Source organism: Pseudomonas protegens (assembly GCF_003363755.1).
Lineage (GTDB): Bacteria > Pseudomonadota > Gammaproteobacteria > Pseudomonadales > Pseudomonadaceae > Aquipseudomonas > Aquipseudomonas danubii.
Genome location: NZ_CP031396.1, coordinates 5,227,512 through 5,285,182, shown reverse-complemented (window position 1 = coordinate 5,285,182; position 57,671 = coordinate 5,227,512). Strand labels below are relative to the sequence as shown.

42 protein-coding genes and 1 pseudogene (2 of these 43 cut by a window edge) are annotated in these 57,671 nt (G+C 59.5%); 19 read left to right on the top strand and 24 right to left on the bottom strand.

The features are described 5' to 3' along the window. On the top strand, positions 1-252 hold the 3' portion of the coding sequence (locus tag DWF74_RS23895; protein WP_115581847.1) for a YbaN family protein. The gene continues 144 nt to the left of window position 1, outside the view; only the last 252 of its 396 coding nucleotides appear in the window; its start codon lies beyond the left edge, outside the window; it ends in the stop codon at positions 250-252. A gap of 52 nt (positions 253-304) precedes the next feature. On the opposite strand, the gene DWF74_RS23890 is transcribed toward DWF74_RS23895, so the two are convergent. Next, positions 305-9,634 carry a retention module-containing protein gene (locus DWF74_RS23890; protein ID WP_115581846.1) on the bottom strand — a complete coding sequence of 3,110 codons (9,330 nt, stop codon included), beginning with the start codon at positions 9,632-9,634 and terminating at the stop codon, positions 305-307. Between the two features lie 578 nt (positions 9,635-10,212). Between DWF74_RS23890 and DWF74_RS23880 the strand changes: the two genes are divergently transcribed. The 3 genes from DWF74_RS23880 to DWF74_RS23870 are packed head-to-tail and all read left to right on the top strand — an operon-like array spanning position 10,213 to position 15,134. Next, positions 10,213-11,589, top strand: a complete 1,377-nt coding sequence (locus DWF74_RS23880) for a TolC family outer membrane protein (RefSeq protein ID WP_102861704.1) — start codon at positions 10,213-10,215, stop codon at positions 11,587-11,589. Between the two features lie 18 nt (positions 11,590-11,607). Continuing rightward, complete coding sequence (locus DWF74_RS23875) at positions 11,608-13,767, top strand: type I secretion system permease/ATPase (RefSeq protein WP_115581845.1); 2,160 nt, start codon at positions 11,608-11,610, stop codon at positions 13,765-13,767. An 11-nt stretch (positions 13,768-13,778) separates the two neighbouring features. Continuing rightward, positions 13,779-15,134, top strand: coding sequence for an HlyD family type I secretion periplasmic adaptor subunit (locus DWF74_RS23870; RefSeq protein WP_102861702.1), 1,356 nt, complete (start codon positions 13,779-13,781; stop codon positions 15,132-15,134). A gap of 103 nt (positions 15,135-15,237) precedes the next feature. Here the strand turns inward: DWF74_RS23870 and DWF74_RS23865 are convergent, their stop codons facing one another. Next, a complete protein-coding gene (locus DWF74_RS23865; RefSeq protein WP_102861701.1) occupies positions 15,238-15,837 on the bottom strand; it encodes a tRNA-uridine aminocarboxypropyltransferase in 600 nt (199 codons plus the stop codon). Between the two features lie 9 nt (positions 15,838-15,846). Beyond that, positions 15,847-16,740 (bottom strand): LysR family transcriptional regulator, encoded by an 894-nt coding sequence (locus DWF74_RS23860; RefSeq protein WP_102861700.1) that lies wholly within the window; start codon positions 16,738-16,740, stop codon positions 15,847-15,849. Positions 16,741-17,097: 357 nt separating this feature from the next. On the opposite strand from DWF74_RS23860, the gene speB reads away from it, so the two are divergent. The 4 genes from speB to DWF74_RS23840 all read left to right on the top strand — a co-directional run bounded on the left by speB (position 17,098) and on the right by DWF74_RS23840 (position 20,489). Beyond that, entirely contained in the window at positions 17,098-18,048 is a 951-nt protein-coding gene (speB, locus tag DWF74_RS23855; RefSeq protein WP_011059912.1) for an agmatinase, read from the top strand. A gap of 335 nt (positions 18,049-18,383) precedes the next feature. After that, positions 18,384-19,772, top strand: coding sequence for a sodium:solute symporter (locus DWF74_RS23850; protein WP_115581844.1), 1,389 nt, complete (start codon positions 18,384-18,386; stop codon positions 19,770-19,772). A gap of 298 nt (positions 19,773-20,070) precedes the next feature. Then, entirely contained in the window at positions 20,071-20,202 is a 132-nt protein-coding gene (locus tag DWF74_RS30825) for a hypothetical protein (protein WP_275896148.1), read from the top strand. A gap of 26 nt (positions 20,203-20,228) precedes the next feature. After that, entirely contained in the window at positions 20,229-20,489 is a 261-nt protein-coding gene (locus DWF74_RS23840) for a hypothetical protein (protein WP_110595135.1), read from the top strand. A gap of 88 nt (positions 20,490-20,577) precedes the next feature. On the opposite strand, the gene DWF74_RS30820 is transcribed toward DWF74_RS23840, so the two are convergent. The 3 genes from DWF74_RS30820 to DWF74_RS23830 all read right to left on the bottom strand — a co-directional run bounded on the left by DWF74_RS30820 (position 20,578) and on the right by DWF74_RS23830 (position 22,833). After that, positions 20,578-20,706 (bottom strand): PA1414 family protein, encoded by a 129-nt coding sequence (locus DWF74_RS30820; RefSeq protein WP_011059908.1) that lies wholly within the window; start codon positions 20,704-20,706, stop codon positions 20,578-20,580. Between the two features lie 190 nt (positions 20,707-20,896). Then, a complete protein-coding gene (locus tag DWF74_RS23835) occupies positions 20,897-21,820 on the bottom strand; it encodes a DMT family transporter (RefSeq protein WP_102878814.1) in 924 nt (307 codons plus the stop codon). 176 nt (positions 21,821-21,996) lie between these two features. Next, the gene (locus tag DWF74_RS23830; RefSeq protein WP_060838083.1) at positions 21,997-22,833 is read right to left on the bottom strand and encodes a CvfB family protein; all 837 of its coding nucleotides are present in this window, start codon (positions 22,831-22,833) and stop codon (positions 21,997-21,999) included. Positions 22,834-23,187: 354 nt separating this feature from the next. Between DWF74_RS23830 and DWF74_RS23825 the strand changes: the two genes are divergently transcribed. Both DWF74_RS23825 and DWF74_RS23820 read left to right on the top strand, forming a co-directional pair. Then, complete coding sequence (locus tag DWF74_RS23825; RefSeq protein ID WP_016962619.1) at positions 23,188-23,376, top strand: hypothetical protein; 189 nt, start codon at positions 23,188-23,190, stop codon at positions 23,374-23,376. A 255-nt stretch (positions 23,377-23,631) separates the two neighbouring features. Further along, entirely contained in the window at positions 23,632-24,501 is an 870-nt protein-coding gene (locus tag DWF74_RS23820) for a DUF6279 family lipoprotein (RefSeq protein ID WP_115581843.1), read from the top strand. Between the two features lie 10 nt (positions 24,502-24,511). Here the strand turns inward: DWF74_RS23820 and DWF74_RS23815 are convergent, their stop codons facing one another. Further along, complete coding sequence (locus DWF74_RS23815; RefSeq protein WP_102861695.1) at positions 24,512-24,904, bottom strand: transcriptional regulator; 393 nt, start codon at positions 24,902-24,904, stop codon at positions 24,512-24,514. Between the two features lie 195 nt (positions 24,905-25,099). On the opposite strand from DWF74_RS23815, the gene DWF74_RS23810 reads away from it, so the two are divergent. Together DWF74_RS23810 and DWF74_RS23805 are read left to right on the top strand one after the other, a co-directional pair. After that, positions 25,100-25,846 (top strand): DUF899 domain-containing protein, encoded by a 747-nt coding sequence (locus tag DWF74_RS23810; RefSeq protein WP_115581842.1) that lies wholly within the window; start codon positions 25,100-25,102, stop codon positions 25,844-25,846. A gap of 145 nt (positions 25,847-25,991) precedes the next feature. After that, on the top strand, positions 25,992-26,939 hold the full coding sequence (locus DWF74_RS23805) for an AraC family transcriptional regulator (protein WP_115581841.1): 948 nt from the start codon (positions 25,992-25,994) through the stop codon (positions 26,937-26,939). Positions 26,940-27,078: 139 nt separating this feature from the next. On the opposite strand, the gene DWF74_RS23800 is transcribed toward DWF74_RS23805, so the two are convergent. After that, positions 27,079-27,660, bottom strand: a complete 582-nt coding sequence (locus DWF74_RS23800; protein WP_115581840.1) for a hypothetical protein — start codon at positions 27,658-27,660, stop codon at positions 27,079-27,081. Positions 27,661-27,948: 288 nt separating this feature from the next. On the opposite strand from DWF74_RS23800, the gene DWF74_RS23795 reads away from it, so the two are divergent. Continuing rightward, positions 27,949-28,221 carry a hypothetical protein gene (locus DWF74_RS23795; RefSeq protein ID WP_115581839.1) on the top strand — a complete coding sequence of 91 codons (273 nt, stop codon included), beginning with the start codon at positions 27,949-27,951 and terminating at the stop codon, positions 28,219-28,221. A 277-nt stretch (positions 28,222-28,498) separates the two neighbouring features. On the opposite strand, the gene DWF74_RS23790 is transcribed toward DWF74_RS23795, so the two are convergent. From DWF74_RS23790 to DWF74_RS23770, 8 genes and pseudogenes are all read right to left on the bottom strand, one after another. Further along, positions 28,499-28,870, bottom strand: a complete 372-nt coding sequence (locus DWF74_RS23790) for a hypothetical protein (RefSeq protein WP_115581838.1) — start codon at positions 28,868-28,870, stop codon at positions 28,499-28,501. Between the two features lie 394 nt (positions 28,871-29,264). Next, complete coding sequence (locus DWF74_RS30480) at positions 29,265-29,678, bottom strand: hypothetical protein (RefSeq protein ID WP_162884114.1); 414 nt, start codon at positions 29,676-29,678, stop codon at positions 29,265-29,267. 398 nt (positions 29,679-30,076) lie between these two features. After that, positions 30,077-30,418, bottom strand: a complete 342-nt coding sequence (locus DWF74_RS30475) for a hypothetical protein (RefSeq protein WP_162884113.1) — start codon at positions 30,416-30,418, stop codon at positions 30,077-30,079. A 308-nt stretch (positions 30,419-30,726) separates the two neighbouring features. Continuing rightward, positions 30,727-31,044: a hypothetical protein gene (locus DWF74_RS23785; RefSeq protein WP_115581837.1), complete on the bottom strand. Its 318-nt coding sequence runs from the start codon at positions 31,042-31,044 to the stop codon at positions 30,727-30,729. After that, positions 31,041-31,340, bottom strand: coding sequence for a polymorphic toxin type 50 domain-containing protein (locus DWF74_RS23780; RefSeq protein ID WP_240322078.1), 300 nt, complete (start codon positions 31,338-31,340; stop codon positions 31,041-31,043). The genes DWF74_RS23785 and DWF74_RS23780 overlap by 4 nt, the downstream gene beginning before the upstream one ends. A 309-nt stretch (positions 31,341-31,649) precedes the next feature. Beyond that, positions 31,650-31,856: a hypothetical protein gene (locus DWF74_RS31080; protein ID WP_430757475.1), complete on the bottom strand. Its 207-nt coding sequence runs from the start codon at positions 31,854-31,856 to the stop codon at positions 31,650-31,652. A gap of 149 nt (positions 31,857-32,005) precedes the next feature. After that, positions 32,006-32,518 carry a hypothetical protein gene (locus tag DWF74_RS23775; protein WP_115581836.1) on the bottom strand — a complete coding sequence of 171 codons (513 nt, stop codon included), beginning with the start codon at positions 32,516-32,518 and terminating at the stop codon, positions 32,006-32,008. Then, positions 32,518-35,874 (bottom strand): annotated as a pseudogene (locus DWF74_RS23770) (DUF637 domain-containing protein); the annotation flags it as partial. The gene DWF74_RS23775 and the pseudogene DWF74_RS23770, both read right to left, overlap by 1 nt. Positions 35,875-36,203: 329 nt before the next feature. Between DWF74_RS23770 and DWF74_RS23765 the strand changes: the two are divergent. Beyond that, positions 36,204-36,476: a hypothetical protein gene (locus DWF74_RS23765; RefSeq protein ID WP_205413513.1), complete on the top strand. Its 273-nt coding sequence runs from the start codon at positions 36,204-36,206 to the stop codon at positions 36,474-36,476. Positions 36,477-36,636: 160 nt separating this feature from the next. Here the strand turns inward: DWF74_RS23765 and DWF74_RS23760 are convergent, their stop codons facing one another. The 5 genes from DWF74_RS23760 to DWF74_RS23745 all read right to left on the bottom strand — a co-directional run bounded on the left by DWF74_RS23760 (position 36,637) and on the right by DWF74_RS23745 (position 50,793). Then, complete coding sequence (locus DWF74_RS23760; RefSeq protein WP_115581834.1) at positions 36,637-36,921, bottom strand: hypothetical protein; 285 nt, start codon at positions 36,919-36,921, stop codon at positions 36,637-36,639. 613 nt (positions 36,922-37,534) lie between these two features. Continuing rightward, positions 37,535-37,921, bottom strand: coding sequence for a hypothetical protein (locus tag DWF74_RS30465; RefSeq protein ID WP_162884112.1), 387 nt, complete (start codon positions 37,919-37,921; stop codon positions 37,535-37,537). After that, the gene (locus tag DWF74_RS23755) at positions 37,918-47,262 is read right to left on the bottom strand and encodes a hemagglutinin repeat-containing protein (RefSeq protein WP_115581833.1); all 9,345 of its coding nucleotides are present in this window, start codon (positions 47,260-47,262) and stop codon (positions 37,918-37,920) included. Before DWF74_RS23755 ends, DWF74_RS30465 begins: the two co-directional genes overlap by 4 nt. Before the next feature lie 27 nt (positions 47,263-47,289). Beyond that, a complete protein-coding gene (locus DWF74_RS23750) occupies positions 47,290-49,032 on the bottom strand; it encodes a ShlB/FhaC/HecB family hemolysin secretion/activation protein (protein ID WP_115581832.1) in 1,743 nt (580 codons plus the stop codon). A gap of 420 nt (positions 49,033-49,452) precedes the next feature. Next, a complete protein-coding gene (locus DWF74_RS23745; protein ID WP_042941946.1) occupies positions 49,453-50,793 on the bottom strand; it encodes a DEAD/DEAH box helicase in 1,341 nt (446 codons plus the stop codon). Between the two features lie 193 nt (positions 50,794-50,986). Here DWF74_RS23745 and DWF74_RS23740 point away from each other — a divergent pair, with 193 nt between their 5' ends. Continuing rightward, complete coding sequence (locus DWF74_RS23740) at positions 50,987-52,285, top strand: mechanosensitive ion channel family protein (RefSeq protein WP_115581831.1); 1,299 nt, start codon at positions 50,987-50,989, stop codon at positions 52,283-52,285. 193 nt (positions 52,286-52,478) lie between these two features. Here the strand turns inward: DWF74_RS23740 and DWF74_RS23735 are convergent, their stop codons facing one another. The 3 genes from DWF74_RS23735 to DWF74_RS23725 all read right to left on the bottom strand — a co-directional run bounded on the left by DWF74_RS23735 (position 52,479) and on the right by DWF74_RS23725 (position 54,660). After that, the gene (locus tag DWF74_RS23735; protein WP_102861687.1) at positions 52,479-53,342 is read right to left on the bottom strand and encodes a carboxylate/amino acid/amine transporter; all 864 of its coding nucleotides are present in this window, start codon (positions 53,340-53,342) and stop codon (positions 52,479-52,481) included. A gap of 245 nt (positions 53,343-53,587) precedes the next feature. Next, a complete protein-coding gene (locus DWF74_RS23730) occupies positions 53,588-54,187 on the bottom strand; it encodes an FMN-dependent NADH-azoreductase (protein ID WP_102861686.1) in 600 nt (199 codons plus the stop codon). A 158-nt stretch (positions 54,188-54,345) separates the two neighbouring features. After that, positions 54,346-54,660: a 3-phosphoglycerate kinase gene (locus DWF74_RS23725; protein WP_102861685.1), complete on the bottom strand. Its 315-nt coding sequence runs from the start codon at positions 54,658-54,660 to the stop codon at positions 54,346-54,348. 49 nt (positions 54,661-54,709) lie between these two features. Here DWF74_RS23725 and DWF74_RS23720 point away from each other — a divergent pair, with 49 nt between their 5' ends. The 4 genes from DWF74_RS23720 to DWF74_RS23705 all read left to right on the top strand — a co-directional run. Next, the gene (locus DWF74_RS23720) at positions 54,710-55,633 is read left to right on the top strand and encodes a LysR family transcriptional regulator (RefSeq protein WP_102878799.1); all 924 of its coding nucleotides are present in this window, start codon (positions 54,710-54,712) and stop codon (positions 55,631-55,633) included. A 30-nt stretch (positions 55,634-55,663) separates the two neighbouring features. Continuing rightward, entirely contained in the window at positions 55,664-56,467 is an 804-nt protein-coding gene (locus DWF74_RS23715; RefSeq protein WP_115581830.1) for an alpha/beta fold hydrolase, read from the top strand. A 3-nt stretch (positions 56,468-56,470) separates the two neighbouring features. Next, positions 56,471-57,034: a peptidylprolyl isomerase gene (locus tag DWF74_RS23710; protein ID WP_102861682.1), complete on the top strand. Its 564-nt coding sequence runs from the start codon at positions 56,471-56,473 to the stop codon at positions 57,032-57,034. Between the two features lie 91 nt (positions 57,035-57,125). Next, positions 57,126-57,671 carry the 5' end (the start) of an ABC transporter ATP-binding protein gene (locus DWF74_RS23705; protein WP_115581829.1) on the top strand. The gene runs 1,287 nt beyond the window's last position, so the window shows 546 of its 1,833 coding nt (coding positions 1-546); the start codon lies at positions 57,126-57,128; the stop codon falls past the right edge of the window.

Here is a 57,671-nt window from a genome sequence, read left to right as displayed (position 1 = left end):
TTCGCCCGCAGCTCTCCACGCTTCAACCAATGGCTGGTGCAACACCCGCGCCTGGGTCCGTGGATACGCGACTACCTGGATGGCAATGGCATTCCGCTCAAGGGCAAGGTGTATGCGATCGGCCTGATGTGGCTAAGCATTGGGCTCTCGTGCTACCTGGTGCCACTGCCCTGGGCGCGAGGCTTCATGCTTACCAGCGCGGTGCTGGTCAGCATTTACATCCTGCGCCAGAAAACCTTGCGGCGCCCTTGAGCAACCCCAGCAGCCGCTGCCTGGGCAGCGGCCTCAAGGACCATGACGACCATCAGACGGTATCCACCTTCAACGAGTGATCGTTGAGCATGCCGTTGATGATGGTGGCCGTGTCCGCCCCTCCGGCAATCACCCCACCCGCCCCTGGCGTGACTCCGTAATGGCTGGCCAGGTCGACCCCTGCCAGGTCAATGGTCTGGGTCGGCGTCGCCCCTGCCACCGCGCTGACATCAATGCTGGTGACCAAGGTCGCGCCACTGCCAGTGACCTTGAAGTGCAGGTAGTCATCCAGGGAAGCAGAAGTCGCATTCTCTCCCTGTAACAACTGCGACAGGTCCAGCTTGTCGGTGCCCGGCGTAAAGTCGGTCACCACATCGTGCCCATTGTTACCCTGCAGCCACTGGAAGGTATCGCTGCCGCCGCCTCCGGTCAGGGTGTTGTTGCCCATCCCGCCGATCAGCAGGTCATCGCCACCACCGCCATTGAGCACATCGTTCCCCAGCCCGCCGGTAATGACGTTGGCGTTGCCATCGCCGGTCAAGGTGTCGTTGTAGTTGGAACCCACCAGGTTCTCGATGCCAGTCAGGGTGTCGGTGCCCGCGCCCAGGGTATTCTGCGCCCCCACCAGGCCGAGGTTGACCGTCACTGCCGCCGTGGCATGGGCGTAACTGGCGGTATCGACACCCGCACCGCCATCCAGCAGATCATTGCCCGGCCCGCTGAACAGCAGGTCATTGCCGCTGCCACCATTCAGGGTGTTGTTGCCCGAGCCTGCGGTGAGCACATCGTTGCCATCGCCGCCATTGAGGATGTTGTTACCACTGCCCGCCACCAGCACATCGTCACCGGAAGTGCCGGTCAGGGTATTGCCATCCTGGTAGGAGATGCTCACCGCCGCCACATCGCTGCCACCGTGACCATCACTGGCGGTGTAGGTGCCGTGGTAATCCGGGGTGACGTTCTGCGCTCCGGAGTAATTCACGGTCATGGTCAGCTGATAGTTTTCCGCTGCCGTGGTGTTGCCGCCGCTGGTGTTGGTGATGTTGACGATATGGATCTGGTAAGGCCCATCCGCCGCCGCCGTGAAGGTGCCGCCATCAGCGATCGCCGTGTAGGCTCCACCGTTAAAGGCATATTCCATGGAGACGCGGCCGGCGGCCAGATTGTGATTCAGATTCAGGGTTTCCCCCTGTTTGAGATTGACGGTGATCACGTCCTCATCGTTGGCATTGGCGTTGGTGACAGCTCCCAGGTAACCGCTGACCAGCACCACCGCGGTCATGGTCGCGGCGTTGGCATTGAACGAGGCGCGATCGATGGTGATGGCCTGGTTGGCGCCATTGTTGCCATTCCCGGCAAAACCGATGGTCTGCTGACTCGCCGCCGTGAACGCCGCGCCCTTGGCCGCCCAGCCGGTGTTGAAAGTGGTGGGCGCCGCATTCAGAGGATCACCATTGACGTCACTGTCGTTGGCCAGCAGTACATCCTCGGGAATCGCCACACTGCTGGACAGCACGTTGGTGATGATGTGGTCATCCCCGGCGACCGGTGGCGCATTGGGATTGACCTTGACCACCAGAGTCGAGCTCGCCAGGTCACCGTCGTTGTCGCTCACCGTATAGCCGAAGGTCTCGGTGATTACGGAGTTTGTGACCTTTTGCGAGCTGTAGCTGAAGTCCCCGGTATCGAGGTTCACCACCAGGGTGCCGCCATTGCTGGTGGCAATGCTGATACTGTTGTTGACGGTATTGAAGGTACCGTTGTTGGTGGTGCCGCTGAAGGTCAGCGAGCCCTGGTTGCTGTTGCCTTTGGGGTCGTAGGTGTAGGTTCCGCCATCCACCACGATCGACTTGATGAACCCGCCGTCGGCACCAAAGCTGCCGCCATCCCCCAGCAAACTGCCGGTGACCGGAGAGCCTTGCACCGTACCGGCCAGCACCGAATTGAGCTGGTTCAGGTCGGTGACCACCACCGCATTGGTGTTGACGTGAGTACTGCCGTCATAGGCCAGCGGATCGAGGTTGCCATTGCTGACCCCGCTGCCCAGGCCGATCGCATAGTTCTTGATGCCATTGGCATCGAGGAAGGCTTTCCAGGCTGTCTCGTCCGCGGTGCCGATTTCCTGACCCGAGGTCGGTGCGCCGTCGGAGAAGAAGTAGCCGACATTCTGCGCGCCACTGAGCTGGCCACTGGTGACAAAGGCCAGCTTCGCCGCCGCCACCGCCGCGTCGTAGTTGGTCCCGCCTCCTGCCACCAGCGTGGCGACAATTGCCTTGGCCGTGGCCACGTCTACCCACACCGGAGTCTGGGCGGTAGCGGAGCTGCTGAAAGTGACGAGCTGGACTTTGACATCCCCCATGTCGTCGTACTTGTCGAGCAAGGCGCTGATGGCCTGCTTGGCCAGGCCCAGCCGCGTCAGCCCGGAAACACCTGAAGGATCAGCCATGCTCCCCGACACATCGATCACCAGCAGCAGGTTGGAGTCCACCTCCACCGCCGTGACCGAACGCTCGCTGGCCACTGCCTTGGGCACATCATCGACAATGCTCACCAGGATGCTGCCGGTGGTGCTGTTGCCCAGGGCATCGGTGGCCTTGTAGGTGAAGCTCTCACTCAAGGTATTGGCGCCATCGTTGGCGTTGGGGGTGGTTTTCGGCGCTGAGGTCAGGGTGTAGGTGTAGGTGCCATTGGGGTTGAGCAGAATCTGCCCGTAGCTGCCCGTGGCACTGCCCACCAGACTGAAGGTGATACCTCCAGAGCCGCCGGTGACCGAGCCCACCAAGGTACCGCTGGCGGTTTCCGCGGTGGAGCCCGGATCGCTACCAGCCACGGTGCCAGCAGCCAGGTCCTGACCATCCTTATTCAGGTCCAGGGCCTTTTCATAGACAGTGACGTCCTGATCGGTCACTGCCTTGAGGCCGCTGTCAGTGACATTGATGGTCAGGGTGGTGGTGCTCTCATCACCATCTCTGTCGCGGATGGTGTAGGTGAAGACATCACTGGCCCCGGGCGGGCTCACCGAGTTCGGATTACTGTGGTACACCGCGTTGCCGGCGGCATCCAGGGTCAGGGTGCCGTAGGTGCCGGCGATGTTGCTGCCCAGCCCGCCGATGGCCGAGGTGGCGGTATTACTGCCGGCGCGCACGCCGACCACCGCGCCACCAACGGCTGCACCATCGGCGCCCAGCACATCATTGCCCAGCACACTGACATTGATGGTGGCGCCTTCCGTGCCGCTGGCCGTATCCGCCACGGCGCCGGGCAGGTCATCGACGATGTTGACGTCTATCACCCCGGACGCGGTACTGCCGTCGCCATCGGTGGCCACCACATTGAATTGTTCAGCAATGCTATTGGCGCCCAGCGCCGTTGGATGGGCTTCGTTGTCCAGCAGGGTGTAGCTGTAGCTGATGACTCCGGTGCCGGCGTTGTAGCCGGTGACGGTCAGGGTGTTGCCCAAGGCGGTGGTGACGCTTTGCGGGAAGCCCGCCGCAACGCCGCCGCTGACCACATTGATGCCGCCCACGGTCAGGGTTTGCAGGCCGTCCAGCGCGGTCACGGTAAACGTGCCGCTCTGGGTCAACGCAGGGGTATCCGGGCTGCTGCCGTCGCTGAGGTTTTTCTCATAGACCGTCAACTCGCCACCGTTGACGTTAAGACCGTTCAAGGTCACCGGGTCGTCGTTGTTATGAATCTGCAGCACCAGGTTCGCTGTGCTCGGGTCGCCATCGGAGTCAGTGACGGTATAGGCGAAGGTTTCTGTGCCGTTGCCATTGCCGCGCAGGGCTTTGAAGTCGGCATCCACAGTATTCAGCGTGTAGGTGTAGGAACCGTTGGCATTGAGCACCAGGGTGCCGTAGGTACCCGTAAAGGTTCCGGCTGTCACTGGCCCGCTGGGCACTCGGTCTGCCCCTTGAGTGTCGTTGGTTAGCACGTTGCCCGTCAGAGTCAGCTGGCTCTCAGAGGCAGTAGTCGGATTAGTGTCGTTGACCGCAGTCGGCAGGTCATCCACCACATTCACGTCCAGAGTTCCGGTGGCACTGCTGCCATCCACATCCGTAGCCACCACATTGAACTGTTCGCTGAGGCCGTTGGCACCGTTGGCGCTCGGGTGGGCCTCATTGTCCAGCAGGGTGTAGCTGTAGCTGATGACTCCGGTGCCGGCGTTGTAGCCGGTGATGGTCAGGGTGTTGCCCAAGGCGGTGGTGACGCTTTGCGGGAAGCCCGCAGCCACACCGCCGCTGACCACATTGATACCGCCCACGGTCAGGGTTTGCAGACCGTCCAGCGCGGTCACGGTAAACGTGCCGCTCTGGGTCAACGCAGGGGTATCCGGGCTGCTGCCATCGCTGAGGTTTTTCTCATAGACCGTCAACTCGCCACCGTTGACGTTAAGGCCGTTCAAGGTCACCGGGTCGTCGTTGTTATGAATCTGCAGCACCAGGTTCGCCGTGCTGGGGTCGCCATCGGAGTCAGTGACGGTATAGGCGAAGGTTTCTGTGCCGTTGCCATTGCCGCGCAGGGCTTTGAAGTCGGCATCCGCAGTGTTCAGCGTGTAGGTGTAGGAACCGTTGGCATTGAGCACCAGGGTGCCGTAGGTGCCGGTGAACGTACCGGCAGTGACGGGTCCGGAAACCACCCGATCCGCGCCTTGTACATCATTGGTCAACACATTGCCCGTCAGGGTCAGCTGGCTTTCCGAGGCAGTAGTCGGATTGCTGTCGTTGACCGCAGTCGGCAGGTCGTCCACCACGTTGACGTCCAGAGAGCCGCTGGCACTGCTGCCATCCACATCCGTAGCCACCACATTGAACTGTTCGCTGAGGCCGTTGGCACCGTTGGCGCTCGGGTGGGCCTCATTGTCCAGCAAGGTGTAGCTGTAGCTGATGACTCCGGTGCCGGCGTTGTAGCCAGTGATGGTCAGGGTGTTGCCCAAAGCAGTGGTGACGCTTTGCGGGAAGCCCGCAGCCACACCGCCGCTGACCACATTGATGCCGCCCACAGTCAGGGTTTGCAGGCCGTCCAGGGCCGTCACGGTAAACGTGCCGCTCTGGGTCAGGGACGGTGTATCCGGGCTGCTGCCATCGCTGAGGTTTTTCTCATAGACCGTCAACTCGCCACCGTTGACGTTAAGGCCGTTCAAGGTCACCGGATCGTCGTTGTTATGGATCTGCAGCACCAGGTTCGCTGTGCTGGGGTCGCCATCGGAGTCGGTGACGGTATAGGCGAAGGTTTCTGTGCCGTTGCCATTGCCGCGCAGGGCTTTGAAGTCGGCATCCGCAGTGTTCAGCGTGTAGGTGTAGGAACCGTTGGCATTGAGCACCAGGGTGCCGTAGGTGCCCGTAAAGGTTCCGGCAGTCACCGGCCCGCTGGGCACTCGGTCTGCCCCTTGAGTGTCGTTGGTTAGCACGTTGCCCGTCAGGGTCAGCTGGCTTTCCGAGGCAGTAGTCGGATTAGTGTCGTTGACCGCACTAGGCAGGTCATCCACAACGTTCACATCCAGAGTTCCGGTGGCATTGCTGCCATCCACATCCGTAGCCACCACATTGAACTGTTCGCTGAGGCCGTTGGCACCGTTGGCGCTCGGGTGGGCCTCATTGTCCAGCAAGGTGTAGCTGTAGCTGATGACTCCGGTGCCGGCGTTGTAGCCGGTGATGGTCAGGGTGTTGCCCAAGGCGGTGGTGATGCTTTGCGGGAAACCCGCCGCAACGCCGCCGCTGACCACATTGATGCCGCCCACGGTCAGGGTTTGCAGGCCGTCCAGCGCAGTCACGGTAAACGTGCCGCTCTGAGTCAACGCAGGGGTATTCGGGCTGCTGCCATCGCTGAGGTTTTTCTCATAGACCGTCAACTCGCCACCGTTGACGTTAAGGCCGTTCAAGGTCACCGGGTCGTCGTTGTTATGGATCTGCAGCACCAGGTTCGCTGTGCTCGGGTCGCCATCGGAGTCAGTGACGGTATAGGCGAAGGTTTCTGTGCCGTTGCCATTGCCGCGCAGGGCTTTGAAGTCAGCATCCGCAGTATTCAGCGTGTAGGTGTAAGAACCGTTGGCATTGAGTACCAGGGTGCCGTAGGTGCCCGTAAAGGTTCCGGCAGTCACCGGCCCGCTGGGCACTCGGTCTGCCCCTTGAGTGTCGTTGGTTAGCACGTTGCCCGTCAGGGTCAGCTGGCTCTCAGAGGCAGTAGTCGGATTGCTGTCGTTGACCGCAGTCGGCAGGTCATCCACCACATTCACGTCCAGAGTTCCGGTGGCATTGCTGCCATCCACATCCGTAGCCACCACATTGAACTGTTCGCTGAGGCCGTTGGCACCGTTGGCGCTCGGGTGGGCCTCATTGTCCAGCAGGGTGTAGCTGTAGCTGATGACTCCGGTGCCGGCGTTATAGCCAGTGATCGTCAGGGTGTTGCCCAAGGCGGTGGTGATGCTTTGCGGGAAACCCGCCGCGACGCCGCCACTGACCACATTGATGCCGCCCACGGTCAGGGTTTGCAGACCGTCCAGCGCGGTCACGGTAAACGTGCCGCTCTGGGTCAGGGACGGTGTATCCGGGCTGCTGCCGTCGCTGAGGTTTTTCTCATAGACCGTCAACTCGCCACCGTTGACGTTAAGACCGTTCAAGGTCACCGGGTCGTCGTTGTTATGGATCTGCAGCACCAGGTTCGCCGTGCTGGGGTCGCCATCGGAGTCAGTGACGGTATAGGCGAAGGTTTCTGTGCCGTTGCCATTGCCGCGCAGGGCTTTGAAGTCGGCATCCGCAGTGTTCAGCGTGTAGGTGTAGGAACCGTTGGCATTGAGCACCAGGGTGCCGTAGGTGCCGGTGAACGTACCGGCAGTGACGGGTCCGGAAACCACCCGATCCGCGCCTTGTACATCGTTGGTCAACACATTGCCGGTCAGGGTCAATTGGCTTTCCGAGGCGGTGCCCGGATTACTGTCGTTGACCGCACTAGGCAGGTCGTCCACCACGTTGACGTCCAGAGAGCCGCTGGCGGTGCTGCCGTCCACATCAGTGGCCAGCACACTGAAATGCTCGCTGAGGCTATTGACGCCATTGGCCGTCGGATGGGCATCGTTGCCATTGAGGGTATAGCTGTAGCTGACTACCCCGGTGCCTGCGTCATAACCGGTAACGGTCAAGGTGTTGCCCAGGCCGGTGGCGATGGATTGCGGAAAACCCGCCACCACTCCGCCGCTGATCACGCTGATGCCGCCCACGTTCAGGCTCTGCAGACCATCAAGGGCCGTTACAGTAAACGTGCCGCTCTGAGTCAACGCAGGGGTATCCGGGCCGCTGCCAGTGGTCAGGTTCTTCTCGTAAACGGTGAGTTCGCCACCATTGACCTCCAGGCCGTTCAAGGTCACCGAATCGTCATTGTTGTGCACCTGCAGCACCAAATTGGCCGTACTGGGGTCGCCATCGGCGTCGGTCAGGGTGTAGGTGAAGGTGTCGGTAGCATTGCCGCCCCCGCCCAGCGCGAGGAACGCAGGGTCGGTGGGATGCAAGGTATAGGTGTACGAACCATCCGCTGCCAGCACCAGGGTGCCATAGGTTCCAGTGAAGGTGCCGGCCGTGATCGGCCCGGAAGCGACCCGGTCGGCGCCCTGCACGTCGTTGCCCAGCACATTGCCAGTCAGGCTCAACAGGCTTTCCGAAGCGGTCCCGGGATTGCTGTCGTTGACCGCCGTGGGCAGGTCGTCCACCACGTTCACATCCAGTGAGGCGCTGGCACTGCTGCCATCCACGTCAGTGGCCACTACATCGAACTGCTCGCCAAGGCTATTGGCACCATTGGCGTTCGGATGGGCATCGTTGCCATTGAGGGTGTAGCTGTAGCTGACCTCTCCGCTGGCCAGGTTGAAACCGGTGATGGTCAGGGTATTGCCCAGGCCAGTGGTGACGCTTTGCGGAAAGCCCGCCGGTACGCCGCCGCTGACCACGGTGATACCGCCGACAGTCAAGGTTTGCAGGCCGTCCAGGGCGGTCACCGTGAAGGTGCCGCTCTGGGTCAGGGCCGGGGTATCCGGGCCGCTGCCGGTGGTCAGGTTCTTCTCATAGACAGTGAGCTCGCCTCCCTCGACCTCCAAGCCCCGCAGCAGCACCGGGTCGTCATTGTTGTTCACCTGCAGCACCAGGTTGGCGGTGCTGGCGTCGCCATCGGCATCAGTCAGGGTATAGGCGAAGGTTTCAGTGCCGCTGCCGCCGCCCTTGAGCGCCAGGAAGGCCGGATCGCTGGTGTTCACGCTATAGGTGTAACTACCGTCCGCCGCCAGCACCAGGGTGCCGAAGGTGCCATTGAAGGTGCCGGCAGTAACAGGTCCGGCCGCCACCCGATCAGCGCCCTGCACATCATTGGTCAGCACATTGCCGCTCAGGGTCAGTTGGCTTTCCGAGGCGGTGCCTGCGTTGTTGTCATTGACTGCCGTCGGCACATCGTCGGTGATATTGACGTCAAGGGTGTTGCTGGCCGAGTCGCCATTGCTGTCGATGGCAACCACGCTGAACTGCTCGCTCAGGCTGTTGGTGCCATCCGCCGCAGAGTGCAGATCATTGCCATTGAGGGTGTAGCTGTAGCTGACCACCCCGGTGGCCGCGTTGAAGCCGGTGATGGTCAGGGTATTGCCCAGGCCGGTGGCGATGGATTGTGGAAAAGCCGCCGCCACGCCGCCGCTGACCACATTGATGCCACCGACATTCAGACTGAACAGCCCATCCGGGGCCGAGACTGTGAAAGTGCCACTCTGGGTCAGGGCCGCCGGATTGCTTGCCGAGCCCTGCTCCAGGTTGGCTTCATTGACCGTGAGTTCACCGCCCTCCACCGCAAGCCCACTCAGGCTCACCGGGTTGTTGGGGGTTGCACCATTGATCGGCAGCAGGCCATCGATGCGCTCAGGGACAAATTCGGGGATGCCATTGAAGCCCGCTGTCGGAAAGCCGATCACCGGCTCGACCCGGCCCCCGACTTCCTCCAGCAGAACAAAGCTGTGACCGCCGCCCTCGGCACCCGGCGCGCCACCGGTACCGGTGGGGCCCGCCGCAGTGGCTTCGGCGGTTTGGGTTGGGTCATCACCGGCGGCAATGGCTTGTTGCAGTTGTTCGACATCGCTCAGTTGCGCATCGCTGGGTGCCAGCACTTGCGGGGTATCGACCTGAGTGGCCTGCTGGTCAAGCAACTGCGCCGTCAGTTGCTGGCTGCTGTCACGGCCCAGGGTCAGATCCTGGCCATTTTGCAGATGCACTGCCACCGCACCTTCGGCTCCAGTGACCAACTGCTCACCGACAAACAGCCGGTCCCCCTCCACCAGGAGACGACGGGCGCCATCCGCGCCTACCGCGTAAACCTGCCCGATCACCTTGGTCACAATGCCGATTAACGTTGCCATGTGCACTCCTCCGATGCCGAGAACAATCGGCATCCGCTTGCTAGCGGCAGCGCAGACAGCGTTAACCCGTGGTTGAACAGACCCTGTGCCTGGCCGCTCCGCCCCCATGGCGAAGCGCGCCAGTCTTGATGTCCCGCCCTCCCTTGCTACCAGTCGGACGGCTGATACCGCAGGGCGCCGGACAAAACAGCCTCATCCGTGCCTTCGGATCGCTCACCAACTACATTGTGCGAAACAGGTCAAAAGGCGAAATCGCCAAAAAAATGCCGCCATATCCTGTTCCGTACCTTCTTCCTTGTAACCACTTCCCCGCCCTGAACTACCTGAAATTTGAACGTCCCCAGAAACTTCAGGAAATGCCTCAACGCCTGAAAATTCCGGGCTTGCGATTGGAACAATGTCTTGCTTTGACAAACATGCATAAGTTTTTTTTGGCATAAAACTTATGAATTTTTTTTCTTAGCTATCCTTCTGGATGTTCTTAGCTCTGTTGTAAACAAGATGAGACGGTTAAGTCTCAATTTTTTAGTCATATTTTTGACGAAAACACTGTTTCACTGGATCAGGGAGAGACACCCATGCGCGTTTTCACCCCCCTCAGCGGTGCAATTCTTTTGGCCTCAATCTGCGTCAGCCCGGCTCAGGCCATGTCTTTGACTGAAGCCATCCAGAGCACTCTGGACAATCACCCTGAACTTCGCGCCAGCCAGAACAACCGGCTGTCTGCCGATGAGGATGTGAAGGTGGCCAAGGGTGGCTTCTATCCCAGCCTGGACCTCAATGCCGGCTACGGCCGTGGCTACAGCGACAACAGCACCACCCGCGGCTATGGGGTGGCACGCGGTACCGGCAACCACAACACCGAGACCCTGAATTACACCCAGTCGGAATTGCGCCTGCGGCAGATGCTCTTCGACGGCTTCAACACGGCCAATGAAGTGGGCCGCACCCAGTCGGTGGTCAACTCCCGGGCCTACTTCACCCGCGGCACCGCCGAAAGCCTCGCCCTGCGCACCATCGAGGTGTACCTGGAGGTGCTCAAGCGCCGTGAACTCTTGACCCTGGCCAAGAACAACCTGCAGGCCCACCTGCGGGTCAACGACCAGATCGGCCTGCGCAGCCAGCAAGGCGTGGGCAGTACCGCCGACCTCGACCAGTCCAAGGCCCGGCGTGCCCTGGCGGAGAACAACTACGACACCGCTCAGGTCGACCTGGCCGATGCCGAGGCCAACTTCTACAGCGCAGTCGGACGCTTGCCCGACGAGCTGGAAAGCCTGCCGTCGATCCGCGGCGAAATCCCGCAGAACCTCAACGACGCCAAGCAGAGCATGCTGCTGAACAACCCCTACCTGAAGTCCGCCCAGGCTGACATCCAGGCGGCGGAGAGTCAGTACGAAGTGGCCAAGTCGCCCTTCTATCCACGCTTCGACGCCGAGGCCGCAGTCAACGCCAACGACAATGTGCAGGGCGACCTGGGCCACGACAACGAATGGCGGGTCGGGGTGATCATGAACTACAACCTGTTCCGCGGCGGCAGTGACAAGGCCCGCCTGCAGTCCAACGCGCACAAGATCAACCAGGCCATGGACATCCGCAACAACGCCCTGCGCATGCTCAACGAAAACATCACCCTGGCCTGGAACGCCATGCTCAACGCCAAGAAACAGACCCCCACCGCCCGGGAATATGCGGAAACCACCACCCGGGTGCGGGCCGCTTATCAGGACCAGTTCGGCCTCGGCCAACGCACCCTGCTCGACGTTCTGGACAGTGAAAACGAGCTGTACAACGCCAACCGCCGCTACACCGAAGTGCGCTACACCGAAGAGTTCTCCATGTACCGGGTACTGGCCAACATGGGCGAACTGCTGAGCAAGGAAAAAGTCGTGGTACCGGCCGAAGCCATCGCCCAAAGCGAAGTGAAAAGCGAGGCGCGCCTGCCGGAAATGAAGTAGTCCCGTGGAGGACTCGATTTGACCAGCCTCGAACCCGGGAGCCCGCACGCCGATCCGCGTGCCAGCTTCGATGACCCGCTGTTGGACGGATTACTGATCCTGTGCCGACTCCACGGCTGCAACGTCAGCCGGGGCAGCCTCAGCGCAGGCCTGCCCCTGGACAAGCAACGCCTGAGCCTCGACCTGCTGCCCCGGGCCGCGGCCCGGGCCAGCCTTCAGGCTCGTCTGCTGCGCCGGGAACTGGGGGCGATATCCGCTCTCAACCTGCCGGTGCTGCTGATCCTCCAAGGCGGTCGTTGCGCGGTGCTCAGGCGCTGGGGCGAGGATGGCCAGGCCCTGATCCTGCCCAGCGAGGCCGAAGGTGGCGAGCAGTGGGTGAGCCGCGAGGAACTGGCCCGGGAATACAGCGGCCAGGCCCTGTTCGCCCGCCCCCGCCATGAACTCGAAGACCTGCGCAGCCCCCTGGTGCCCAGGGTCGACGCCTGGTTTCGCGACACCCTGAAGCTCTCGCGCTGGCTCTACAGCGACGCCATTCTCGCCAGCCTCCTGATCAACCTGCTGGGCCTGATGGTGCCGCTGTTCGTGATGCAGACCTACGATCGGGTGGTGCCCAACCAGGCCACCTCGACCCTCTGGGTGCTGACCCTGGGCCTGCTGCTGGGCACCGGGTTCGAGCTGGTGTTGCGGGTCGTGCGGGCCCACCTACTGGACCAGGCCGGGAAAAAGACCGACGTGATCCTCTCCGCCACCCTGTTCGAACGCATCACCGGCATGAACATGAAGGCCCGACCAGCCACCATCGGCGGCTTTGCCCAAAGCATCCATGACTTCCAGGGCCTGCGGGAGTTTCTGACGGCCGTGACCCTGACCAGCCTGATCGACCTGCCCTTCGCCCTGCTGATGCTGGTGGTGATCGGCCTGCTCGGGGGCTGGCTGGTGGTGATCCCGATACTCGCGTTCCCCATCACCATCGTCTTCGCCATGCTGATCCAGGTGCGCCTGCGGGACACCGTGCAAAAAAGCCTGGCCCTGGGTGCCGAACGTCAGGCGCTGTTGATCGAGACCCTCGGCGGCCTGGAAACCCTCAAGGCCTGCAGCGCCGAAAGCGAACGCCAGCACAAGTGGGAAAGCACCCACGGCGCCCTGACCCGCCTCGACAGCCACGCCCGCAACCTCTCGGCCCTGGCCACCAACGGCACCCTGTTCATTCAGCAGTTGTCCGGCATGGCCACCATCGTCGCCGGGGTCTACAGCATCATCGCCGGCAACCTCAGCGTCGGCGCCCTGGTGGCCACCTATATGCTCGGAAGTCGGGTCCTGGCGCCATTGGGACAGATCGCCGGGCTGATCACCCGCTACCAACAGGCGCAGTTGACCATGCGCAGCACCGACGCCTTGATGGCCCTGCCCCAGGAACGCGATGCCCGTCAGCGGCCTCTGGAGCGCACCCAGTTGCACGGCGCACTGGAAGTCAGCCGAGTGAGCTTTCGCTACCCCGGGCAAAGCACCCCGGCGCTGAACACCATCAGTTTCAGCCTCAAGCCCGGAGAGCGGGTCGGCATCATCGGCCGCAGCGGCTCGGGGAAAAGTACCCTGGCCCGGTTGCTGATGGGTTTTCTCACCCCGGAGGAAGGCCAACTGCTGCTGGACGGCCTGGACCTGCGGCAACTGGACGTGGCCGACCTGCGTCAGCAGATCGGCTACGTCGCCCATGACCTGCCGCTGCTGGCCGGCAGCCTGCGGGACAACCTGACCCTGGGCGCGCGCTACATCAGCGATACCCGAATGCTCGAAGTCGCCGAGCTCACCGGGGTCACCGAACTGGCCCGCGCCCACCCCCAAGGCTTCGACCGACCGGTGGGTGAACGTGGGCAACTGCTGTCCGGCGGCCAGCGCCAAGCGGTGCTGCTGGCCCGGGCCCTGCTGCTGGACCCGCCGATCCTGCTGCTGGACGAACCCACCAGTGCCATGGACAACAGCAGCGAAGACGCACTGCGTCAGCGCCTGCATGCCAAGGTCCAGGGCAAGACTCTGCTGCTGGTGACCCACCGCACTTCGATGCTCAGCCTGGTGGATCGCCTGGTGGTTCTGGACGAAGGACGGATCGTCGCCGACGGACCGAAAGACGCGGTTATCGATGCACTGCGCAAGGGCCGTGTTGGCTCTGCAGCCGTCTAGGAGTGCCGAGTATGTCTACACCATCGTCACCCCGCAGTTACCTGGGCAGTTTTCGCCGAAGCGCGGAAAGCGAATTCATGCCGGAAACCGCAGAAGCCTCGTTGCAAGACTCGCCCCGCAGATCACGGTTGACGGTCTGGATCGCCGCCGCGCTGATCCTCTGCGCACTGGTATGGGCCAGGTTCGCGGTGCTCCAGGAAGTCACCACGGGCGAAGGCAAGGCCATTCCTTCGAGCAAGATCCAGGTGATCCAGAACCTGGAAGGTGGCATTGTCACCGAGATTTTCGTCCGCGAGGGGCAGATGGTGGACAAGGGCCAGACCCTGCTGCGCCTGGATGACACGCGCTTTCGCTCGAACAAGGGCGAGAGCGAGGCGGATCGCTTCGCCTTGATGGCCCAGGTCGAGCGTCTGTCCGCCGAAGCCGAAGGCAAGCCCTTCACCCCATCCGCCGAAGTGCTGAGCAAGGCGCCGCAAGTGGCGGAAGACGAACGCTCTCTGTACGACCAGCGCCAACGGCGCCTGGCCAGCGAGCAGCGCACCCTCAGCGAACAGTTGCGGCAGAAGACCCAGGAACTGGCGGAATTTCGCTCCAAGCAGGGGCAATACAGCTCCAGCCTGGCCCTGCTCAATCAAGAGATGAACATGTCGGCCCCCCTGGTGGGCACTGGCGCCGTGTCACCGGTGGAAATCCTGCGGCTCAAGCGCAGCGCGGTAGAGATTCGCGGCTCCCTGGACGCCACCACCCTGGCCATTCCACGGGCCGAATCGGCCATCAACGAGATCAAGAGCAAGATCGATGAATCGGTGCAGACCTTCCGCTCCGATGCCGCCAAGGAACTCAACGAGAAACGCACTGACCTGTCGAAGATCACCGCGTCGGGGATCGCCATCGATGACCGGGTCAACCGCACCACGGTGGTATCGCCCGTGCACGGCGTGATCAAGCTGCTCAAGGTCAACACCATCGGCGGCGTAGTCCAGCCCGGCAGCGACCTGGTGGAAATCGTACCCATGGAAGACAACCTGCTGATTGAGGCCAAGGTCCGGCCTCAGGACGTGGCGTTCCTGCACCCCGGACAGAAAGCCATGGTCAAGTTCAGCGCCTATGACTACACCATCTACGGCGGCCTGAGCGCCAAGCTGGAGTTGATCGGCGCCGACACCGTCACCGACGACAAGGGCAACAGCTTCTATCTGATCCAGGTACGCACCGACAAGAACCACCTGGGGGGCGACACCAATCCACTGCTGATCATCCCCGGCATGGTGGCCACGGTGGACATCATCACCGGCGAGAAAAGCGTGCTGGACTACCTGCTCAAGCCCGTGCTCAAGGCCCGCACCGAAGCCATGCGCGAACGCTGACTGCCGGCTACGTAGGAGCCGGCTGGCCGGCGAAGAGGCCCTCTGACTTTGCAGCAGACTTGAGAGTGCTTTCGCGGGCAAGCCCGCACCTGAAGGCAAGACGTCAGGGTTTGGCGCCGTGGTTGCGTTGGTAGGTGTCTTCGCCCATCGCCGCGATCTGCCCTTCGATCAGGGCCTCGAAGGGGCGCAGCAAGGGCTCGAAGGAGGCCGGCGCCTCCAGTACCTGCAAAGCCTGGACAATGGCTTCCAGGGTCGACAGCGCACCCGGTCCCGGGGCTTTGCGCAGGCGATAGCGCGAGGGCGTCGCGGCGGCCAGGGTCACTCGCGGCAAGGCCGCCAGCAGCGGATTGAGGTGCAACAGCTTGCGGGCCTTGCGCCAGGTACCGTCGGGCACCACCAGCAGCAGCGGTTCATCGGTCTCGGCATAGGCCTGCAGCGGCTGGGCATCGTCCGCCGGGAACAGCAGGCAGGCCCGGTATCCGGGTTGAGCGAGCAGCGTCGGCAAATCCTCGAACACCTCACCCACCCGCAACTGCGCATTGTGCAGCCCCAGGGCCGCCAGCCGCGCCGTGTTCAAGGCGTGGTTGACCTCACTGGGATGCTGCAGCAGCAACACCCGGGTGCGGCTGGGCAAATCCGGGATCAGCGGGCACAGACAATGGCCTGTGGGACGCAGGCAACGCTCGCAGCGTGCTCGGGACATGGGAATTCCTTATGACTGGTTGAGCTGGGCCTTGAGCAGATCGCGAAAGGTCTGGATCAGGGGTTCACGGCCCCGGCCACGACGCATGATCAGGGAGAACGGCGCCTGGTAGCCGAACGTTGCCGGCAGCAGCACCCGCAGGTCGCCCTTGTCGGCCCAGGCCTGGGCATAGTGTTCCGGCAGGTAGCCGATGTAGGCGCCGGACAGCACCAGGATCAACTGCGCCTCCATGCTTTCGACAGTCGCCGCGCTGTGCTTGAAGCCGTGCCGGGCCAGTTCCGCCTGGCTCCAGTAGCCACGGCCGACCATGCGCTGCTGGGTGATGACCTGCTCGGGGATGCGCCGCTCGCTGTACAACGGATGCCGGTTGCTGCAGTACAGCCAGTGCTGCTCGCGGTACAGCGGCATGTACACCAGGCCGCTCATGCGCGTGGAAAAGGCGCCGATGGCCAGGTCCAGGCGGTTGTCCTGGACCCCCAGTTGCAGTTCGTGGGGGCTCATCACCGACAGGTGCAAATGCACCGCCGGATGCTCCTGGCTATAGGCGCCGATGGCCTCGGCGAACGGCAGGGCCTTGTCGCTGACGGTGGAGTCGATCACCCCCAGGTTCAGGGTGCCGCGCAACTCGCCCTTGAGGGCCGCGGCGTACTGTTCGAAGCCCTCCAGCTCCCCCAGCAGACGCAAGGTCTCCTGGTGGAACAGCTCACCCTTGCTGGTCAGGCTGAACCCGCCACGGCCACGGTGGCAGAGCACCAGCCCGAGAGCGCCTTCGAGCTGGCTCATGTAGGTGCTGATGGCCGACGTCGAGAGATTGAGTTCGTGCTGGGCATTGGCGAACCCCTGATGGCGCACCACGCTGACGAAGATGCGCAATAGTTTCAGATCAGGTAAAGCGTTGGCCATGACAGGCTCCGATAACAGGCAAAACAACCACTTCCCTGTAACAAGTGCGCGTGCTCGTGCCGCGCGATGAAGCAGACCCGATGCCATCCATGCCCACGTTCAATCGCCCCCGTCACCCGGATAACGCTGCTTGCACCAGCGGAAGGGGGCAGGCTGCCACGCTTCGCAGGGCGTTGGCAGCAGCGCGAGAGTCTAGCGCGGCCCTGGCCATTAGTTTAGAAAAATCTGAACTAAGTATTTGTCCGTAGCGATTCTTTCCCCGAACTACATTTCGCAGAATCGGCCCACTCGGTTGATCGGGCGGCACCTGCTGCGCCCTCAGCCCCATAAATATAAAACAACGATGAGGCCTATCCCGTGGACAAGATTCTCCACCAACCACTGGGCGGCAACGAAATGCCGCGCTTCGGCGGCATCGCCACCATGATGCGTCTTCCCCATCTGCAATCCGCCGCCGGCCTGGACGCTGCGTTCGTCGGCGTGCCTCTGGACATCGGCACTTCGCTGCGCGCCGGCACCCGTTTCGGCCCGCGGGAAATCCGCGCCGAGTCGGTGATGATCCGCCCTTACAACATGGCCACCGGTGCCGCTCCGTTCGACTCGCTGTCGGTGGCCGACATCGGCGACGTGGCGATCAACACCTTCAATCTGCTGGACGCGGTGCGCATCATCGAAGAAGCCTATGACGGCATCCTCGAACACAACGTGATTCCCCTGACCCTGGGCGGCGACCACACCATCACCCTGCCGATCCTGCGGGCCATCCACAAGAAACACGGCAAGGTCGGGCTGGTGCACATCGATGCCCACGCGGACGTCAACGACCACATGTTCGGCGAGAAGATCGCCCACGGCACCACCTTCCGCCGCGCCGTGGAAGAAGGCCTGCTGGACTGCGACCGCGTGGTGCAGATCGGCCTGCGCGCCCAGGGCTATACCGCCGAAGACTTCAACTGGAGCCGCAAGCAGGGCTTCCGTGTGGTCCAGGCCGAAGAGTGCTGGCACAAATCCCTGGAACCGCTGATGGCCGAAGTCCGTGAAAAGGTCGGCAACGGTCCGGTGTACCTGAGTTTCGACATCGACGGCATCGACCCGGCCTGGGCTCCAGGCACCGGCACCCCGGAAATCGGCGGTTTGACCACCATCCAGGCCATCGAGATCGTCCGTGGCTGCCAGGGCCTGGACCTGGTGGGCTGCGACCTGGTGGAGGTTTCGCCGCCTTACGACACCACCGGCAACACCTCGCTGCTGGGTGCCAACCTGCTGTACGAAATGCTCTGCGTACTGCCCGGCGTGGCCCACCGCTGAGTCTCGGCCCTGGGAGGGCTGGTGCCGCGCTCAAGCACGAGCGCGGCCATGGAACCGTCATGCAAAGGAGCGCAACACCTTAGCCAACGTGGTCGGAGCAGATCATGAATAACAATAAAGAAAACAGCCTTAACGACATGAACAACGGGGACGCCCAGATTCCCGCCCCTCGACGCAGCACCCTGTACGACCTCTCTCGAAACAGGCCCCCCTTGGCCTGAACTGCCCCAGCAACCGCAGCTCTTCCGGAAGACCGGCCTCCACTGGTCAACGGGGTGACCGTCCGCATCGGCGGGTGGCAACAACAATAACAACTTGCTTGTGAGGACCCGAACATGGGCTTGGATATTCTCGTAGTACTGATTTATGCCGCCGGCATGATCACCCTGGGCTGGTACGGCATGCGCCGGGCCAAGACCCGTGATGACTATCTGGTAGCCGGCCGCAACCTCGGGCCGGGCTTCTACCTGGGTACCATGGCGGCCACCGTACTGGGCGGCGCCTCGACCATCGGCACCGTACGCCTGGGCTACGTCCACGGCATTTCCGGCTTCTGGCTTTGCGGCGCCATTGGCCTGGGCATCGTCGGACTCAGCCTGTTTCTGGCCAAACCCTTGCTGAAACTGAAGATCTACACCGTCACCCAAGTGCTGGAGCGCCGCTACAACCCCGCGGCACGCCACGCCAGCGGACTGATCATGCTGGTCTACGCACTGATGATCGGCGCCACCTCCACCATTGCCATTGGGACAGTGATGCAGGTGCTGTTCGGCTTGCCATTCTGGGTATCGATCCTGGTGGGCGGCGGTGTGGTGGTGCTCTACTCGACCATCGGCGGCATGTGGTCGCTGACCCTGACCGACATCGTGCAGTTCCTGATCATGACCATCGGCCTGGTGTTCCTGCTGATGCCGCTGTCCATCGTCGACGCCGGCGGCTGGGACAGCCTGGTGGCCAAGTTGCCGGCCAGCTACTTCGACTTCACCGCCATCGGCTGGGACACCATCCTCACCTACTTCCTGATCTACTTCTTCGGCATCTTCATCGGCCAGGACATCTGGCAACGAGTGTTCACCGCCCGCAGCGAAGGAGTAGCCAAGATTGCAGGGACCGCGGCCGGCATCTATTGCGTGCTGTACGGCCTGGCCGGCGCGCTGATCGGCATGGCCGCCAAGGTGCTGCTGCCGGATCTGGACAACGTCAACAATGCCTTCGCCAGCATCGTCCAGACCAGCCTGCCCAACGGCGTTCGCGGCCTGGTGATTGCCGCGGCTCTGGCAGCCCTGATGTCCACCGCCAGCGCCGGCCTGCTGGCGGCCTCCACCACCGTGACCCAGGACCTGTTGCCGCGGCTGCGCGGTGGCCGTGAAAGCGGCAATGGCGACGTGCATGAAAACCGCATCGCGACGTTGCTGTTGGGCGTTGTGGTGCTGGGTATCGCCCTGGTAGTGAGCGACGTGATCAGTGCCCTGACCCTGGCCTACAACCTTTTGGTGGGCGGCATGCTGATTCCGCTGATCGGCGCCATCTACTGGAAACGCGCCACCACGGCCGGGGCCATCACCAGCATGTCTCTGGGCTTCATGACCGCGCTGTTCTTCATGTTCAAGGACGGCCTGGACGCCAACACACCGATTTACTACAGCCTGGCCGTGGGCCTGGTGAGTTTCGTGGTGGTGAGCCTGGTCTCCCGGCGCTCGGTGCCTCTGGCCAATGCGATCTGACCTGAAGTCAGACGCCTGAAGTTTTCTTCGACGGGTGCGGCGTCGGTGGCCGCACCCGTTTTTTTCGTCCACGAAAAAGTGCCACAACGCCGGATGACGCTCGCTTCAGCCCGATCCAGGAAGCCGCCCACTGGACGAGCGGTCACCACCGCCGGAAAAAACCTCTGCTGTAATCTGATTCAGCGACGACTGTTACTGAACAGTACAAGGATCGCTGGCAGCCTCAGGGCACGCTATCGCTTCACCCTTGGACGGGGTCATAAAACAATCAGAACCTCTCCCCTGCCCCGAGGTGTTTATGGACCGTTTCGACATCCAGCCAAGCATCCGCGTTGATCCAGACCTTGATCGGTACCGGATCAACTCCATCAGCGAACTCAGCCAGGTGATCCTGGAAAAGACCCGCGCCGACGCTGCCCGTCCCGCCTGACCTGCTCGCTCCTCGGGAGTAACGCGATGAAACGGGCCGAAGCACGCGTGGCCGTACACCTGCTCATCCGTCGGGGACTGGATGAACGCACCGACTTCGATGACCAAAGCGCTCTGCAAGCACTCGGACTCGACCGGGAGGATATCGAAGCGCTGCTCTGGCGCCTGGAGGACAGGTTCGATCTCTGCATCTCCCCACGGGAAGAACAGCGAGCGCTCTGGCGCCTGGAAAAGGTCGACGACCTGGTGCAATGGTTGCTGGAAAAGTCCCGGCAAAATCAGGATTGACCCGATTGCCTCGGGTGGATGGCCGAGCGACTGCCGGCCAGAAAACCCTGGCGAGAGCCGGAGTCTGCACTCCGCTCTCGCCCTGAGCTCAACGACGACGTTGCTGACGGCGCCGCAGTTCTTCGTCGGTCGGAATCGGCACCGGTTGCAGCGGTGGCTCGATCAGGCCCAGTGCGACACCAAGGTCGTGCAGCCAGCTTTGCAGTTTGTCTTTCATAGTGCCCCCTCAGGGTCGTGCTGAGCGGCGATACTGCGCCGCCTCAAGCAGATAATAGTCCTAACTTTTCCCGCGCGCTGCCTCGCAATAGCAATGAACTGTTACTGGATTGAAGCGAATCGGCCAAGGCTATTCAGCCATTGGCCCGCAGCGCCTGTGGCGCCTGCCCGGCAGTCTCCTGGGCAGCGGCTTATAGAAAGCGCTTGATCCGCCGACGCAGCCATTGTTCGGCGCTGACAAAGGTGATGCCCAGCAGCACCAGCAGCGCCCCCAGCACAAAGTTGAGGCTCAAGGGTTCACCCAGCAACAGCACGCCGAAGGTCACGCCAAACATCGGTGTCATGAACGAAAACACCGCCAGGTTCGCCGCCAGATAGCGACGCAGCAGCCAGAACCAGGTCAGGTAGCTGAAGAACGACACCACCAGCCCCTGGAACAACACACTGGCCACAGCCACCGGGGTCAGGCTGACCTGGGTCACCTGGCCGCTGAGCACCGCAATCAGCAGCAGGCCGACGAACCCGACGATCAACTGATAGAACAGGGTCAGTGTGGCTGGCGCTTCCGACAATCGCGAGGCGCGTACCACCACCGTGGTCGCGCCCCAGGCCAGCCCCGCCAGTAATCCCAATACATCCCCCAGGAGCATGCGCCGATCCAGATTGTCCAGGGAGATTCCACCGGCAAAGGCGATGCTGATGCCAATGAAAGCAAGGATGATCCCCAACCATTGCAACGGCCGCAGCCGCTCACTGGGCAGCAACCAATTGACCCCAAGGGCAGTGAAGATCGGGGCGGTGTAGAGGAACACCGACATATGCGCGGCGCTCGTCAGCTTCAGCCCCTCGGCAATGAACAGAAACTCCAGGCCGAACAGGGCGCCGGCCAGTAAACCGCCTCGCCAGGTACTGGAGACCTGGGACCAGCCCCCTTTCCAGCACATCAGCAGGGCCACCAGCAGCGCCGAAATCCCGGAACGAGCAGCCGCCTGCATCACCGGGGCAATATCCGCCGCCGCCCATTTGATCATCACCTGCTGCACGCCCCAGATCAGGCACAACCCCAGCATCACCTGCAGGGCAAAACCATCGGCGTTGCGCCGCTCGATGCTCACCGCAGTCCCTCAGATTGATTCATCGACATGACAGCTACCCGCTGTGGAAAAGACAACGCCCCCAGGCGCGCGCCCAGCCGTCGTGCTGCAAGGCCGGCCGCACCAGGAAAGACAAGCAACACGAGACATAGAAGAGGTGGGGCTTTAAGCACATCCACCCCAGAGCGAAACAAGTATCAGCTTAGCTCGATACGATCTGCGTGAATGACAATCTGACCCTGTTTATAGAGCGCGCCGATGGCCTTCTTGAAGTTGCCTTTGCTGACCCCGAACAAACTGCTGATCAAGGCCGGATCGCTCTTGTCGCTGACCGCCAGAGAGCCATTGTTTTCGCGCAACTTGGCGAGGATCTTCGAGTTCAGGCTGGTGGCCGCTTCTTCACCCACCGGTTGCAGACTCAGGCTGATCTTGCCATCGGCCCGCACTTCCTTGATGAACCCCTTCTCTTGCATGCCGGAGCGCAGGAACTTGAACACTTCGTTCTTGTGAATCAGGCCCCAGTGCTTGTTGTTGATGATCGCCTTGAAGCCCATGTCGGTGGATTCAGCCACCAACAGGTCGACTTCCTGACCAACCTTGTAGTTAGCCGGAGTCTTGTCCAGGTAGCGGTCCAGGCGAGCCGTGGCCGTGATACGACGGGTGTGCTTGTCCAGATAGACATGCACCACGCAGTATTCGCCGGCATTCATCTGGCGCTTCTCTTCCGAGTAGGGCAGCAGCAGGTCCTTGGGCAATCCCCAATCCAGGAATACCCCGATACTGTTAACTTCGACGACTTTAAGGCTGGCGAACTCGCCAACTTGAACTTTCGGCTTTTCGGTAGTTGCGATTAACTTGTCGGCACTGTCCAGATAAACAAAAACATTCAACCAGTCTTCATCTTCACTGGGAATGTCCTTGGGAATATAACGATTGGGCAGCAATATTTCGCCGTCCGCCCCTCCGTCCAGATACAAACCAAAGTTAGTGTGTTTAACCACTTGCAAACTGTTGTAGCGCCCGACTAAAGCCATTTCCAATACCCTCATTGCGTGGGCGGCATTCTACCTGTTTTCCACGCCCAGGTTGGCGCTCCTGAGTCCCGGACCGGAAAAATCCGTGAAGAGCCTTGGTTTTTCTAGCATCACTGGCGCTCAAGCGGCCATTCGTCAGGCCAACAGCGACCTGCCGGGTAAGGGCAATCAGCCACCAGGCCGCATTTTCAGTAACAGGTCTTTATTTAAAACAGCCACTTAGGAAGATGTCAGCAAGATCAACTTAAGGAAAAAGCTCAAAAAACGACCCTCTGTTTCAGAGGATATTTACCAAGCAATTGTCAAGTATTTCTGATAAGATGCCTGGCCAAATTAATTTTCCCAAAAGGTTAAATGGCCGCCATGCGAGTAAAAGCCTCCAACAGCAAAGCAAAACCAGCTCCCGCCGTTGAAACCAGCGAATCGATCAACGAACAAATCGCGGCCTTCCTGAAATCGGGCGGCGAAATCCAGCAAATTGCCAAAGGCGTCAGCGGCCAGACTTTCGGCCCATCCAAGCAGATCAGCCTCGGCAAGAAGTAATTCCCCCGCATTATCCTGGTCCCTTAGCGCTTTGCCCTCAAAGCGCTAGGACTGGCACCCTTCTCTCCTCCCCCTAGCACTAAAAGTCGACCAACGGCCCTTATCCGCTGTTCCTGGCCGCTATCCTTTCAGCTCTCTGGATCAATAGTTTCAGCCAACTCCCAGTTCATCACTGCCGGCCTTCCGCCCTGCGACTGAACGGCTGGCAGCCTTCCGGGTTCAGATGCAGGAACCCGAACTCGCAAGGACTCGAACATGGCGCGCCAGTGGCCCCTGCTTATCTCGTTGCTGATCCTCAGCCTGCTGCTCGGCGCCTGCAGCCGAGTCGGCCTGGCCTATCGCAACCTGGATGTAATCATCCCCTGGACCCTCAACGACTACCTGGACATGAACAGCGAGCAGAAAAGCTGGTTCAACCAGCGTCTGCAGCAGCACCTGAGCTGGCATTGCAGCACCCAGTTGCCCGGCTATCTGGACTGGCTCGATCGCCTGCAACTAATGGTGCAGAGCAATCAGGTCAGTGATCAGGACCTGCAAGCACGAACCCGGGAAGCCAAGCAGGCCATCGCCGAGACTGTAAGACAGATCACCCCTTCCGCTGTAGAACTGCTCCAGGGCCTGGACGACGGGCAAGTCAAAGAGATGAACAACGCCTTCGCCAAGGACCAGCAAGAACACCGCGAGCAGTACCTCACGCCATCATTGGCGCAACAGATCCAGCAGCGCAGTCAGCGCATGAGCAAGCGCCTGAATGCCTGGCTCGGCCCCCTGACCCCCAGCCAGCAACAACGAATCGAGCAATGGTCTGCCTCCCTGGGAGAGCAGAACCAGCAGTGGATCGCCAATCGCGTCCATTGGCAGACGCAATTCAGCGCCGCGGTGGCGCAACGCCGAGACAGCGATTTCCCACAGCGCATCGAGCAGTTGCTGGTCAACCGCGAGAGTTTATGGACAGACGACTACCGCCAGGCCTACGCCCACACCGAACAGGCCGCACGCAGCCTGTTGGTTGACTTGATGGCCGCCAGCAGCGTGGACCAACGCCAGCACCTGCTGAAGAAAATCGACGGTGTACGCAAGGACTTCGCCGACCTGAAATGCCTGCAGAACGCAAGCCAGGGCTAGCATCGCGAAACTAGGCGATCTGCGCCTTGGAGGCCACCTCGTCAAAGGTATCCGCAGCCAGGGCATCAGCCTGTTCATCCAGCACCTGACGCGGGTGATCGTTGCCCGGAATACTGCTGTCGATCAGACACAGCAGGCTTGAGCCGCGAGGCGTCAGTACAAAGTTCTCGCCATTGCCGCCCTCTTCCTCGGGCCTGGTTTCAATAAAACCCCGGTCCAGCAGCAACTTTTCGTACTGGGTGGCGGTGACTTTCAGTTCATCCAGATTGCCGGTGGGCTCACCTTCAGCCTCCTTGGCCGCCGCATGCTGCTCGGCGTAGGGGCGAGGCGTGAAACTGTGGCCGGCGCCGTTCTGCACTTCGTGCAGCAGTCGCTCAATCAGATCCCAGTTATATGTGGTCATTGCGGTTCAACCTCCAGACATGAGAATGAAATGCCGTTCATAGGTTGTGACCGACCGGGTTTTCAGCCGTTCAGGAAATACGCCGCGCCAGCCTGACCCCTGATCGGAAAACCGCTGGGCAGCTTGTCGATCCAGCCCTGCGCCAAACGACTAGCGTGTGTAAGACCCATGCCCCCTGCCTTGAGGAGAAACGCCATGAGCACTACCGATCACCCCGTGGTCTCCCGGGAACAATGGCTGCTCGCACGCAAGCAGCACCTGATCCATGAAAAGGCCTTGACCCGCCAGCGCGACCAGCTCAGTGCCGAGCGACGGGCGTTGCCCTGGGTCAAGATCGACAAGCCCTACCGCTTTCAAGGCCCCGACGGAGCACTGAGCCTGGCGCAACTGTTCGGCGAGCGTAGCCAGTTGCTGGTCTACCACTTCATGTTCGGCGCCGGCTGGGAAGAAGGCTGCAAGGGCTGCTCCTTTCTCGCGGACCACTTCGACGGCGCCAACCTGCACCTGGCCCATCACGACGTAACGCTGGTGGCTGTCTCCCACGCGCCCTATGCCCAATTCCAGAGCTTCCGTCGACGCATGGGCTGGCGCTTCGACTGGTATTCCAGTGCCGGTGACGACTTCAACCAGGACTTCGGTGTCAGCCTCAGCGCCCAGCAGCTAGCCGCGGGCACCGCGACCTACAACTATGAACAGGCCAGTGGCGATGAAGCCGAGTTGCCCGGCCTGAGCCTGTTCTATCGCAACGACCAGGGTGAGATTTTTCACACTTACTCCACCTATGCCCGCGGACTGGACCTGCTGGTGGGGGCCTATAACTTCCTCGACCTGACGCCCAAAGGGCGCAATGAAGAGCAGATCATGGACTGGGTCCGCCTCCATGACCGCTACGAACAGACACCCGAAGGCAAGGGAAGCCACCCTTGCTGTGGTGACGCTTAAGATCCTGTTCACCGGCAAGCCGGCTACGGGGCGTTTGTAGGAGCCGGCTGCCGGCGAATCGTACCAACAGGCGATTGGCTCTCACAAACGGCACAAATCTGCGGCAGACTGCAACGTCCGCCCCACAGCGAACTAATCTGCAAACATGAGCGCCGCCTACCACAGCCTCCACGAATACACCCTGCGCATGAGCCGGGTGCTGGAGCATATCGACCAACACCTGGACCAGCCCCTGGAGCTGGCTGATCTGGCGCGGGTGGCGCATTTCTCGCCCTACCACTTCCACCGCCTGTTCAGCGCCTGGGTCGGAGAGCCCCTCGGGGCCTACCTGCGGCGTCGGCGCCTGGCCTGTGGGGCTTATCTGATGGCCAGCCGCCCCGAAGCCTCAATCCTGGAAATCGCCATGGATGTCGGCTTCGGCTCCGGCGAAGCCTTCTCCCGGGCCTTCAAGCAACACTTCTCGGTCTCACCCAGCACCTGGCGCGACACCGAACCCAAACGCTGGCACCGCCGCCTCGACGACATCCGCGAACGCCGCCTGCGTGAATTGAGCAATCCTGATCAGACCCACATCCCGGCCTTCGACGATCCTGACGCCTTCATTCATCTGAAGGAAACCAGCATGAACGTCACCCTGCAGCAACTGCCCGCCACCCGCGTGGCCTACCTGCGCTACATCGGCGCCTACGGGCCCGGCATCGGCCTGTTCTGGCGCGAAACCGCCATGCCCTGGATGCTCGAACACCAGCTGTTCAACCACGTGCGCTACGGCATCGGCCACGACGACCCGGACCTCACCCCCGCCGACAAATGCCGCTACGACGCCTGCGTCGAAGTGCCCAAGGACTTCAAGGCCAGCGCCCCCGCCGTCGTCACCACCCTGCCCGGCGGCCTTTACGCCGTGGCCCACTTCCGCGGCCTGGGCCCGGCTATCGCCGACGCCTGGATCGAACTGTGCCGCGACTGGCTACCCAAGAGCGGCCTGCAGTTCGACCCGCGCCCGGCCTTCGAGCGCTACCCGGCGGATGCGTACTACGACCTCAAGACGGGAGAGCTGGAGTGTGAGATCTGCATTCCGGTCAAAAAGCTGTAACCCAAAAAACACGCTGATCCCCATGTAGGAGCGAGCTCGCTCGCGAAGAACGCCAACGATAACGCGCTGTTACTGACAGAGCGCGGCGCCATCGGGTTCATCGCGAGCAAGCTCGCTTCTACAATCCCGACACACCCACTCAACGAGAAGGAATGGCCGTGATATCACGAACGATGAACTTCGGCAGAGCACGAATGTAGAAGTTCTCCACATCCGAATTACCGCTGTTGGTGATCGCCCCCAACATGGTCTTCATATTGCGCAACTGCCCCATGGCCCCGGCAGGCTGCAAACCATTGCGCTCCTGGGCGAAATGCAACACCTCGGCGCCGTCGCGCTTGACCTGAACCTTGTAGCCGAAATCGACACTAGCCAGGATCGTATTGTCATCGACAACCATCGACACCAGCCCACCCTTGGAATCACTGAGGCGGCGCTTGTACACCGCATTCACATCCAGCAGGTAGTCGGCGCTGTCCTTGGTGGCGGCGTAGCGATTGGCATTGCCCAATTGCCGGATCAACTCCATGCCCAGTTGTTGGCGCAGCTTGTCCTCGGGCAGAAAGCGCTCGCTCTCGCCGATCAACTGCAGGTTGAAGGTATCGATCCAGTAAGTGGCGGTAGCGGGAATCTGCACCGGTTTGGGCGAGATGTAATAGTCCGGGGTGGAGGCACAACCGGCGAGCAGAGCTAGGGTGAAGAGCAGAGACAACAGACGCATGACGGATCTTCCTTGAGAAGGTTTTCAACAACGCACCGCCACCTGAAAACCACCTGTGGCATGGCGATAAGCGGCGGCATTGTAAGCCAGGAAAATCACGGCGAACCGGCTCGTAAAGATACTCTCGGCAAATTAGGAATTGCCTTACGGCAGAAGCAGACGATCCAGTAGGAATGGGGCTTTAAGGACAGGGGGAGCGCTGGATATAGTCGAGGGGTCGTTGAAAGGACGACCGGGTTTGGCGACCTGATTTACAGAGTCCTCAGTCAAACTAAAGAGGCTCAATAAATGACGCGTTATCAAGCTATAACCGGCCACGACTGCAACATTCCCTCCCTGCTGATCGATACCCAAGCCCCCATCGACGTCCTGCACGATGCAGCGGCGTATCGCATTCGCGCCGTGACTCAACTGCTGGAGAACTTCGCGATTTGTGATGACGCGCCCAAAGGTGCAGTGGTGCTGCAGGAACTGTCGCTGGTGTGCAGCATTTTGCTGCGCGATGGGTGTGATTTGATGGATGTGGCAGGGCGACGGATGCAAGGGCAGCTATCCGCATAAACAGACAGGGGCATTATAAATCCACCTCCTTTATCCAACCGCTGCGGGCGCTCTGCCAGAGACGCCCGCACTTTCAACTCCGGTCTTCCGCATTCGTGGCAGCCTTACCTCGATTTCTCTTAAGTTTCTTATCACACAGATCCCTAACAAATCACCAACAACCTCAGCTTTAATTCTGCTGAGGTATCGCCGCCATATGCACACATCAACATTTTCAAGAAACCACTTACAACATCACTATCCTTCATTAGCTCGCTCACGCCGATCCTCCTCAGGGTTAGTCGACAACATCAATATCAAATCCATCACTATCGCCTTTCTCAAAGCCAAACTTTCTACTCCCGTCAGCTTGAAAAATTATAAACCTATCATTAACCACATCAGCTTTATGAAGGTAATCACCTACAGCAACTTCAGTTCCAAAGTTCTCAGCAAGATATTTCGCAAACCCAGCCAGAACCTCGCCAACAACTTCAAAGCAGCAATAGAATATAGCCAAAGTCCTAAAACCCACATCACTATATTCCAGCCTGACTCCGATAGATTTTTCCTGCATAACTTCTGACAACGCCCAAAAAGCATCGACACTTAAAGCATTAAAATCCGAAAATTCAAAAAAATACGTAAGTGCAACCGAAATTTCGCTCATATTGATTTCTTTTCTGATCGAGACTTCAAATATTGAAATATTCATTTTTTGCCATTAAACAAGTCTATTAGTTTTTGACGAGACGCTTCATTCAACGCGGCATTTTCTATACACCATCTGATAAAGCGCCCAAATGCAAAGTAGTGCTATAGAAAATGTCACTGGCGTGCAGAATTTTGCTACGCGGCGGGTATGATTTGATGGATTTTACAACAAGGTGAATACAGGAGCAGGTACATCAGCAAGCAAAAATCGCGGCTTGAAAGTCGCGATTTTTCTCTCGTACTCTTCGACGCTCAGTTCGTGACAAGATAGTTGCTCTTATTTTCCGAAGCAACCCCTCTTCCAGCCAGCAAAGTATCATCAACATCAGTTTCTTTACACCAAACATCAGTCAAGAAACATATTCACATCTAATATCAGAAAAACCAAAACCACTCACAACTCCCTTAAGTCTAAAAACATACTCAGTAAAATCCGGCACAGTGCCAAAAACACAAATTCTATTTATTGAAATAGACAAGGATATACAATCCCGACTAATTAAGAACTCCCCTCCAAACCTACCATCAAAAACCATAGCAATACCAATCCTCCCGAATGGCGAATGAGAGTCGAGAAATTCCTTTAAGTTGAAATGCTCAGCATACTCTTTCTGCCAATCATAAGAGTCAATATCTGATGACAACAAAAATAGGACATCCCCTTCAAAATCAAAACTCCACCCAGAATCAAGTAGTGCCATCACTATATCTTTTGGACTACAAGGCCGAGACAGACTTACATCTACAGATGCTTGGCTACCCATATTAATACTCCTTAAAAACATCCCTTTTGAACTCAGCCACTCCTTAGCATGGTGAACGAGAACGTTAAAGCTCGAGTGTTGAAGGGGTGTTTGGTGATTACGGCGGAGTAAAATAAATCACTCCGGTTAAACCGGGGGTGATTTACTCAGAACAAACCAACTCTAAGCCAACTATCAGAATCAGAAAGTTGATATATAAGATTTCCGTAAAGCCTCAGCGGTTCGAGAATCAGCAGAATGGCCAGCAGACAACTCGACAATGTCTTTAGCCGAGACAAAATTCGAATCTAAGAATTCAACAAAACTATGCTTAAGAGCACTAATTCTAACACCAATCACACCAATTTTCTCATGGGCACTTTCAAAAGCCACCCAATCAAACCCATCATTAAAGATTACTATCGGATAGCCGCCCCTCCCACCAAAAAATCACGAAAGCCTTCTTGAATAGATAATACGTCAGACTCAATATCGCTATCACCAAGTGAAAAGCAGGAACTACTTATAAGATCACAACCAGAAAATTTAATTAAAACATCCGAGTTAGAACTTAATAAATCAACTCGAATCAGACCTGAAAACGAATCTAAAAAATCAAATAATGGTCTTTCGAAAAACCAAAAGCCAAGTTCATCACCAAAAAACATATTAGCCGGTAAGGCTTTCTCAAAATCGATAAGCTTAGACAAGCCATCAACTAAATGGCGACAACCCTCAGCATCTATCACTGACACGCCCATAATTAATCCTCACTAAATTGAATTTTTGTGACTGCTTTTTTAACACCCTCAATCGTCAGCGAGGCTGAAGGCTGTCCTATTGATGTAGAGGATGGATAAAACTGATATGTTTTTTTATCCATTGCTTAACACTGTCACAGTTCCATCTTGAGAAATAGTTTTCTTATAGCCATTGGACTTAAGTGTTTTTATAGCACTGCTAGACGTAATGCTAGCCTCAATTTGATTCGCGCTATTCCGAGTAGCCTTCGGTAGAAACTCAATACTTGTACTTTCTATTTTTTGAGCCGCAGTTCCTTTTGCAGCAACTAACTGCCAATGGCCTCTTTGCGACGGTACACGACCCGCCCAAGCTCAGATAACACCGGAAGTCTTTCGCTACCCACAATTAATTCAGAACGGCATCTCAAGCTAGAATTTTGATATGCCGTATATTGACAAACAATATCTTCAATCTCCTCGACATCGTCCTCAAGGTTCTCTTCAAGATAGAACCTCAATACCCACTCATCGCCACACCACAGCAATGCGACCATTCTAAAGTTGGCAGAGACCGCCCCTACCAACGCCTGAACAAGCATTAGCACTTGAAAGTTCCAATCTTCCAGCACAGGCTGATCACTCATTTCTGACTCCAGTTTGGATTTGTGGGGACAATGCTCGGCTTTTTTGTTCCCTTGATAACAAATACGTTAGTCGGCTGATCAGTTATACCAACGCCGAGATTCACGTTAGTTCCAGTAACACCCTCAAATTTAACCACTGGAAAACCTTGACCATTCTTTCCTGGGATTTTCACTTGGCCGGAGTGGTAAGCGTCAAGCACTTTTTGAGCATCTGAAACACTGTTCACGAAACCAACGCTCCCCCGCTCCTCAAGCTGCTGTGTCCCTGCAGTATGACGATTCTGCCTCTGGCTTATTTTTGTTGAGACCTCAGGAAAGTCTTTAGGTGTAGGTATTCCTTTTGCCGCGACTTCACTGAGAATAACTAACTATTCTTGAATATATGACACTGGGGCAGAATCAAAGCCGTTCCAAAACACCCATAATCTTCCACAACGAGAACACTTTAGGGCACTATTCATCTCTCGATAAATCGCCTCCAACCCCCCCCCTTGGAACTTGTCAAATTTCTCATCTGAAATAAAAAGCCATTCAATTGGATTCGGTATCTCACCAAAACTTAACTTATTATCACATTTACAGAGCATTGATGGCATTTCAGTTACCTATGATAACGATATCATTAATTTTTTCGCCCCTGAACCATTAACTCTCCGCAGGACATCTCCCAACTGCTCTCTGGTAACGGTGCTTCTAGATAAACCTAGAACAATCCCCTTAGCTTGCGTATTTTTCTTTGCTATCGCAGAAATTATTCGGTCCGCATTACCCGTTGTAGGGGTATATACATCATAGCTAACACCATCGACCAGAAGATCTGAAGTTTTCCCTTCTGCTCTCGTGCCAACAGGGCGACGCAGCTCAACTTTTTTTACCTTGAGCAGCCATATAGTATGCAGAATTTATCCCTGACTGAGAGAAACTTCCATTTGGATCTATTCTAAGTTTACCTTTTGCAGCATTAAATCACGCCAATATTTCGCAACTTCACTTCATCCGCAAACTCTAATCCACCAACTTCTACCTTAGACCCATCTATGTAATGGGAATGACCACAAACGTTACACTGATAAGCCAATAGCCCGTTATGCCTACCTATAAAAACGCGCATCCCATCAGACTCACACCTAGGGCATTTCTTATCCAATTCGACAGTTATCAACGCCTCCATTGTATCGCGTAGAAACCGCGCAATAGACTCAGCTTCTTTAGCCTGACATTCCAAAATTACTTTTTTGAAGTGTGCTATATCACTAGGTGAAAATGATGAATAATCAACAGGCATTAAATTTTCGTTCACATGTGAAAACTCATCGAATCCGTAGCTCGAAAACGGCTCAACAGTAAAATACTTATAATTGCCCCTAACCCACGAAAGAATCACCACAAGAACATCTCTTAGTGATGATTCCTCACTAAGCAGCATCACAGCCGACTGAAGTTCACGCCACACATGCATAGGAAGAGATCGCATCAGTTCATCGCCTTAACTGGGAAGGTGGTTATTAAGTTGCCAGCCCTATCGGTAAACACCTTTATCACTGAAGTAGGAAGACCTCCATCTTTCAGCGTAGTAGTGCCAACGATCCTGCCTGTATCAACAGTCCTTACAAACTGACCATCTGGTAACGCAGTAACTGGTGATTTAACGACTGAACTACTCTGAAGAACTCCCTTCAACTCATTTTGGCTGATAGTAAACACCGAACGGGAGTTGGAGACTTCTACGCCAAAATGACCTTTCAGCACATGATCAAAGCCCGCAGATACTGGCTTACCGGTATCACGAAGCGGAGTGGTTTCCGTGCGACCATTGGCAATATTTATCCGAGACTGTACTCGACCGGGGATCTGAGTGACAGCTTCGCCTGTCGCTTTTGCAGCCTGCCCCGCTGCAACTTCCCCTCGTACACCTCCCGACAAAAACTTACCTAACGCCGCAGCCAGCCCCATGCCAGTGAGCTCACCGGCCATGAACATAGCCCAAGCCTTGGTGAATTCAGTAGCAGGTTGAACACCTTCGAAACCTCGACTTCGAGCAAGATCCAGCTTTGCCTGAGCTATTTCATCAGCAGTTGCTCCTTGCTGCTGCATGCTCTCCGTGAGTGTAGTGACTGCCTGTCCATACTCTGCCAAACCTGGAGGCAGGTATTCAAAGAAGTTGTACTGCGTAGCATTCCCCGCCACCCAGGCGCCAGTCTGCATGGCTTTCTCGTCCCCGCCTTGCGCGGCGGCGGCCAGCACACCGAGCACTTGCGAGTTCATCACAAGTAGCTTTTTTCTCTCATCGTAGGACATCTGCCTGTATTGATCCCACAGCGAGCCAACCAGTGCCTCGTTCACTCCAGCAGCCAAGGCACCTGTCTTGAAGTCGCCGCCCGCCGCCTCCGCTGCAAGGCCGCCCATGATAGCGTGCAGACCGATCTTGGGCAGGCGGCCCTCTTTGAGGTCCCATTTTTCGGGCCCGCTCTGGTCACCGACCCAATTGAACCCTGCTGCGGTGAAGGCGTTAGCCAAGCTGGTGCGCAGGGCGTCGCTTAGTTTGGCATCGCCGCCTAACGCGCGCTCTAGCAAGACTGAGGTGCCATTCTGTAGCGCTTGGTTGGCGGCAAACTGGCCAATGCCCTGCCAAATGTTGAGCGTGGCGCCGGTGACGGTGCCGCTATTGGCCAGTTGCCCGGCATGACCGTCAATAGCCGGAGAGGTACCTGTTGCGGTCTCGGTGCCAGTCCATTGGTCATAAAGACCAGCTGTCAGGCCGGCCGTTACGCCGGTCACAACATAACCCTTCAGTGCATCTTTCGAGGTGATGTCTTTGACTACCGCTCCAAGGTTGCCTTTGTTATTGATGGTGCTGACGGCCGTTGATCCGGCGGCGGAAGAGGCTATGGCTGTGAGTGCCACGTTTGCCCAACCAGCTGAAGTGGCCGCCGTAGTTGCTGTCGCCGCCGTACCGGCTGCCATGGCACTACCTGAACCGGCCGTAGCACTAGCTGCACTGCCAATGAGTCCGCTCGCTGCACCGGCGGTGAAGTAGGCGACGACAATAGCGATGATGATGGCTGCTCCACCGCCCAGCCCAGAGTGGCTGTATTTGAAACTGTCGTGCAGCTCTTTCACCTGCCGCCAGTCGACGTCACCACGCGCCTCCATCTCCTTGATCCAGGCCAGTTGCGGGTCGGCCTGCACCATAGCGTCGATGGCCTGACTAACGCTCTGTTGGTTGACCTGCTTGATATCGATCTTCAGCCCCTCAACGGCCTTGATCACAATATCGCCATGGGCGATCAGTTGGCTTTGCAGCAACGTTTCATCGGTGTTGCCTTTGCCACTCATCGAGTTCCAGACGAAGCTGCTCTTGCTCTTCTCGTGGCTCTCTTGGTGTAGATCCTTGACAGCTTCGAATGTGATAGCGCCGCCGCTATCCAGGGTGATGTCCTTGCCGCTCTCCAGCTTGGCAACCTGATACCTCTGGTCACCGTCGCTCTTGAGCGTCAGGTTGCCACCGGCACTGATTTCGCTGCCGATATGTGTGGTGCGGGTGACTTCGTCACGCTGGGTCTGCAGGTTGCCAAAGCCTCCCTTCTTCTTCATGTCATACAGCGAATGCTCACTGTCCTGCTCCGCCAGCAGGTTCAGTTCGCCACCGGCCACCAGATAGGCTTCATCTCCAGCCTTGACCTTGCTGGAAATCAGGGTCATGTCCTGGCCAGCCTTGAGCGTCACATCCCCGCCCGCCGTCACCGTGGTGGCTTGTTGGTGGACGCGATCCTCTTCGCTCTTGGTGGTACCGGTCTTGCTGGCCCAGTGTTGTTCATTGGCGGCCGAGGCCAGGGTCAGGTGGTCCTTGGCCGTCATCGAGACGTCACCCTCGGCGTCGATCTGGCTGGCGATGGCGGTGACGTTGCCTCCGGCCTCAATGCTTAGGTCACCGCCGCTCTCCAGGGTGGCGCCGTGCTGGGTTTTGCTCTGGTCGAGGTTGCCGATGCCGCGGTCGTTGCTGACCACTTGTTCGACGGCGTTGAGGCTGACGTTGCGACCGGCCTTGATGCGGGTGTCGCCACCGCTGTGCAGGACGCTGCCGTTGCTATCGAAGTCCCGTTCGGCATTGATGCTCAGGCTGTTGCCGGCTTCGATACGGGCGGCGCTGTCGAGGAAGTCGCGACGCTGCTCGCGGACGTAGTCTTCGCTGCTGCTCTGGTGGGTGGTCAGGGTGCGGTCGTTGATCACGTCGCCCTGGGTGGTGGTCAGGGTCACGTCGCGCCCGGCGATGATGCCGCCGGCGCGGTTGACCAGATGGTTGCCCGCGAGCAGATCCTGGCGGTTACCCGCCTCCACCAACCCACTATTGACCAGGTTCTCCCCCGCCACCGCCGACAGATCATTGGCCGCGCGCAGGGTGCCGACGTTGTTCAAGTCCTTGCCGGCAATCAGGCTCACGTCCTTGCCCGCGATCAGGGAGCCGTTGGGCGCCAGGCGGTTGTTGGCCTGGGCCAGGTACAGCACTGGCACCAGCACTTGTTCGCCGTTCACTTCATGGCTTTCCAGCCAGACGATGTCGTGGGTCAGGGCGGCGATTTGTTCGGAGGTCAGGGTCACGCCCACCGACAGGTCAAGCTGTTGCTTGCTCTGGATGGCGTTGTCCATCAGGTGCTTGAAGAGTTTTTCGTTGCTGTCCTGGCCGTCGATAAAGCGCTGGCCGGTGCGGGCCACCATGGCTTGCTGGATGAGTTTCTGTTCGTAGAAACCATCACCCAGGCGCTTGGTGCTGTCTTCCGGGTTGTAGCCGAGATTGGACAACAGGTAGTCCGAGCTCATGAACTGCTTGAGCTGTCAGCAAGATGTTTCCAGAGGTTTTTTATACTCCTCGTGAGTTGCTACTACTCGTCCTCCACGTTACCCTTCAGCCTTCGCAGAAAATGCTGCGATTGGACTTGGCGGTCCAAACAGATATAGGCGCAACAGCGCCCCCAATACGATTGCAGGCGCTTTTTTTACGCCCGCACTCTCGTGTTATGGCGGGTTGCGCAGGGACTCCTTCGGGAGTGCCAGGTCCTATATCCCTGGTCCGCCAACCTTGTGCAATCCGTCACCCTTACTCTGCTTGGCGGCAGACGGTGATGGTTCTAATTGATATAGGAGTAAGCCCTATGACGACTCTGAATCGATACATGCCGATTACCGGCCATGACTGCAACATTCCCTCGCTGCTGATCGATACCCAAGCCCCCATTGACGTCCTTCACGATGCAGCGGCGTATCGCATTCGCGCCGTGACTCAACTGCTAGAAAACTTCGCGATTTCTGATGACGCGCCCAGAGGTGCAGTGATGCGGCAGGAACTGTCGCTGGTGTGCAGCATTTTACTGCGAGATGGGTGTGATTTGATGGATGTGACGACAAGGCGAATGCAGGAGCAAGTGCTTCAGTAAGCAAAAAAGGGCGGCTTGAAAGTCGCCCTTTCTCTCTCGCCATTGATGGCGATATCGATCGATCAAAAGCTTAATTACTCTCTTTGACGATAGAGTGGCAACTACAACCAAAACGCACTACCACACCTAAGTTTCGTGCACTTATTCCGCACATCTTCAATCACTTCAAAACCACAACATAGCCTTTCAACTCTGCCTTTAGCCGCTCAAACAGATGTTCTTCTTCTTTATTAAACTCCGCCTCATCCTCCTCGCTAGAAAATCCAGAGTCAGGAGGATATTCTTCATCTAAGGTATCATCATACTTAAGTGCCCATGACATTAGATCAGCTTTGAGCTCTTGTGAAATCGGCAACTCCTCGGGATCAACATTCCCAATAGAGTCTGGCGACAAGCTCCACAATGGAAAACACTGATAGTCAGGCATCAGTTTAATAACTTTCATTCCACCCTCAAAACTAGTTACACCCTTGAGAGCAACTTTACTTTTATGATCCGATATAGATACCCTCGGCAGATCCAGGCGAGCTAATAGGCCAGTTCATTTTTTTAGCCACCCCAGCAGCAAGCCCTCTTATTTCCTCCCAGTGGACAGAGTCGTACAAAGAATTTTTAGTCCAAATCTGCGAATTAGACTCACCAATAATAGATAAAATATTCTCATCTAGATTTTGAATTGCCAATAGCGCACCGGCTGACACCATCTCTCTAAAAACCTCAAGACCTTCTAAGACATCCTCCCAAATTAATGCAAGCTCATCTGCAACATTAAAAAGTTGGAAATAAACGCACCTGCTCAGATACTGGAATAGCCAAAGCTTGAATTATCCATTTTAATTTTGACAACATCAAACTAACCTCCAGAAACAAACTTTGCCTTTTCCCCAGGATTCGGCTTATACGTTGAAGGATCAAATATCTTTATAGCCCCCCGTTGTAGTAGAAACTTTCTAATAAGCTCCTTCATGCCGACCTCCACCAGAATCAACTTGAATCTGCGAAATTTGGGGATACCCTTTACCTCCACAATTAGAGTCTTGCTGAAACCACGAGTAAATTTAGGATGAGGCCTGTTTAAGCCAATCATCCCTCAGACCCGTTAAAATATTCAGAACGTTGGAATAACTCAAAAATGGCACCAAAAGAGAAAATCCAAAAGACTCACACTCAATATCTATAGGAAGATAAAAATCAAAGTCCTCTCTTTCACTAGAGAAAAAACTTGCATTCAAATGACTTTTTACAGCAACAACCTCCTCAAAAAGAACCTTGCGAACTTCATCTTTTTTCGAAACAAAAAATCCATCTACACATATATCTAAAACGCCGCTCTCAAGATTTACAGAACAAAGCAACTGCCTTTCATCTGCAACCTCATAAAAACGCCCTCGACCCGATGCATCTAGTTGCCTCATTCTTTTTTCAAGGGTACGACGTATCTTCACTTCTCAAGCCCTTTTAAGAACCCTTTCAACCCTTCTCGGGTAGCGGGGAAACTGAAGGAAAAATTTTGCTTAACATTATCCACACTACCCGTACCCAACATCGCTCCTTCCTCAGTTGCATAACGGCCTTTTAAAGTAATTTTCTCTGCCCCTTGAGACTGCGCATAGTTGAGCATCTGTTTCAACGGGCCAACCAACTCAGCTGCACCATCTGGCCCATAACCAAAATACCCCTTTGAAGTGCCTACAGAAAAATCGTTAAATATTATCTCACCATTACTCAAACTAACCTTAGGAGAATAGATTGTTCCTATACCATTCGCAGCATCAAAAGAAGCAGAGCCCAAGTTTTTAGAGGTATTTTTTGAACTATCTGACTCACTATACATCACCCCCGGATTCAGCTTGTGCTCCGGAGTTACATAGGCACCATCCTTCTGCACCCCATCCAGTTGAGTACCGCCGGTATGTGGCGTTGTAATAACTCCGCCACCCTCAGCGTAGCCCCCACTGGCAGGATTCCCTCCTGATGCATCAACAATCGGATTGACCAGCTTTCGGTTTTCGTCATCAAGCAGGTGAATTGGAAACGGCATGTGGGTTACCAACTCCCAAAGCCCCATCGAAACCCTCAGCCGACTCTGCACTTGCTCCTTTGTTTCAGAGACGCCCCGGCTGACACTTTCAATCATCGAATTAGCAGAGTTACGCATCCGCTCTTGACTTTCAGGTGTCAAAGTAGGATAGACCAGAGCCGCAGCAAGTGCTGCCATTGCTCCAGCATAGCCTGCCACTTGTGCATAATTCTGCGCTGTTGTAGGAGAACCTCTCAGAGTGGAAATCATTGCTGTCAGCTCAACTGATTTCTCAGGGCTTTCGCGGACAATTTCCTTCATCCGAGCGAGAAGAATCTTTTCCCCATCGGAACTTAAGTCTCCCAACTGCTCCCTCAGGCGAAACTCAATAGCCTCCGCTCGTCTGTTCTCATCCTTACTGAAGGCTTTTAGATAGTTTTCGGTTTCTACCAGGACTCTATTAATTTCTTCGGATGAGCCCTGAAGATTGTCTGGCGACGCGATTAGAACGCCCATGCTGGCCAAGAGAAGAGTTAGCTTTACCATCGTCTCCCGGCTTTTTTCCCCATACAACTCAACACTCTTCTTCCACTGCTCATACGCCTTCTTCGGACTCGCCACCGCCCCAAGGGAAGAACTGCTCGCATACAAATCCGTACGCGACTCCTCATCCTTGGTGATCTCATACGCCTTGCTCACATCCCGGTTCAGCCCGGCGGTTGAATCAGCCCCGGTCTCGGCATCCTTGCGCACCACGATCTCGCCCGCCCCGACGGTGGCGCGGACGATCTGCTCGCGGTCCTTCTGGTAATCCCAGCCGCTGACGCTCCAGCCGGTTTCACCTTCCTTGCCTTTACCCACCTGGCTGCTGTCTTGTGTGGTGCCACTACCGGAGCTGTAGGTGCCGCCCACGTTCAGGTAATAGCCGTGCTCCTTGTCCTTACCGGCGATATCGCTGAAGCCCAGGGTGCCGGTGTCCAGCTTGAGGTTGCCGTTGTCAGCGGCGATCAGCGCACCGTCGATCTGGGTGTGGTTTTCGGTGCGGATATCGACCTTGTTCTTGCCAGTGATGCGGGTTTGCTCTTCAACCCAGTCGGTCTTGCCAGTGGTCTGGCCGTAACCGACTGAGCCACTGAGCCCCGGGGCAGGACCAAAGGTGGCGGTGACGCTAATGTCGAATTCCTTGCCCTTGACCTTGCCGGTATCGGCGACCGAAGCGACGTTCAGGTCCCCCCCGACACGCCCGATCACTTCATCACCACGCAGGTTGGCACCAGAAATGTTGGTGTCCTTGCCACTGGTGAAGCCCAGACGGTCCCCGGCATAGAGATAGGCCTCTTGCTGGCGCTCGCCTTCACGCTCCAGATTGCCCTTGCCCATGCTGACGCTGACGTAGACGCCCACGCCTTCCGAGCCGAAGGTGAAGCCCATCTCCCCACCACCACTGTTGCGGTTGTTCTCGCTGCTGTGGTCGTTCTGCGCGGCGCGGATGTTCAGGTCGTTGCCAGCATCCAGGTCGATGTTGCGTCCGGCCTGGGCCTGGGTCCCGATCAGGTTCAGGTCGTTGCTGGCCTTGAGGTTGATGTCGCGCCCGGCATCCAGTTGGGTGGCGGTGGAGGAACCTTGGCTGCTCTCGGTGCTGGCGGTGCCGAAGCTGCCGCCGACGCCGATCTTGAAGCCACCGCTGGTGCCGCCGTGAATGCCGCCCCACATCTCGGTGTCGCGGGTTTCCTCGCTGATGCTGCCTTTGGCCACGTCCAGGGTGACGTCGCGCCCTTTGATGTTGATATCGCGCCCGGCACCCAACTGGCTGCCCTTGACGGTCACATCGTTGTTGGCCGTGAGGTTCAGGTCGTTGCCGGCCTGCAGGGTTGAAGAGCGGTTGCCCTGCTCGATGATCTCTTGGCTGCTGCTTTGCTTGCTGTTGCCAAGCTTGACGTCGGCGGTCGGCCCAGCGAGGAACTGGCTGACCGAGTCGACGGCCTTGAGGGTGCTGGAGGCTTTGCTGGTGTTGTTTTCACCGTCGCCGGCACCATTGACCGCGTCCTTGGTCTTGCCGTAGTTGTGGTTGAGGGTGACACCCAGGCCATTGCGCTCGCTTTCACGCTGCTGCTCGGTCACCCGCACTTCCCGGGCGGCGTCGATCTTGATGTCGCGGCCGGCCACCAGGTTGATGTCGTGATCGGCCCGAAGGTCGGAACCGATCTGATTGATGTCGCGCTTGGCGTTGACCGTCAGGTCTGCACCGGCGCTGATCTGGCTGGCGGCGGCGGTCTGGGTTTCGACGCGATTCTTTTCCTTGTTGCGCTCGGCCCCGGCGAAGAGGCTGACACCGTTGTCGTCACTGCTGACGCCTACGCCGACTTGCTTGCTCTTCTTCCAGTCCTGCTCCGCCGAGCTGTTCTGTGCCGCCACCACATTGACGTCACGTCCGGCGTCGAGGCTGACATTGCGTCCGGCGCTGATGCCGCTGCCCACCACGTTGATGTCGCGCTCGGCCTTCAGGCTCGCATCGCGCTCGGCCAGCACCTGGCTGCCCACGCTGGTGCTGCTTTGCGCCTGGCGCCCGGACTCCTTGGCCGAGGCAAAGGAGACGCTGGCCCCGGAGGAGGACAGCCCGACCTTTTTCTTGTACTGCTCGCTGCGGCTGTAGGCGCTGTCGTTGGCCGAAACCAGGTTGATGTCACCCGTGTCCTTGACCAGCCCGGCACGCAGTTCCACATCGTTGCCGGCGGTGGCTTCACTGGCCCGCAGGCGGATATCGTTGCCCGCGGCCACCACCACATCGTTGCCAGCGCTCAACTCGCTGCCGACCTGGGTCGCGGTGGTTTGCAACTGGCTCTTACCGCTTTTCGACAGGCCGAGGAAACCGGACTTGGTCTTCTTGCTGTAGGAGCCGTGTTCCTCGACGCCGGAGAGGATCGCCACATCGCCGGTGGCACCGACCATCAGGTCTGCACCGGCCTTGAGCTGGCTACCGATCACCGTGACATCGCGGCCACCGTTGATGCTCATGCCGCCATCGGCTTTCTTGCTGGTGTTGAGGGTCAGGTCTTTCCCGGCCTCGACCACAGAGGCGATGTTGGTGCTGTGGTAGCTCTCCTGCTGTTTGCTGCTGCTCTGACCAAAGGAGCCTTTGCCCTTCTTGGACATGAAAGAGGCCGTTTCATCCTTTGCCGACAGCACATTGAGATCGCGAGCAGCATCCAGGACGACGTTCTGCGCACCTTTAACCTGGCTGGCCAAAAGCGTTAGATCCTGACCTGCCTTGATCGACAGATCACCACCCGCCTCAACGCGTGAAGACTGCTGGCGAACCTGATCGTCAGAACTTCTACCGTTACTGGTTTTGAACGAGCTATGACCCGCATTGGCCGCAGACTCGATGGCCACATCTCGTGCTGCAACCATCGACAAGCTTTGCTGGGCAGCAACCTTGCTCGCCACTACTTGAATGTCTTGACCCGCTGTTGCTTTCAGACTGCCGGCTATCTGGACGTCACTGGCATTTTGTGTGGTCTGACTACGCGTCCAGAGATCCTTCTTGAACTGGCCATTGCTGCTGTTCGCCTGCTCGGTGGACGTAATGGACAGGTCACGCCCAGCGCTGAGCACCGCATCACCGCCTGCGGTCAATGCGCTACCGGTATTTTTCAGGTCCCGGCTTGCAGTCAGGGTCAGATTGTTGGCGGCCTCGATACGCGCTGCACTATCAACAAAATCGCGCTGCTCATTACTGATGGAAGTGGAGCTCTGGTGGCGAGTCAAAGTGCGCTCGTTAACCACGTCCCCATCAGTTGCCGTCAAGGCCACATCACGCCCAGCGACAACACCACCGGCCTTGTTCAGAAGATCCTTGCCCGCCGTCAGATTCAGGCCCTTGCCCGCCTCCACCAACCCACTATTGACCAGGTTCTCCCCCGCCACCGCCGACAGGTCATTGGCCGCGCGCAGGGTGCCGACGTTGTTCAAGTCCTTGCCGGCAATCAGGCTCACGTCCTTGCCCGCGATCAGGGCGCCGTTGGGCGCCAGGCGGTTGTTGGCCTGGGCCAGGTACAGCACTGGCACCAGCACTTGTTCGCCGTTCACTTCATGGCTTTCCAGCCAGACGATGTCGTGGGTCAGGGCGGCGATTTGTTCGGAGGTCAGGGTCACGCCCACCGACAGGTCAAGCTGTTGCTTGCTCTGGATGGCGTTGTCCATCAGGTGCTTGAAGAGCTTTTCGTTGCTGTCCTGGCCGTCGATAAAGCGCTGGCCGGTGCGGGCCACCATGGCTTGCTGGATGAGTTTCTGTTCGTAGAAACCGTCCCCCAGGCGTTTGGCGCTTTCGTCCGGGTTGTAGCCGAGGTGGGACAGCAGGTAGTCCGAGCTCATGAACTGCTTGAGGTTGGTCAGCGCCGGGTTGGTTTCGATCAGGTACTTGTGCGGCCGGGACAGGCTCGCGGCGTCCGGCAGGCCGGCGATCTGCGCAGGCGTCGGGGCCTGGGCCAAGGTGCTGCCCTGGCCGCTGAGGCGGAACAGGCCGTTGCCGCTGGTGGGCAGGGTGAAGCCCGGCAGTACCAGGGGGTTGACCTGTTGCTGGGCCAGTTCCGGGGGCAGTTGCGGGTTGATCCGGATCGGCGTCGAGTAGCCGTTGCCAACGCCGGTGTCGGTCAGGGTCTTGCCAGCGCCGACGTACTCGTAGAAGGAGCGGATCACGCTGTTGTCGAGGGTTTTGTCAGCCTTGAGGTTGACTTTGCCGCCAGCCTGGATGGTAGCGGCGAAGGATTGGTCGCCGTTCACCACCTTGCTGCTGGAGGAGAGCATTACCCCGGTCCAGGCGATAAAGGCGCTGAGGTCGGAAGCAAAGCTGGCCGAGGGCGTCGGGTTATTGCGGGCGTTGAACGCGGCGGCACGGGCGGCGGCGTTGCCGGTTTCGTTGACGTAGCTCTGATACCGCCGCAGGGTGGTGATTTCCTGGGGTTGCAGGCCCTGGTTGTGGACGGTCTCGGCTTTGACGTTGATGTCGCCGGCCGCCGTGATCAGGCTGCTGGTGTTGGTCAGTACCTGGGTGTCGATCTGCAAGTCGGCGCCGCTGTTTAGGCTGGCGGCGGCGCTGCTGTTGGTCACCCGCAGGCGGTCGGTCTCGGCCACTTCCCACAGGCCGTTGATGCGGCCACCGCCACGGTCGTCGCAACCAATCCACTCACACGGCAAGCGGGTGATACTGGCCGCGCTCTTTTCGTGCTCGGTGTACTCCAGCACGTCCATGACGTTGTTGACGGTGCTGGCGGCGATGCTCAGCTTGCCGAGGCTTTCGATATCCCCGGAACGGTTGTCCAGCAGGTCGGCGCGGGTTTGCTGGTCGTCCTTGGCGATCAGCGCGGTGCCCAGGCTGTACACCTGGGCGTAGCGGTTGGTGAAGCTGGTGGTCAGCAGCTGCATATTGCCGCCGCTGGAGATCAGGCCGTGGTCATTGACCAGGGTGGCGGCGGTGAGGTTCAGGTCTTCGCCGCTGCCCAGGGTGCCGTGGTTGTTGATGCTGGCGGCCGTGAGGTGCAGGTTCTGCTTGGCGGTGATGCGCCCGGCGCTGTTCAGCGCACCGTCGATCTTCAGCGTGCTGTTGCCGCCGCCGGCGATGCTGGCGCTGTCCGCCAGATCCAGTTGGGCGGCATGCAGGTCCAGTTGCCCGAGGCTGCTCAGGCGCCCCTTGCCGCTGTAGTTGCCGCTCAGGTCGAGGTTGAGCGCGGCGTCGCTGCCGATCAGGCCGTCGTTGCTCCAGTGGATGCCACTGCCGGTCAGGCCGTTGCCCGCCAGGAGCTGGCCGTCGGCGGTCTGGGTCAGGTGGTCGACCTTGACCAGCAACTGGTCGGCCTGGATTGCACTGCTGTTGGTCCAGCGCTCGGCCTCCAGGGTCAGTTGGCCGGCGGTCTTCAGGCGGCCGCCGACGTCTTCGAGGTTGGCCATGGAGATGCCGAACACGCCGCTGCCGCTGTGCAGCAGGCTGCCGCCGCGGTTGTTGAAGCCGCCGGCGTCGAAGTCCAGGTCGTGGTTGGCGGTTTCCAGGAGGCCGTCGCGGTTGTCGAAGGTGCCGCCGATATCGAAGCGGGTTTTGCTCACCAGGCCCAGGGACCGCAGTTGCCCGCGCTGGTTGTCCAGGCTGGCGGCAGCAGTGGCCAGGGTGCTGCGGCTTTCGATCAGGCCCTGGCGGTTGTCCAGGGCGCCAGCCAGCTCCAGCTCAATCTGCCGGGCGCTGATCTGGCCGGCGCTGTTGTCCAGGTCCTTGGCGCTGATATGCAGGCCCTGCTGGGCGAAGAGCGCGCCGTCGCGGTTGTCGAGGCGGCCATCGGCAGCGGTTTCCAGGGTGGCGCCGCCGTTGAGGGCGGACACCTTGCCGGCCCTGTTGTCGAGGTGGCCCGCCTTGAGCGTCAGGTCGCCCTGCTGGGCAATGATCTGCCCGCCCTGGTTGCCGGTAGCGGCGGCAACCTCAAGGCCCAGGGTGGTCTTGGCCTGCAGCAGGCCCTTGGCGTTATCCAAGTGATCGGCATTGAGTTGCAGGTCGGCTTCGCGGCTGAGGATCTCGCCGCCATCACTGTTCTGCACTTCGCCACTGGCGCTGATCAACACCGAGTCATTGGCCGCGACACGGCCTTTCTGACGGTTGTCCAAGTGTTCGGTGAACAGCCGCAGCCACTGCTGGCTGGAGAGTTCGCCGCCCTGGTTCTCAACCTTAGTGCTGCGCTTGAGCAGCAAAGGGCCGGCGGCAGACAGCGTGCCCTGGTTGTTGATCAAGTGTCCCAGCAGATCGAGGGTGACGCCCTGCTTGCCGGTGAAGGTGCCGTGGCTGTTGTCCAGGTCACTGCCGATGAATTCCAGGTCGCCGGTGGCGTTGACTGTGCCGCCCTGGTTGCCCAGGGCCATGGCCTGCAGGGTCAGGGTGGCGGCGCTGTCGATGGAACCGCCCTGGCTGTTGTCCAGCCGGTCGCTGAGTTTGAGGCTCTGTGCACCCGCGCTGGAGATCACGCCCTTGAGGCTGTTGTCGAGGCTCGCGGCCTTGACGTCCAGGGCCTGCTGGCTGACCAGGGCGCCGCCCTGGCTGTTGTTCAAGGCGTCGCTGAGGGTGATGTCGACACCGCCCTTGAGGCTGGAAACGGTGCCTTTGTTGCTGTTGTTCAGGCCGGTGCCCTTGAGGGTCAGGCCCTGCCAGCCCGACAGCAGCCCGCCCTGGTTGTCCAGTTCCGCAGTACCGGTCATCTCCAGGGTCTGTTGCGCCAGCACCACGCCGGTGAGGTTGTCCATGCCGGCCAGCACCAGGGTGCTGCTGCCCTGGCTCGACAGCTCGCCGCCGCTGTTGCCCAAGTGGCCGAGGGTGGCGTTGAGGGACTGCTGACTCTTGATCAGGCCGCCCTGGCCGTTGCGCACCTGATCGGCATTGAGTTGCAGGCGCTCGGCGCTCAGCAGCTTGCCCTGATGGCTGTTATCCAGAGTTGCGGCGCTGACCGTCACCTGGCGCTGACCGCTCAGGATGCCGCCCTGGTTGTTCAGGGTCTGATTGGTCGTGACCGTCAGATCACGGCTGGCCACCACGCTCTTGCCGCTGTTGTTCAGGTTTTGCGCCGTCAGGGTGACATCGCCATTCGGGTTGCGGCTGTTGTCGAGGTTGACCCCGGCTTCGATGATGCCGTGGTTGTTCAGTTGCCCGCCGCTGCCCAGATTGATGCTGTTGGCCGCTGCCAGGGTGCTGTGGTTGTTCAGGTCGTCTTGGGTTTGCACCCTGAGCTCGGTGCCGGCGTAGACCGCGCCCTGGGCCTCCAGGCTCTGCGTCTTGATCGCCACCGCGCCCTTCTCGGCAGTGGCTTCGGCCATGCGCAACTGACCGTTGGCATCCAGTTGGATATCACCGCCACTGGCGATCAGTTTGCCGTCGAGTTTCACCCCCACCCCGGCCTCAGTCCCCACCAGCTTGATAGCCCCGGCATACATGCCGCCCAGGGCACTGCTGTCGATGGCCAGTTGCGGCGCATCCGCCGGGTTGGCGGTCCGCGCCGTGGCGTTCAAGGTCTTGGCGTCGACATCGTTGGCCCCGGCGATCACCGCCAGGTGCTGGGCCTGGATCTCGGCGTTGATTTTCGCGCTGCGGGTGATGATTTCGAACTGGTCGATATTGCTCGCGTTGAGCCCCGCACCTTCAATGGCGACGCTGCCCTGGTCCACCTGGTAACGCTGGATCTGACCGTTCTCGATCACCGGCTTGCCGGTGGTCAGGGTGGCTTTCGGGGTGTTGATGAAGCCGCAGCCGTTGCAGGTCACTCCGTAGGGGTTGGCAACGATCACATGGGCCGATTGCCCGGCCACTTCGGTGTAGCCCTTGAGCTGGCTGGGGCTGCCGCCGTTGACCTCGTTGAGGATGACATTGGCCGCGCGGCCACCCAGGTTGGGGTTGCCGAGGATGATCCCGCCAAGCTGGGTTTGCTGGGTGCGGTTGACGGCGTTGTTGAGGATCACGCCCTGTTGGCCGACGTTGTAGTCGCTGAACTGGTTGTGGGACAGGCCACTGCCATTGGGCGCGGCGATGTTGACGATGGGCACGCCATTGCCGGCCTGACCCAGTGTGGTGCCGCTGCCGTTGACCACGATGCCGTCGGCCATCGCCACCACGGGCTGCCAGAACATCATGTTGGCCAGGATGAACGCCAGTCCGCGCTTGGACAGCCCCCAGAACGTATCCCGCGCTTGCAGGGTGGCGGAAGGCTGGCGGGCCAGAAAGGCGAGTTGGCGAACGTCCATGTCAAAAGCCTCAATGAATCAGTGCAATCAGAGAAAGAGATCCAAACGGAAATAGATCGGTGCTTCCCGCTCACTCAGGGCATCTGGCCGCTCGAGGGAGTGGGCGAAGGTCACGCTGGCGGCGAGGTTCTTGCCACGGGCAAAGAACTCGATGGAGTCGCTGGAGACCCGGCCATGCTGCTCGGCGTTGTAGCGGTCGTTGCGGATCGCGCCGAGGTCATAGCCCAGCCCCGTGCCGTACTCGGCGAACGCCGGGCGCAGCCAGTCCCAGGTCACCGGGCGACTCCAGCGCAGGTCGTTGCGCCAGTAGTAGCCGCTGTCGCCATTGAGGCTCTGGTCCTTGTAACCACGGATCGAGGACTGGCTGCCCAGGCTCATGCGTTGCGAGCTGAACAGCACATCCTCGCTGCGCTGGCCGGTGACCAGGCTGCTGAACACCAGGGACTCGTCCCACAGCTTGAACGGCTGCAGGTAGCTGGCGGTGGCGGTGTACTTGCGGTAGCGGGCGTTGGCCTGGCGATTGCCGTATTTGTCGCGCTGGTTTTCGCGCTGGGCATCGAAGGCGCCAATACCGTCCTGCAGCCCCAGGTCGAGGTTGAGGAAGGCGCTGCCGATACGCCGACCGTGGTTGATGCCGAACTGGGCTTCGCTGAGGCGGTTGCTGCTGTTACTCAGCTTGCTGTCTTCGATGTAGTTGTTGGTGCGCAGGTAGCTCAGGCCGCTGTTCAGCGAGGTCTTGCTCACGGCATCGCGGTGGATCACTCGCTCAAGGCGCAGTTGATGGTTCTGGCTGTCGCCGGTCTGCTTGAAGTTGAAGCCCACGGCCTGAGCCAGGGAGCGGTATTCGCTCTGGCTGTAGCTGTAGCTGAGGTTCCACCAGCCAAACGGCAGGTTGTAGTAGAGCATGGCGTTGCGCGAGGTTTTCTGGTGGTCGCTGACGGCGTCGTGGCCGCCGCGCAACACCAGTTGGTCGGCCAGGCCCAGAGGGCTGTCCCATTCGAAAGAGCTGCCCCACTGCTGCTCGCCAGTGCTCTTCTGGCCCTCGTTGCTGCGCGACAGACCGACGCGCCAGGGCTTTTGCGGGTTGTTCTTGACCAGCACTTCACTGCCGCCCACGGCCTGCCCCGGGGCCAGTTCCATCTGCGCCTGGTTCGACGGCAGGCGGTTGAGCTGGTCCACCATCTGTTCGATCTGCCGCAAGTTGAGCAGCTCACCGCTGCTGCCGGGAAAGGCCATGTTCAGTTCACGGGCTGTGAACTTGCTGCCCTCGGCGGCCTTGAGCCCTTCGAGCTTGCCCTCTACCACCAGCACCTGCAGGTGGCCGCTGGACAGGTCCTGTTGCGGCAGGTAGGCGCGGCTGGTGACCAGGCCCTTCTCGATGTAGCGGTTGGTAATGACCTTGAGTAGCTCGTTGAGCTGGGCCACCCCCAGGCACTGGCCGATATAGGGCTTGAGCAGGCTCTCGCGTTCGCTGGCGGACAGCGAATCGGCGCCTTTGAGCTGGATATCCTGAATCGGGAAGCAGCGGCTATCGCTGGGTGCGCTGGGCGCTACAGGCGCGGCGCTCTTGCCGGGCAAGTCCTTGAGTTCTTCGAGACGCCGCTGCTGTTCTTCCAGCAGGCGGTTCTGCCGGTCGCGGATCAGGTCCTGGTCACCAGGGTTGAAGGTCGGTGCGGGCAAGGGCGCGGCAATCGCCATGGACAGCGGGACCGTCAGCAGCAGGCAGGACAAGGCACGGCACAACCTCATCCCGAGGGTGGGGATAGACATATTCGGTCCTTCGAAAGGGCAGCAAGGGTCAGACAGGGCGAGCGATGTTAATGTGCCATCATCTTGGCGTCAAATAAGCGCTGAACGCCCCGAAAAACTGCGTACACTCCCCGGAATCCGGGCCTTGCAGTGGGTGCCGATACTGGATTAACCCCAATAACCGACACATCAGACACTTCTGAATTTTCAGGAAAGGTTTCTTGGCAGCGGGCTGTTGATCCGCCAGAAGCGTCTCTTCGAGCTTTGGCCACTTAGCCAAAACTCGGGGGCATGGCCCAGATTGCCCAGATTGCCCGGGATGCCGGAATGGGCCGGGAAACCCAAGGCCAGTTGAGCCATCGAGGCCCGGAGTAGCTCTGAAAGCCAGTCAAAAAAAACCCGGACCAGGTCCGGGTTTTTCGTTTACCGCTGGCCGCTGGCTTATTCGGCTGCCGGCGCCTGAGGCTTGCGGCGCTTGAGCGGCGCCAGACCGTCCTGGCTGACCAGGCTGTCGCTTTTCGGCCGGTTGGCGGTCTTGCGCTTGGTCGGGGCCTTGGCCACGGACTTTTTCTTGTCGCCCTTGGCGTCGGTCTTTTTCTTCTTCACGCCAACGGCCTTGCCGGACGCCTTGACCTTTTTCGGGCCGCTGTAGGTGCCTTTGACTTCCTTGATGGTGCGGCGCTCGAAGCTCTGCTTGAGATAGCGCTCGATGCTCGACATCAGGTTCCAGTCGCCGTGGCAGATCAGCGAGATGGCCAGGCCATCGTTGCCAGCACGGCCAGTACGACCGATGCGGTGCACGTATTCGTCGCCGCTGCGCGGCATGTCGAAGTTGATCACCAGGTCCAGGCCGTCCACGTCCAGGCCACGGGCGGCGACGTCGGTGGCCACCAGGATCTTGACCCCGCCCTGCTTCAAGCGATCGATGGCCAGCTTGCGGTCCTTCTGGTCCTTCTCGCCGTGCAGGACGAACGCCTTGTAATCCTGCGCCACCAGGCGGCCGTAGATGCGGTCGGCCATGGCCCGGGTGTTGGTGAAGACGATGGCCTTCTGGTAGGTCTCGTTGGCCAGCAGCCAGTTGACGATCTGTTCTTTGTGCTGGTTATGGTCGGCGGTGATGATCTGCTGACGGGTGGTTTCGTTCAGCTGGCTGACGCTGTTGAGTTGCAGGTGCTCAGGGTTGTTGAGGACCTTGGCGACCATTTCCCGCAGGCCGGAACCGCCGGTGGTGGCGGAGAACAGCATGGTCTGCTGGCGGTTCGGGCATTCGTCCACCAGGCGCTGCACGTCTTCGGCAAAGCCCATATCGAGCATGCGGTCGGCTTCGTCGAGCACCAGCACTTCGACTTCTTTGAGGTCCAGGTTGCCGGCGTTGAGCTGCTCCAGCATGCGCCCGGGGGTGCCGATGAGGATGTCCGGCACCTTGCGCAGCATGGCGGCCTGGACCTTGAAGTCTTCACCGCCGGTGATCAGGCCGGACTTGATGAAGGTGAACTGGGAGAAACGCTCGACTTCCTTGAGGGTCTGCTGGGCCAGTTCCCGGGTCGGCAGCAGGATCAGGGTCTTGATGCTGACGCGGATCTTCGCCGGGCCGATCAGGCGATTGAGGATTGGCAGGACAAAGGCCGCGGTCTTGCCGCTGCCGGTCTGTGCCGTCACCCGCAGGTCACGCCCTTGCAGCGCGAGCGGAATAGCCGCTGCTTGCACCGGCGTCGGCTCGACAAATTTAAGCTCGGCCACGGCTTTGAGCAGGCGTTCGTGCAGGGCGAATTGGGAAAACACGGGTGCTACCTCGAAGATATGCAAAAAAACAGCTGCATAGGGTAACGGTTTCGAGCGCGCAGGCCGAGTTTCTTTGTGCAAACGGTGGCAAAGAGTTGGTTTTTTGTTAGCCGATTTGTCCTTAACCGTAACTTTGTCAGGGTTAAATGCTCTAATCCTCCCCTCGTGTCCCATAGAAGAATCGTTTTAGCCCATGGATTTCAAACAGCTCTGGCTCAATACCCAGGATCTCTGGGGAGCCCTCGATCAACACCCTCTCCTGCACGCCGGCATCGGCCTGGCCCTGTTACTGGTGATCGCCCTGGTGCTCGGACGAGTGGCCCGCTACCTGGTCCTGCACGCCGTCAGGCTGCTGGGCCGGCAGCCGTCCCTGCACTGGCTCAATGACCTGCGCCACAACAAGGTGTTCCACCGCCTGGCGCAAATGACCCCGTCCCTGGTGATCCAGTTCGGCCTGCACCTGGTGCCGGAGCTGAGCAAGACCAGCCTGCTGTTCCTCGGCAACCTGGCCATGGCCTTCACCATCCTGTTCCAGCTCCTGGCCCTGAGTGCCCTGCTCAATGCCCTGCTGGACATCTACGCACGCACCGAACACGCCCGCACCCGCTCGATCAAGGGCTACGTGCAACTGGCGAAGATGGTGCTGTATGTGTTTGGCGCGATCATCATCGTCGCCACCCTGATCGACCGCTCGCCGCTGTTGCTGCTGTCCGGTCTGGGCGCCATGTCGGCGGTGATCCTGTTGGTCTACAAGGACACCCTGTTGTCCTTCGTCGCCAGCGTGCAGTTGACCAGCAACGACATGCTGCGGGTCGGCGACTGGATCGAGATGCCCCAGGTGGGTGCCGACGGCGACGTGGTGGACATCACCCTGCACACGGTCAAGGTGCAGAACTTCGACAAGACCATCGTCTCCATCCCGACCTGGCGCTTGATGAGCGAGTCGTTCAAGAACTGGCGCGGCATGCAGCAGTCCGGCGGCCGGCGGATCAAGCGCAGCCTGTACATCGATGCCAGCGGCGTGCGCTTTCTGCATGACGACGAAGAACAGCGGCTGAGCAAGGTGCGCCTGCTTACCGACTACATCGGGCGCAAGCAGGCCGAGCTCAAGAGTTGGAACGAAGCCCAGGGCAACGTCGCCGCGCTATCGGCCAACCGCCGGCGCATGACCAATATCGGCACCTTCCGCGCCTATGCCCTGGCGTACCTCAAGAGCCACCCGGAGATCCAGCCGAACATGACCTGCATGGTGCGCCAGATGCAGACCACGGCCCAGGGCATTCCGCTGGAGATCTACTGCTTCACCCGCACCACGGCCTGGGTGGATTACGAGCGCATCCAGGGGGATATCTTCGATTACTTGCTGGCGGTAATGCCGGAATTTGGCCTGAACCTCTACCAGCAGCCCAGCGGCACCGATCTGCGGGCCGGTTTGCTGCCGGCGATAGCGGGCGCCAGCCATGTTCCACAACCAGAAAAGCACGCGCTTTAACCTGTAGCCGCTGCCGAAGGTTCGGGCCGCGTTCGGACGATCGGCCCCGCAGGGGCCGTGAAACCTGTGTTGGCGGTTCGCCTGGTCATACGCGGCGGCCGCCTTGCGAGTCCTGCGGCCTCGATCGCAGCCTGCGGCAGCGGCTACAACCAGCCCGGCAGCGCCGCCAGCATCCAGCCCCTGGATCGCTGCCTCAGCGAGTCGCCAGCACCGTAGAGCCGCGGCGGCTGATCCACACCGCCCCAAGGATCACCAACCCCCCCAGCAACAAGCGCCCCAGGTCTTCATGCTGGTTCCAGATCAGCAGATTGACCAGCAGCCCCACCGGCACATGCAAGTTGTTCATCACCGCCAGGGTGGCGCCGGTCACCAGGCACGCGCCCTTGTTCCACCAGTACATCCCCAATGCCGTGGACACCAGGCCGAGAAACAGCAGCACCGCCCATTGCAGCGGCGCATCAGGCAGGTAATGGGCCTTGCCGAACAGCAGGAACGCCGGCAGTACCACCAGCAACGCCCCCAGGTAGAAGTAGCCGAAGCGCCGGTAATGCGGCAGGTCGCTGGGGTAGCGCGCCACCAGGTGCTTGTACAGCACTTGCCCGGCGGCATAGGTGAAGTTGGCCAGTTGCAGCAGCAAGAAGCCGATGAAGAAGTCCGGGTTGACGCTGTCGTAGCGGATCACCACCGCGCCCGCCACCGCCACCAGCGCCGCCAGCAGCCCCCAGGGGTTGAAGCGCCGGTTCAGGGCGTCTTCGATCAGGGTCACGTGCAAAGGCGTGAGGATGGTGAACAGCAGCACCTCCGGCACCGTCAGCACCCGAAAGCTCAGGTACAGGCACACGTAGGTGATGCCGAACTGCAGGGCCCCGATCAGCAGCATGCCGCGCATGAAGGCCGGTTCCACCCGGCGCCAGCGGGTCAGCGGGAGAAACACCAGCCCCGCTAGCAGCACCCGCACCAGCACCGCAAAGTAACTGTCGACATGCCCGGCCAGGTATTCGCCGATCAGGCTGAAGGAAAACGCCTGGATCAGAGTGACAAAAAGTAGATAGCCCATGTTCGCCTCATCTTGAATGGCGGCGACGATAGCGGTTTTGCCGGTACAGATGAAATCCCGGGCAAAAAAAAGCCCGATCTCGCTAAGCGTGCAATCGGGCGTCGGCACTGAAGGAGCTACCAGTGCAAAGGGAGGTTCGATGCGCGAACCGGCTTGAAGGGGATCCGCAGGCGCTACTTGAACACCGGCGGATTATCTGCGGATTAACGGCGCCCATCTTGCAGCGCCGCTTCGCCCGACGGGGCTCAGGCCACCTGGGCCAGCTTGGCGTTGGCCTGGTTCAAGCCCTTTTCGTGGAAGTCGCCGCCCAGGTTCAAACCTTCGGCGTGGATGAACTCGACGTCGTGGATACCGATAAAGCCCATGACCTGACGCAGGTAGGGTTCCTGGTGATCGGCGCTGCTGCCGGCGTAGATGCCGCCCCGAGCAGTGAGCACGTAGGCACGCTTGCCGGTCAGCAGGCCCTGGGGCCCGGTGTCGGTGTACTTGAAGGTCACCCCGGCACGCAGCACATGGTCGAGCCAGGCTTTCAGGGTGCTGGGAATGGCAAAGTTGTACATCGGCGCGGCCATCACCAGCACGTCGGCGGCCAGCAGCTCCTCGGTCAGCTCATTGGAGCGCTGCAGGGACTCCTGCTCGGCGGCGCTGCGCTGCTCGGCAGGTTTCATCCAGCCTCCCAACAGGTTGGCGTCCAAATGCGGCACCGGGTTGCGGGCCAGGTCACGCACCGTGATCGAGTCGCCGGGGTGAGCGGCCTGCCATTGCTGGATAAAGGTCTGGGTCAATTGCCGGGATACGGAATCCTGCTGGCGGGCACTGCTTTCAATGATCAGGACGCGGGACATGGCTGAAGCCTCCATCGGGGTATGCGTAAGTCGATGGAGCGCAGATTAAACAGAGTGATATCGATGAAAAAGCGCAAATAACTGCTATAACCAATCAACAAATTCGTTTATAAGCGGAGCCAGCCCTAACGCAGTACGCCGGGCCGGCCCAGAGTCCATCATTTGGCCTGGCAGTTCAGGTCCAGGCGCAGCTTGATGATCTTGCGATTGAACTTGGCGGTCACGTTCTTGCTCTTGCCGGCCGCCACTTCCACCTTGCGGGTGCGGGGCGCCTCGGGGCCATTGCGAAACACCACCGAACACACGGCGTCGTTCTTGCCGTAGTTGTTCAACTGGATGGAGCCGATGTCTTCATCGGTATCGAAGGTGGTGTAGTCGATGCTCTGGCCGTTCAACTGCTTCTCGACATCGATGGGATAGGCCCAGGCGCAGAGGGGCAACAGCGCCAGCAACACACAACAGAATTTTCTCATTCGGCAGTCTCCAATAAGGAGCGCCAGCTTAGGACAAGAGGAGTCCCTCATGAAAGCGCCCCGCGTGACCCTGGATCAATGGCGCACCCTGCAGGCGGTGGTCGATCACGGCGGCTTCGCCCAGGCCGCCGAAGCCCTGCACCGCTCGCAGTCCTCGGTCAGCTACACCGTGGCGCGCATGCAGGACCAGCTCGGCGTGCCGCTGCTGCGCATCGATGGCCGCAAGGCGGTGCTCACCGAAGCCGGCGGCGTGTTGCTGCGCCGCTCCCGGCAACTGGTCAAGCAGGCCAGCCAGCTGGAAGACCTGGCCCACCATATGGAACAGGGCTGGGAAGCCGAAGTGCGACTGGTGGTGGACGCCGCCTACCCCAATGCGCGCCTGGTGCGCGCCCTGACCGCCTTCATGCCGCAAAGCCGTGGCTGCCGCGTACGCTTGCGCGAAGAAGTGCTGTCCGGGGTCGAGGAAGTGCTGCTCGAAGGCGTGGCCGACCTGGCCATCAGTGGCTTCAACATTCCCGGTTACCTGGGCACCGAGATGAGTTCGGTGGAGTTCGTCGCCGTGGCCCATCCGGAACACGCCCTGCACCGCCTGCAACGGGAACTGCATTTCCAGGACCTGGAAAGCCAGTTGCAAGTGGTGATCCGCGACTCCGGTCGCCAGCAGCCGCGGGATGTGGGCTGGCTCGGCGCCGAACAACGCTGGACCGTGGGCAGCCTGGCCACCGCCGCGACCTTCGTCAGCAGCGGCCTGGGGTTTGCCTGGCTGCCCCGGCACCTGATCGAACGGGAGCTGCGCGAAGGCCTGCTCAAGGTCCTGCCCCTGGACCAGGGCGGCAGCCGCCATCCGACCTTCTTCCTCTATTCCAACAAGGACAAACCCCTGGGGCCGGCCACGCAGATCCTCGTGGAACTGCTGCGCACCTTCGACACCGCGCCCCTGGATGCGCCCTTTGCCGCCCCCGAGCAAGCCTGACGTCCCACCCACCAGAACAGGAGTTCTGCCATGGCGTATTTCGAGCATGAAGGTTGCACCCTGCACTACGAGGAATACGGCCGGGGCGACCCCCTGCTGCTGGTTCACGGCCTGGGCTCCAGCGCCCTGGACTGGGAAAAACAGATCCCCGAGCTCGCGGCCCGCTACCGGCTGATCATCCCGGACATTCGCGGTCACGGACGCTCCGACAAACCTCGGGAGCGCTACAGCATCCCGGGCTTCAGCGCCGACATCGTGGCGCTGATCGAGCACCTGAACCTGGGCCCCGCGCACTACGTCGGGCTGTCCATGGGCGGCATGATCGGCTTCCAACTGGCGGTGGATCAGCCGCAACTGCTCAAGAGCCTGTGCATCGTCAACAGCGCCCCCGAGGTCAAGCTACGCAGCGCCAATGACTACTGGCAGTGGTTCAAGCGCTGGAGCCTGGCCCGGGTGTTGAGCCCGGCCGCCATCGGCAAGGCCCTGGGGCCACGCCTGTTTCCCAAGCCGGAGCAGGGTGAGCTGCGGCAAAAGATGGCCGAGCGCTGGGCAAAAAACGACAAACGTGCTTATCTCGCCAGCTTCGACGCCATCGTCGGCTGGGGAGTGCAGGAACGTCTGGGGCGGATCACCTGTCCAACCCTGGTCGTCAGCGCCGACCGCGACTACACCCCGGTGGCGGTCAAAGAGGCTTATGTCAAACTGCTGCCGGATGCACGGCTGGTGGTGATCGAGGACTCCCGACACGCCACGCCGCTGGACCAGCCGCAGCGCTTCAACCACACCCTGCTGGACTTCATAACCACAGTCGACACCACCACTCAGGATCACTGAACCATGCTGAAAAAAATCGCCCTCGTCGCCGGCTCCGTGCTGTTCGCTGCCAACCTGATGGCCGCCCAACCGGCCAAGGCGCCTCACGTCCTGCTGGACACCAGCTTCGGCAAGATCGAAGTCGAACTGGACCCGGTCAAGGCACCGATCTCCAGCAAGAACTTCCTCGACTACGTCGACAGCGGCTTCTACAACAACACCATCTTCCACCGGGTGATCCCGGGGTTCATGGCCCAAGGCGGTGGTTTCACCGCGCAGATGGTGCAGAAAGACACCCGCGACCCGATCAAGAACGAAGCCTCCAACGGCCTGCATAACGTTCGCGGCACCCTGTCCATGGCCCGCACCTCCAACCCCAACTCGGCCACCAGCCAGTTCTTCATCAACGTCGCCGACAACGCCTTCCTCGACCCGGGCCGCGATGCCGGCTACGCGGTGTTCGCCAAGGTGGTGAGCGGCATGGACGTGGTGGACCAGATCGTCAATTCCCAAACCACCACCAAGCAAGGCATGCAGAACGTGCCTGTGGACCCGGTGCTGATCAAGTCGGCCAAGCGCATCGACTGAATCCGCCAGCCTGTCCCGACGGCGGCGCCCTACCCGGCGCCCCGTCCGCTTTCAGAACAGGAGAGCCCGTACCCCGGGCTTCAAGACCCCCATGCTCTTTCGTCGTTTTGAACAACTGATCGATATCTTCCGCGACGCCCCCAGCGCCACCCCGCCCAATCGGGTCCTGCCGTTCTACTTCCACTACATCAAGCAAGTCTGGCCCAGCTTCGTCGCCCTGCTGGTGGTGGGCCTGTTCGTGGCCCTGATCGAGGTGTCGCTGTTCAGCTACCTGAGCACCATCATCGACCTGGCCCAGGGCACGCCCAGCGTCCAGGTATTCACCGACCACGGCCTGGAGCTGACCTGGATGGCGGTGGTGGCCCTGCTGTTCCGGCCGCTGATGGTGGGCCTGCACGACCTGTTGATGCACCAGACCATCAACCCCGGCATGACCAGCCTGATCCGCTGGCAGAACCACAGCTACGTGCTGCGCCAGAGCCTGAACTTCTTCCAGAACGACTTCGCCGGGCGCATCGCCCAGCGCATCATGCAGACCGGCTATTCGCTGCAGGACTCCTCGGTGCAGGTGATCGACGCCCTGTGGCACGTGACCATCTACGCCATAGGTTCCCTGGTGCTGTTCGCCGACGCCGAC

Coding starts and splice junctions, on each gene's coding strand:
- DWF74_RS23890 (WP_115581846.1), bottom strand. CDS start 9,634: ATGGCAACGTTAATCGGCATTGTGACCAAGGTGATCGGGCAGGTTTAC.
- DWF74_RS23880 (WP_102861704.1), top strand. CDS start 10,213: ATGCGCGTTTTCACCCCCCTCAGCGGTGCAATTCTTTTGGCCTCAATC.
- DWF74_RS23870 (WP_102861702.1), top strand. CDS start 13,779: ATGTCTACACCATCGTCACCCCGCAGTTACCTGGGCAGTTTTCGCCGA.
- DWF74_RS23865 (WP_102861701.1), bottom strand. CDS start 15,837: ATGTCCCGAGCACGCTGCGAGCGTTGCCTGCGTCCCACAGGCCATTGT.
- DWF74_RS23860 (WP_102861700.1), bottom strand. CDS start 16,740: ATGGCCAACGCTTTACCTGATCTGAAACTATTGCGCATCTTCGTCAGC.
- DWF74_RS23850 (WP_115581844.1), top strand. CDS start 18,384: ATGGGCTTGGATATTCTCGTAGTACTGATTTATGCCGCCGGCATGATC.
- DWF74_RS30825 (WP_275896148.1), top strand. CDS start 20,071: ATGGACCGTTTCGACATCCAGCCAAGCATCCGCGTTGATCCAGACCTT.
- DWF74_RS23840 (WP_110595135.1), top strand. CDS start 20,229: ATGAAACGGGCCGAAGCACGCGTGGCCGTACACCTGCTCATCCGTCGG.
- DWF74_RS30820 (WP_011059908.1), bottom strand. CDS start 20,706: ATGAAAGACAAACTGCAAAGCTGGCTGCACGACCTTGGTGTCGCACTG.
- DWF74_RS23830 (WP_060838083.1), bottom strand. CDS start 22,833: ATGGCTTTAGTCGGGCGCTACAACAGTTTGCAAGTGGTTAAACACACT.
- DWF74_RS23825 (WP_016962619.1), top strand. CDS start 23,188: ATGGCCGCCATGCGAGTAAAAGCCTCCAACAGCAAAGCAAAACCAGCT.
- DWF74_RS23820 (WP_115581843.1), top strand. CDS start 23,632: ATGGCGCGCCAGTGGCCCCTGCTTATCTCGTTGCTGATCCTCAGCCTG.
- DWF74_RS23815 (WP_102861695.1), bottom strand. CDS start 24,904: ATGACCACATATAACTGGGATCTGATTGAGCGACTGCTGCACGAAGTG.
- DWF74_RS23810 (WP_115581842.1), top strand. CDS start 25,100: ATGAGCACTACCGATCACCCCGTGGTCTCCCGGGAACAATGGCTGCTC.
- DWF74_RS23805 (WP_115581841.1), top strand. CDS start 25,992: ATGAGCGCCGCCTACCACAGCCTCCACGAATACACCCTGCGCATGAGC.
- DWF74_RS23800 (WP_115581840.1), bottom strand. CDS start 27,660: ATGCGTCTGTTGTCTCTGCTCTTCACCCTAGCTCTGCTCGCCGGTTGT.
- DWF74_RS23795 (WP_115581839.1), top strand. CDS start 27,949: ATGACGCGTTATCAAGCTATAACCGGCCACGACTGCAACATTCCCTCC.
- DWF74_RS23790 (WP_115581838.1), bottom strand. CDS start 28,870: ATGAGCGAAATTTCGGTTGCACTTACGTATTTTTTTGAATTTTCGGAT.
- DWF74_RS30480 (WP_162884114.1), bottom strand. CDS start 29,678: ATGGGTAGCCAAGCATCTGTAGATGTAAGTCTGTCTCGGCCTTGTAGT.
- DWF74_RS30475 (WP_162884113.1), bottom strand. CDS start 30,418: ATGGGCGTGTCAGTGATAGATGCTGAGGGTTGTCGCCATTTAGTTGAT.
- DWF74_RS23785 (WP_115581837.1), bottom strand. CDS start 31,044: ATGAGTGATCAGCCTGTGCTGGAAGATTGGAACTTTCAAGTGCTAATG.
- DWF74_RS23775 (WP_115581836.1), bottom strand. CDS start 32,518: ATGCGATCTCTTCCTATGCATGTGTGGCGTGAACTTCAGTCGGCTGTG.
- DWF74_RS23760 (WP_115581834.1), bottom strand. CDS start 36,921: ATGAAAGTTATTAAACTGATGCCTGACTATCAGTGTTTTCCATTGTGG.
- DWF74_RS23755 (WP_115581833.1), bottom strand. CDS start 47,262: ATGGACGTTCGCCAACTCGCCTTTCTGGCCCGCCAGCCTTCCGCCACC.
- DWF74_RS23750 (WP_115581832.1), bottom strand. CDS start 49,032: ATGTCTATCCCCACCCTCGGGATGAGGTTGTGCCGTGCCTTGTCCTGC.
- DWF74_RS23740 (WP_115581831.1), top strand. CDS start 50,987: ATGGATTTCAAACAGCTCTGGCTCAATACCCAGGATCTCTGGGGAGCC.
- DWF74_RS23735 (WP_102861687.1), bottom strand. CDS start 53,342: ATGGGCTATCTACTTTTTGTCACTCTGATCCAGGCGTTTTCCTTCAGC.
- DWF74_RS23730 (WP_102861686.1), bottom strand. CDS start 54,187: ATGTCCCGCGTCCTGATCATTGAAAGCAGTGCCCGCCAGCAGGATTCC.
- DWF74_RS23725 (WP_102861685.1), bottom strand. CDS start 54,660: ATGAGAAAATTCTGTTGTGTGTTGCTGGCGCTGTTGCCCCTCTGCGCC.
- DWF74_RS23720 (WP_102878799.1), top strand. CDS start 54,710: ATGAAAGCGCCCCGCGTGACCCTGGATCAATGGCGCACCCTGCAGGCG.
- DWF74_RS23715 (WP_115581830.1), top strand. CDS start 55,664: ATGGCGTATTTCGAGCATGAAGGTTGCACCCTGCACTACGAGGAATAC.
- DWF74_RS23710 (WP_102861682.1), top strand. CDS start 56,471: ATGCTGAAAAAAATCGCCCTCGTCGCCGGCTCCGTGCTGTTCGCTGCC.